Genomic DNA, 57,671 nt, shown 5'->3' with positions numbered 1-57,671 from the left:
ATACGGCCGCGCAGGGCGCGCCGGCGCCCACGCTGAACCTGGGTGCGGGCAATCCCATCCATCTGGTGTCCGGCAACAAGTACCAGCGTGAAGTCGACCTTCCGGGTCCCGGCGGGCGCGTGGGCCTGGAAATCGTGCGGCACTACAACTCGATGGATCCGCGTACCGGCTTGCTGGGCCGCGGCTGGATGCTGTCGTACGACACGCGCCTGTACGCGCACGCCGCGTATGACAAGGTGCAGATCCTTCAGGCCGACGGCAGTCGCATGGATTTTCGTTGCGATGCGGCATGCCGGCCGCTGGGCCACGCGCGCGGCCGGCTCGTCCAGGCCGAGCACGCCGGGGAAGCGCGCGCCGTGCCGCGCGAGGGCGACGTGGCCCGGCAAGTCCGGTGGCGCTGGCACTGGCCGGATGGCCGCACGCTGCATTTCGACGCGGCGGGCCGGCTGGCGCGCATCGACGATGCCGGCGGACGCCATGTGCGCATCGTCCGCGACACCGTTGCCGGCGCGACGACAGGCGCGATCAGCGCCGTGGTGGACGACACGGGCCAGGCCTTGCGCTTCTTCTACGAATCGGGGACCGCCGGCACGCGGCTGGCGCGCATAGACACGCCTTACGGCAGCTATGCGTATCGCCATGACGTGCCGCCCGTGCGCGCGGCACAAGCGGGTGCGGCGCGGCAACGCCGGGCGCTCGCGGCCGCGGGGCAGCAGTCCGCGCGCGATGGGCGCCTGGCGGCGGTGGTGCATCCGGCGGGATGGCGGCGCGAATACGCCTACGAGCCCGCACTGCAAAGCGGCAACCCTTATCTGTTGACCGGCATAGCCTGGCGCATCGCGGACGATGCCGTCCCGCTGCGCACCCATAGCTGGGCCTACGACACGCAAGGCCGCGCCGTGCTCGCGACGCATGGCGATCCCGCATCGCCACGCCATCGCGTGGAACTCAGCTATTCGGCGGCGCCCACCGCCGACGGCGCGGCCGGGCTGACACGCGTGCACGGCAACGGCGGCGTCACGGATTTCCATACCGCCATTCGCGGCGGGAAACCGGTGCTGCTGCGGGTGGACGGCACGGGGTGTGCGGGCTGCGCGGCGCCGGGGCTGCAGGCGGAACACGATGCGCACGGCAGGTTGACGCGATTCAATGACCTGCATCTGCAACGCGACGAGGACGGCGCCCTGCGACGCCTGTGGGACACCGGGTCCGGATGGCCCGGCCTGTCGATGTCGTTCGATCCGGCCGACCCGCCAGGCAGGTTGGCGGCGTGGTCTTCCGACGCGACCGGACAGGAAACGCGCAAGCACGACGGCATCGGGCGCGTGACGGAACGGCGTTATGCCAACGGCGATACGTGGCGCCATGCCTACGACGACGCCGGCCGCCCCGTGGAGATCATCATGCGCTCGGCAACGGGCGCGTTGCGCACCGCGATCGCGTGGCGCGGCCAGGCGCCGGTGCGCATCGAACACCCGCACGAACACGAGACGCGCCACCATGACGCGCACGGACGCCTGGTACTGCGCACGGTGCATCGCCCGGCACGCGGCGGCCAGGCGGCTTACGGTTATCGCGAGCGCTACGCATGGGATGACGGCGGCCGCCTGATTCGCCACGACCTTCCGGAAGGGGGAAGCCTGACCTACGCCTACGACGCGGCAGGCCGCGTGACGCGCATCGCCTGGGAGCATCGCGGCGACAGCCGGGAACTGCTGCGCGCCTTGCCGGAAGGGGGATACCTGCATGGTAACGGCCTGCGCACGCAGGGGATGATGCGCGAGGGCGCGCTGGATACCCTGCTGGTCGACGCTCCCGGGACGCCCGGCCGCGCGCCGCTGCTGTTGCAGCGCTTGCGCTACGACGCGGCGGGCCGCATCGCGCGGGAGACCCTGCGCGTCGCCGGCTGGAAGGGTGTCTACGCCTACGGCTATGACGACGAAGGGCGGCTTGCCGGTGCCGAGGCCGGCCTGGACGTGCCGGAGAAGCCGCGCCGGGATCGCTCCGCCGCCGGTGCCGCGATCTCTCGTGGCGATGAAGATTCCGCGGACGCCAGTCCCGCCACCATCGCCCCGCGTACGACCCGCGCCTGGCGCTACGCCTGGCGCGCAGCCGGCGACGCGATGGCGACCCAGGATGGCACGACGACCCGCGTGCAGCGCGCGCGCCGCGATGCCAGCGGACTGCCCCTCGAACACGGCACCCTGCGCCTGCGCTACGGCCCGGATAGAAGGCTGGCCAGCGTCATGCGGGGACGCGCGGAACTGGCGCGCTATACGCACAACGCCTACGGCGAGCGCATCCGGCGACGCGCGGGCGCACGCACGGAAGACTATCTCTATGCTTCCAACCGGTTGGTGGCGATTGCCCGCCCGCTCCCTGATGGCGGCGTGGGCGTGGCGCAACGCTACGTCTATGCCGGGTGGGTGCCGGTCGCCCTGATGGTCTATCCCCGTCCGCGGCCCTTGGGGCTGGCCGGCGGCTCCGCGCCGGCTCCCGTCTTCCATGCGGTGCACGCGGATGCGATCGGCCTGCCCCATGCCGTCACCGATGCAGGCGGTCGGGTGCGCTGGCGCGCGCTGTGGTCGCCCACTGGGGTCGCCATCGCCACCGACGGCGACGTATCCATGCCACTGCGCCAGCCCGGCCATATCCACGATGACGCGACCGGCCTGCACGACAATTACCTGCGCACCTACGACCCGCGCCTGGGGCATTACCTGGAACCGGATCCGGCCGGCCCCATGCCCGATACCCGGCCCTACGGCTACGCCGGCCAGCAGCCGCGCCGCCATATCGATCCCCATGGCCTGCTGCTGTTCGCCTTCGACGGTACGAGCCACGATCGCGGCGCGCGCACCAATGTCGCGCTGATGAGCGGATGGTACGCGGATGGCACGGCTTTCTATCATCGCGGGCCGGGCTTCGCGCGGCCGCGCATGGTGGATGCCGCGACGGCGGGCTCGTCGCCCGACATCCTGGAAACGCAATGGAATGCGCTATTGCGCGAGATCGCGGCGCGTGGCCGTGCCGACACTCTCGCGATCGACCTGCTGGGCTATTCCCGCGGCGCCGCGCTGGCCATGCACTTCGGCAATATGATCGCCGAGCGCCATCGGGCGGGCCGCTTCTGGACACGCGACCCCGCGCTGGGCACGGTCACCGCCTGCGCGGATCTGCGCTTCATCGGCCTGTTCGACGCGGTGGCGCAGTTCGGCGTGCTGGGATCGCGCAACGCGGATTACAACCTGGCGGTATCCGCCGAATGGCGCTGGGTCGCGCATGCGGTGGCACTGCATGAACGCCGCAGGCTGTTTCCCTTGAGCGCTGCGCCCGAGGGCAGCCCCAACGTGGCGGAGGCGCCCTTCATCGGCGCGCACGGCGACATCGGCGGCGGTTACCTGCCGCATCCGGCCGACCCGGTAAGCGCCCGGCCGGGCGGCGACCTGTCGGACGTCGCCCTGGCGTGGATGCTCAAGCAGGCGGAATACGCCGGGGCCGCCTTCCTGCCGCCGCCCGCGGCGTTTCAACGGGTCGCCAACCCTATCGTGCACGACGAACGGGGACGCCGCGGCCGCCGGACGGGCGAAGACCGCGCCGTACTGCGAGGCGCCGGCGACACGCTGGTGGCAAGCCAGGCGGAACACTCCCGATACGGTGCCGCCGCGCGCGCCGAAGTGGAGGCATTCATCCGCCGCGTGCGCGGCTGGACGGAAAACGACGAATCCGCCGTCGCCACGGTGGACATGGAAGGCTATCGCGGCTGGTTGCGGCGAACGCTGGATCTGGACCTGCCCGCCTGAGCCGGCGACGGACGAGGTACCCGGATAAATCACGGTATCATCCCGTAATTCGCGGCATTGCGTCCCGCCGCCTGTTTTCCCGTCTTTTCCGAGTCCCCATGCTCCCAGAGCAACAGCACCTTCTTGTCTCCCTACTGCAAGACGCCGTCGGCACCCTGCTGCCGGAAGCGCGGCCCACGATTCTGCTGGAACGCCCCAAGGTCGCGGCCCATGGCGACGTCGCGACCAACGTCGCCATGCAGGTCGCCAAGGCCGCCAGGCGCAATCCGCGCGAGCTGGCCCAGGCCATCGTCGACGCCCTGACAGCCGACGCCCGCGCGCGCGATATCGTCGAGGCGGCCGAAGTCGCGGGGCCCGGTTTCATCAACATCCGCGTTACCGCGGCCACGCGGCAGGCCGTGCTGACCGCCATCGCGGCGCAGGGCGACACCTACGGCCGCGCCGCGCGCCATGGCGAAAAAGTCCTGGTCGAATTCGTTTCGGCCAACCCCACCGGTCCGCTGCACGTGGGCCATGCGCGCCAGGCAGCCCTGGGCGACGCCATCTGCCGGCTTTACGATGCCGCCGGCCATGACGTCACGCGCGAGTTCTACTACAACGACGCCGGCAACCAGATCCACAACCTGGCGATCAGCGTGCAGGCGCGCGCCAAGGGCATGGGCCCCGAATCGCCCGGCTGGCCCGAAGACGGCTACAAGGGCGAATACATCGTCGACATCGCCAAGGACTTCATCGCCGGCGCCGCCGTGCGCGCGGCCGACGGCGAGGAAACCGTCGCCACCGGCAACGTCGAGGACCTGGAAGACATCCGGCGCTTCGCCGTGGCCTATCTGCGCCGCGAACAGGACCGCGACCTCCAGGCCTTCGACCTGACCTTCGACAACTTCTTCCTGGAGAGCTCGCTCTACACCAGCGGCCGCGTCGAACAGACCGTCGCCCGGTTGATCGCCAGCGGCCATACCTACGAAGAAGAAGGCGCGCTCTGGCTGCGCACCACCGAGCTGGGCACGGGCGACGACAAGGACCGCGTGATGCGCAAGCGCGAAGGGGGCTACACCTACTTCGTGCCGGACGTCGCCTACCATGTGAACAAATGGGAGCGCGGCTACCATCGCGCCGTCAACATCCAGGGCAGCGACCACCACGGCACCGTGGCGCGCGTGCGCGCCGGCCTGCAGGCCCTGGACATGGGCATCCCCAAGGACTATCCGGCCTACGTGCTGCACAAGATGGTCAAGGTGATGCGCGGCGGCGAAGAGGTCAAGATCTCCAAGCGCGCCGGCAGCTACGTCACCATGCGCGACCTCATCGATTGGGTGGGCCGCGACGCCGTGCGCTACTTCCTGATCCAGCGGCGCGCCGATACCGAATTCGTCTTCGACGTCGACCTCGCGCTGTCGCAAAGCGACGAAAACCCGGTCTATTACATCCAGTACGCCCACGCGCGCATTTGCTCCATGGTGGGGCAATCGGGCGAAAGCGAACAGGACATCGCCGCCGCCGACATCGCGCGCCTGACGGCGCCGACCGAATTCGCGCTGATGCAACGGCTGGCCGAATTCCCCAACGTCATCCAGCTCGCGGCCCAGGAACTGGCGCCCCATCATGTGGCCTTCTGGCTGCGTGACTGCGCGGCGGACTTCCACGCCTGGTACAACGCCGAACGCGTACTGGTCGACGATATCGCCCTGAAGCGCGCCCGCCTGCGCCTGGCGGCGGCGACGCGCCAGGTGGTGGCCAACGGGCTGGCGCTGCTGGGCGTTTCCGCGCCCGAGCGCATGTAGGTTGCCATGGCCAAACGCAAACCCGTCAAGCGATCATCCGAACGCGGCAGCACGCTCTACGGCGTACTGACCGGCCTGCTCATCGGGCTGATCGTGGCTGCCGCCGTCGCGTTCTATGTGACACGCGCTCCGGTACCTTTCGTCGACCGGGCTTCGCGCCATGCCGACCAGTCACCCCTGCCCGACGTCCGCAACGCGCCCGATCCCAACGCCGGCCTGTACGGACGCGACGGCGCCGCCGGCATCGCGCCGACCGGCCCGACGGCCACGCCGGCGCCCCCGGTGCCGGGGGCCCAGCCCTCGACGCCCGGCACCGGGCCGCATGGGCCGGACGATCTGGGCGCGCTGATCGCCACGCTGCCGACGACACCGGAACCGCCCCCTCGCGCCGCGGATAAGCCCGCGGACAAGGCCACCGACAAAGCGGCGGATAAACCGGCGGCCAAACCGTCCGCGCCCGCCGCGGTAGCCAGCGCCAGCCCGTCGGGCCGCGACTCCGCCAAGGAAACCGGCGGCAAGTACTTCCTGCAGGCCGGCGCCTACCGCGCCGTCGACGATGCCGAGGCGCTCCGGGCGCGCATCCTGCTGCTGGGCCTGCCGGTCGCGGTGCAGCGCGCGGAGGTCAATGGCAAGCCGATCAACCGGGTCCGGGTCGGGCCTTTCGCGCGCCTGGACGATATGAATCGCGCCCGCACACGCCTGGGAGAAAACAAAATCGAAGTGGCGGTGGTCCGCCAGTAGCGCCCGTGGCGGAACTCGCCCACGCCGCGCCTGTCTCTATTGTCTTTGCGGCCCGTCGCCTATCGCTTGCGCTTCGCGCCCCTGGCGGCCGAGGTTCGCTCGCCGACAGCACTCTTCTTAGACCTCAACCTGGGATCCAGACCGACATGTCCAAACTGCTTAGCCGCCTGCTGGCGGTTTCCGCCCTCGCCGCCACGGCCTTGTTCGCGCCCGTCAGCAACGCCCAGGGCGTCCAGCCGGGCGCGCAGCCCTACCAGGTGGTCAACCCGCCCATCGCCAGCGACCACGCCGGCAAGATCGAGGTCATGGAGTTCTTCGCCTACACCTGCCCCCACTGCGCGGCGATGGAGCCCATGGTCGAAGCCTGGGCCAAGACCGCGCCCGCCGACGTGGTGCTGGTCCAGGTGCCGGTCGCTTTCAACGCGTCGATGAAGCCGCTGCAGCAGCTGTACTACACGCTGCAAACCTTGAACCGCCCGGACCTGCATAGCAAGGTGTTCACCGCCATCCACCAGGAACACAAGCAGCTCTTCACGAAATCCGCGATGGAAGACTGGGTCGCATCGCAGGGCGTGGACCGCAAGAAGTTCGAAGAGATCTTCGATTCGTTTTCCGTCAATACGCAGGTGGAACGCGCCACGCAGCTGACCAAGCAGGCCAATATCGACGGCACGCCGTCCTACCTGGTCGGCGGCAAGTACCTGACGTCGCCGGTCATGGCGGGCAACAGCTACCAGGGCGCGCTGGACGAAGTGAACAAGCTGCTGCCGATGGCGCGCGACAGCAAGTAATCATGGCCGCCGGCTGACGCCGGTCGCCCGTTCCACCCGTAGCGGCCTTCGTCCATTCGGCGAGGGCCGCTTTGTTTTTGCCCTCGCGGTTTGTCTTCACACGTGGCTTCCGTGTTTTGCTTTCGCGTTCCGCGTCGACGGGCACGCGACCGGGACGCGCGCCGCATCGACGATTACCCCTGGGGCGACCCCACGGCGCGATCCAGTGCCTGCCGCAAATCGTCGATCAGGTCCGATGGCGATTCCAGCCCGATATGCAGGCGCACGACGGCCTGGCCGTCGCCGCCCCAATAGCGGTGACCCGCCAGAATCTGCAGCGACACCAGTTGCACGAGGCTTTCGAAGCCGCCCCACGAATAACCGATGCTGAACAGCCGCAGGCTGTCGACGAATACCCTTGCCTGTGCCGGCGCCAGCCGCAAGGCCACGGCCATCATGCCGTTGGACCCGGTGCAATCGCGCCGCCACAGCACATGCCCGGGATCGGAGGGCAAGGCCGGATGATAGAGGCGCGCCACCTCCGGACGCTGCGCCAGGAAGCCGCACACTTCCAACGCATTGCGCGCATGCTGCGCCATGCGCAACGGCAGCGTGCGCACGCCGCGCAGCGCCAGCCAGGCATCGTCGGCGCTGATCGAGTACCCCATCGCGTATTGCGTTTTGTTGATACGCCGCGCCAGTTCCTCGTCGTTGGTCACCACCGCGCCCAGCATCAGGTCGGAGTGTCCACCGACGTATTTCGTGCCCGCCACCACGGAAACCTGCGCGCCCAAGGCCAGCGGCTGATAGATATAGCCGGAGCCCCAGGTATTGTCGGTGGCCAGCACCAGCCCATGCCGCCGCGCCTTCTCCGCCAATGCGGGGATATCCAGCATTTCGAACAACAGCGACCCCGGCGATTCCACGTACATCAAGCGCGTGTTCGGCCGCACCAGCGCGTCGATATCGTCATGATTCGGCGCGAAATACGTAAGCTCGATGCCCAGGCGCGCCAGCACCGCCTGGTCCAGCGCATGCACCGGACCATAGACGTTGTCGGCCACCAGCGCGTGTTCGCCGGCGGACAGCAGCGACATGAAGGCCAGCGTAATGGCGGACAAGCCCGAGGACGCCAGATAGCAGTGGGTACCTTGCTCCAGGTGCTTGAAGACATCTTCCAGCGCCACGTGGGTATCCAGGCCCATGCGGCCATACGCCACGACGCGTTCGCCGGCGGCCTTGCGGCGTTCCGCATCGTCCAGCGCCTGCAGGTCGCGGAAACGCACGGTACTGGTGCGGACCGGCGGCAAGCCCACCGGCGCCGCGCCGCTGACGGGATCGAATTCGGCGATGCCGGTATGCTGCAACAGGGTATCCAGATGAGAGGATCGAGAGGCCATTGGAATGTGGGAATCAGGTTGCCGATTCGCCTATGATGCCACTTTCGTTCTCGGCCCTCTTCCATGCCGGACCTCCACACCCTGACCACTTTCTTCGGCATCGCGGTGCTGCTGGCGTTGTCGCCCGGCCCGGACAACCTGTTCGTGCTGATGCAATCGGCGCTGTGGGGGCGGTCGGCCGGGCTGATGGTGGTCCTGGGCCTGTGCACCGGCCTGCTGGGCCACACGGCCGCGGTGGCCGTGGGACTGGCGGCGGTTTTCGCCGCCTCGCCGCTGGCCTTCGCGACGCTGAAATGGGCCGGTGCGGCTTACCTGGCCTATCTGGCGTGGCAGGCATTCCGCGCGCCGGCCGGCGCGGCGGGCGGCTCAGCGCCAGCCCGCATGAAGCCGTCGGCGCTGTACGCGCGCGGCATTGTCATGAACCTGACGAATCCCAAGGTGCTGCTGTTCTTCCTGGCCTTCCTGCCGCAGTTCGCCACGCCCGCCGCGGGCCCGGTCGGCCCGCAGATCGTCGTGCTGGGCGGCGCTTTCATGCTGGCGACCTTGCTGGTGTTCGGCGCCATCGCGTTCTTTTCGGGCGCGGCCGGCGCGATGCTGCAGCGGTCGGCGCGCGCTCGCAAGATCCTGAATACCTGCGCGGGCCTGGTCTTCGCGGGACTGGCGCTGCGCCTGGCGACATCGGTGCGCTAGGGACGAACGGCGCGCCCCGGAAAAATCGCCCGGACTCAGGCGGCGACGAAACGCACCACGCCGTCTTCGCCGGTTTGGCGCTTCAAGCGCCCGTCGAAGTACAAGGCGTGCAGATGCGCCAGCGCCTCGCCCATGGCGAAGGTCAGCTGATGCAGGTCCAGCTTGCGCTTGAACAGGACGGGCACGACATCCGAGGCGCTGCAAGGCTGGGCGCAGGCCTCCATGACTTCGGCCAGGCGGTCAGCATGGTGCGCGTGCTGTTGCGCGATGCGCTCGTGCAGGCCCTTGAAGGGCCGCCCATGCGAGGGCAGCACCAGCGCATCGCCCGGCAGGTCGCCGTAGGCGTCCAGGGAGCGCAGGTACAACGGCAGCGGATTCGCATCCGGCTCGTAATTGAAGACGCTGACGTTGGTCGAAATACGCGGCAGCACCATATCGCCGGAGATCAGCACGTTCAGCGCGGGACAGTACAGCGACGCGTGTTCCGGCGCATGGCCATGACCCACGATGACGCGCCAGTCGTGCTTGCCGACGCGTACCCGTTCGCCGTCCATGATGCGTGTAAAGCGCGGCGGCATGGCCGGCACCAGGTTCGGGTAGTAGCCCGCGCGCTCGCGGATCTGCTGCTGCGCCTGCAGGTCCGCCAGGCCATGCCGGGCGAAATGGGCCACGGCATCATCGCCGCCGGCCCCGGCGCCGCCGCTGGAAGTCGAGCTGCCGCGCGAAAACAGGCAGGCGACGGCGTAGTCGGTCATCGTCATCCAAAGGGGCGCGTCCCAGCGGCGGCAGATCCATTCCGCCAGGCCGACGTGGTCCGGATGCATATGGGTCACCAGCACGCGCAGCACCGGCAATCCTTCCAGCTGCTCGTCGAAGATGCGCTCCCATAGCGTCCTGACCTCGTCCCGGCTGATGCCGGTATCGACCACCGTCCAACCCTGGCGGCCTTCGATCTCGTCGCGCAGCAGCCACAGGTTGATATGGTCCAGGGCGAAGGGCAGCGGCATGCGTATCCATCGCACCCCCGGCGCCACCTCGCGGGCGACGCCCGGTTCCGGCTGGCTTTCGCCCCACGGGTATTCCAGCTTGTGCTCATTCGGGTTCATGCGGCATCTCCCCTTGACGGTAGCGTTCATCCCATCATAATTGACGTTTACGTAAGGTGCCAATGCCATGCCGCCCGCCTCCTGGACCATCTCCGAACTCGCCCGCGAATTCGACATCACCCCGCGTACGATCCGGTTCTACGAGGACCAGGGCATCGTCAGTCCGGCACGGGAGGGACGCAACCGCGTCTATGACGCCCGGGACCGTACCCGCCTGAAGCTGGCGCTGCGCGGCAAGCGCCTGGGCCTGCAGCTGTCGGAAATCCGCACCCTGATCGATATGTACGACGGCCCGGGCGATACCGAGGCGCAGCAGTTGCGCGAGTATCTGGCCGTACTGACGCGGCACCGGCAGACGCTGGAACAGCAGCGCCAGGATATCGAGGACACCCTGGCCGAAATCGCCGGACAGGAAACCGAATGCCGCCGGCTGCTGGACAGCCACGGCTAGGGCGGATCGGACGGCGGACGCCGGCCCGACAGGCGCCGGCAGCGCACTAGGCGGACAACCGGATGGCGTATTGATATAACGTTTACGTAAACGTAATATAAGCGGCGCGGCATCGCATCGGCCTGCATTTCTCGGAGACACCCATGGACATTCCCGGCTTGAGTTTCGATCTGGGCGAAGACCTGGACCTGCTGCGCGACAGCGTGCGACGCTTCGCCCAGGCTGAAATCGCGCCGCGCGCGGCGGAAATCGATCGCAGCGATCAATTCCCCATGGAGCTCTGGAAGAAGCTGGGCGACCTGGGCGTGCTGGGCATGACGGCGGACGAAGCCTACGGCGGCGCGCAAATGGGATACCTGGCGCACATGATCGCCATGGAGGAAATCTCGCGCGCCAGCGCGTCGGTCGGCCTGTCCTACGGCGCCCACTCCAATTTGTGCGTCAACCAGATCCACCGCAATGGCACGGAAGACCAGAAGCGCCGCTACCTGCCCAAGCTGATCTCCGGCGAGCACGTCGGCGCCCTGGCCATGAGCGAACCGGGCGCCGGCTCCGACGTCGTCAGCATGACATTGCGCGCGGACAAAAAAGGCGACCGCTACGTGCTGAACGGCAGCAAGATGTGGATCACCAACGGCCCGGACGCCGACACCCTGGTGGTGTATGCCAAGACGGACCCGCAGGCCCGGCAGCGCGGCATCACCGCCTTCCTGGTCGAGAAAGGCTTTGCCGGCTTCTCGGTGGCGCAAAAGCTGGACAAGCTGGGCATGCGCGGCAGCCATACCGGCGAGCTGGTGTTCCAGGACTGCGAGGTGCCCGAGGACAACGTCCTGGGCCAGGTCAACGGCGGCGTGAACGTCCTGATGAGCGGCCTGGATTACGAACGCGCGGTACTTGCCGGCGGGCCGCTGGGCATCATGCAGGCCGTCATGGATGTCGTCGTGCCCTATATCCACGACCGCAAACAGTTCGGCCAGGCCATCGGCGAATTCCAGCTGATCCAGGGCAAGGTCGCCGACATGTACGCCGGGCTGCAGGCCAGCCGCGCCTTCTGCTACGCCGTGGGCCGCAATCTGGACAATCTGGGCGCCGGCCACGTGCGGCGCGTGCGCAAGGACTGCGCCGCGCTCATCCTCTATACCGCCGAAAAAGCCACATGGATGGCCGGCGAAGGCGTGCAGATCCTGGGGGGCAACGGTTATATCAACGAATTCCCCACCGGGCGCCTGTGGCGCGACGCCAAGCTGTACGAAATCGGCGCCGGCACCAGCGAAATCCGCCGTATGCTAATCGGGCGAGAACTCTTCAACGAGACCGCCTGACCCTGCCGCGTCCTGTCGTCCCCGGCCGGCGGCGCGGCGTTGCACGCCACCCGCCGCCCGGCCCGACAGGCCCTTGAATCCCGCGCCGCGCCCGGCAGGCCCGGCGCATCCATCACGGCGGCCCGGCCGCCCACGCCGAACCAGGAGTCCATCATGTCCGATCCCATCGTCATCGTTTCCGTCGCCCGCACGCCCATGGGCGGCATGCTGGGCAGCCTGTCCGGCCTGGCCGCGCACGAACTGGGTTCCACCGTCATCAAGGCCGCCGTCGAACGCGCCGGCCTGAAGCCCGAGCAAGTGGACGAAGTGCTGATGGGCAATGTGCTGCAGGCAGGCCAGGGCCAGGCGCCCGCGCGCCAGGCCGCTTTGGGTGCGGGCCTGCCGAAGAGCGTGGCATGCACCACCGTGCACAAGGTCTGCGGCTCCGGCCTGAAGGCCGCGATGCTGGGCCACGACCTGCTGACCGCCGGGTCGGCGCAGGTCGTGGTGGCCGGCGGGCAGGAAAGCATGAGCAACGCGCCCTACCTGATGCTCAAGGCCCGCCAGGGCTACCGCTACGGGCATTCCACCGTCTACGACCATATGGCGCTGGACGGTCTGGAAGACGCCTACCAGCGCGGGACCGCCATGGGCGTGTTCGCCGAAGACTGCGCGGCGCGCTATGAATTCACGCGGGAACAGCAGGACGCCTTTTCCACCGAATCGTTGCGGCGCGCGCGCGCCGCCACCGAGGACGGCAGCTTCAAGTGGGAAATCGCGCCGGTTACCGTGGCGGGCCGCAAGGGCGACACCGTCGTCGACACGGATGAAGCGCCCACCAAGGCCATGCCGGAGAAAATCCCCACCCTGAAGCCCGCCTTCAAAAAGGACGGCACGGTGACGGCGGCCACGTCGGCATCGATCTCCGACGGCGCGGCGGCCATGGTGCTGATGCGCCAGTCCACCGCGGAAAAACTCGGCGTGCGGCCGCTGGCGCGCATCGTCGGCCACGCCCAGCACTCCCAGGAACCGCAGTGGTTCACCACCGCGCCCACCGGCGCGCTGAAGAACCTGTTCCAGAAGACCGGGTGGCGCGCCGAGGACGTCGACCTGTACGAAGTCAACGAGGCCTTTGCCGTGGTCACGATGGGCGTCATGAAGGAATTCAACATCCCCCACAGCAAGGTCAATGTGCATGGCGGCGCCACCGCGCTGGGTCATCCCATCGGCGCCTCCGGCGCGCGGCTGGTGGCCACGCTGATCGGCGCGCTGCGCAAGAACGACCGCAAGCGCGGCGTGGCGACGCTGTGCATCGGCGGGGGCGAGGCCGTCGCCATGGCCATCGAGATGCTGTAAGGCGCGCGCAGGCCATGGCCATCATCGAATCGCGCATCAACCCGCGCGCGCAGGACTTCCAGGACAACGCGCGCGCCATGCGGGCCCTGTTGGACGATCTGCGCACGCAGATGGCCATGGCCGCGCAGGGCGGCGGGGAGACCGCCCGCGCGCGGCATGTCTCGCGCGGCAAGCTGCTGCCGCGCGAGCGCGTGGAACACCTGCTGGACCCCGGCACGCCTTTCCTGGAGCTCTCGCCGCTGGCGGCGCACGGCATGTACGACGGCGACGCGCCGGCGGCCGGCCTGATCACCGGCATCGGCCGCGTATCGGGCACCGAGTGCGTCATCGTATGCAACGACGCCACCGTGAAGGGCGGCACCTACTATCCGATGACGGTCAAGAAGCATCTGCGCGCGCAGGAAATCGCCGCGCAGAACCGCCTGCCCTGCATCTACCTGGTGGATTCCGGGGGGGCCAACCTGCCGCTGCAGGAAGACGTGTTTCCCGACCGCGACCATTTCGGCCGCATTTTCTATAACCAGGCCTCGATGTCGGCGGACGGCATCGCGCAGATCGCCGTGGTGATGGGCTCCTGCACCGCAGGCGGCGCCTACGTGCCCGCCATGAGCGACGAATCCATCATCGTGCGCAACCAGGGCACCATCTTCCTGGGCGGCCCGCCGCTGGTCAAGGCGGCCACCGGCGAGGAGGTCAGCGCCGAGGACCTGGGCGGCGGCGACGTGCATACGCGCCTGTCCGGCGTGGCCGACCACCTGGCGGCGGACGACCACCATGCGCTGCGCCTGGCGCGCGACGCGGTGGCGCGCCTGAACCGCATCAAGCCGCAACCGCTGGCGCTGCAGCCGGCGCGCGCGCCGCGCTACGACCCGGAGGAGCTGAACGGCATCATTCCGGCGGATACGCGCAAGCCCTACGACGTGCGCGAAGTCATCGCGCGCATCGTCGACGATTCCGCGTTCGACGAGTTCAAGGCGCGCTACGGCCAGACACTGGTCACCGGCTTCGCCCATGTGCACGGCATGCCCGTGGGCATCGTCGCCAACAACGGCATCCTGTTTTCCGAATCCGCGCAGAAGGGCGCCCACTTCATCGAGCTATGCGCGCAGCGCCGCATTCCCCTGGTGTTCCTGCAGAACATCACCGGTTTCATGGTGGGCCGCAAGTACGAGAACGAAGGGATCGCGCGCCACGGCGCCAAGATGGTCACCGCGGTGGCCACGGCGGCCGTGCCGAAGTTCACCGTGCTGATCGGCGGGTCCTTCGGCGCGGGCAACTACGGGATGTGCGGACGCGCGTACTCGCCACGCCTGCTGTTCATGTGGCCCAACGCGCGGATTTCCGTCATGGGCGGCGAACAGGCCGCCAGCGTGCTGGCGACGGTGCGGCGCGACGGCATCCAGGCCAAGGGCGGCGCATGGTCCGCCGAAGAGGAAGAAGCCTTCAAGGCGCCGATCCGCGCGCAGTACGAAAGGGAAGGCCATCCTTATCATGCCACCGCGCGGCTATGGGACGACGGCATCATCGCGCCCGCCGACACGCGCCGCGTGCTGGGGCTGGGCCTGTCCGCCGCCTTGAACGCGCCCATTCCGGAAAGCCGCTTCGGCGTTTTCCGCATGTAGCGCCATGCAGGATGCGCGCGCTCGCGGTTGCCCGCCTGCCCCCGCCCGCATGTGTTCGGTGAAGCTGTTCCCGCAAGTCATCAGGAGTCCGCGTGTTCTCAACTCTGCTTATCGCCAACCGCGGTGAAATCGCCTGCCGGGTGGCGGCGACCGCCCGCCGCCTGGGCATCCGCACCATCGCCGTCTACTCGGACGCGGACGCGCGCGCGCCGCACGTCGCCGCCTGCGACGCCGCCGTACGCCTGGGACCGGCCGAACCCGGGGCCAGCTATCTGCGTGGCGACCTGATCCTGGCCGCGGCGCAGGCCGCGGACGCGCAGGCCATCCATCCCGGCTATGGCTTCCTGTCGGAAAACGCCGGCTTCGCCGAAATCGTCACGGCGGCGGGCATCGCTTTCGTCGGGCCGCCCGCCGGCGCCATTGCCGCCATGGGAAGCAAATCGGCCGCCAAGCAGCTCATGGAGAAAGCCGGCGTACCGCTGGTGCCCGGCTACCACGGCGACAACCAGGACGCCGCCTTCCTGCGCCGGCAGGCCGATGCCATCGGCTACCCCGTCCTGATCAAGGCCAGCGCGGGAGGCGGCGGCAAGGGCATGCGCATCGTGCAGGACGGCGCCGATTTCGCCGATGCGCTGGCGTCCTGCCGGCGCGAAGCGTCGTCCAGCTTCGGCGATGACCGCGTACTGCTCGAACGCTACCTGCAGAAGCCCCGGCATATCGAAATCCAGGTCTTCGCGGACACCCACGGACACTGCATCTATCTGTTCGAGCGCGATTGCTCCGTGCAGCGGCGCCACCAGAAAGTCATCGAGGAGGCGCCCGCGCCCGGCATGACGGAAGACCGGCGCCAGGCCATGGGCGAAGCCGCCGTCGCCGCGGCGCGGGCGGTGGGCTACGTGGGAGCGGGCACGGTGGAGTTCATCGTCGAACCCGACGGCCGCTTCTATTTCATGGAGATGAATACCCGGCTGCAGGTGGAACATCCTGTGACCGAAATGATCACCGGCGTGGATCTGGTCGAATGGCAATTGCGCGTGGCAGCCGGCGAGCCGTTGCCCGCGCGGCAGCAGGACCTGCGGCTGCGCGGCCATGCCATCGAGGCGCGCATCTATGCCGAAAATCCCGACACCGGCTTCCTGCCTTCCATCGGCACCGTGCGATACCTGGATCTGCCGGCGCACACCGCCTTCGCGAACGGCGCGGTGCGCGTGGATGGAGGCGTGCGGGCCGGCGATGCGATCACGCCTTACTACGACCCCATGATCGCCAAGCTGATCGTGCGCGGCGAGGACCGCGATGCCGCGCGTGCCCGCATGGCCCAGGCGCTGGCGCAGGTGCGCGTGGCCGGGGTGCATACCAATACCGCCTTCCTGGGCCGCCTGATGCGCGACGAGGCCTTCGCCGCCGCCGACCTGGACACCGGCTTGATCGAACGGCGGCGCGACACGCTGCTGCCCCCAGCGGGAACCGCGTCGCCGTCCATGCTGGCCCTATCCACCGCCGCGCTGCTGGCGCGCGAGGACGCGACAGGCGGTCGCGCCCTTCACGACGATGCGATGGCGGGCACCCAGGACACCGGCGCCGCGCCCGCATCGCCGACGGCCGCGCACCGCCAGGCCCATGCGTCGCCCGATCCCTGGGACACGCGTGACGGCTGGCGCGTGGATGGACGGTACGAACGGCCCATACACTGGCTGGACCGGGACACCCGGCGCACCGTTGCATTGCGGCGCGAACGCGACGCGTGGAGCCTGGCGCTGGACGACGGCGCGCCGCGCCGGCTGCGATGGGAGGCCGCGCCGCGCGGCGAAGGCGGGCAGGGCTGGGCGATCCGCGTGACCCTGGACGACGACGATATCCATGGCGTGGCGGTTTGGTGCGGCGAAAGCCTGCACGTCTTCCACGACGGCGACGCCCGCCAGCTGGTGCTGCACGATCCGCTGGCCCATGCGGGCGAGGAGCACGGCGAACATGGCGGCGACATGACGGCGCCCATGCCGGGCAAAATCATCTCCATCGGCGTGCGCGCTGGCGATGCGGTCCGCAAGGGCCAGGCGCTGCTCGTCATGGAAGCCATGAAAATGGAACACACCATCACGGCGGCCGCGGACGGCGAAGTAGCCGAAGTGTTCTACGCGGTGGGCGACCAGGTGGCCGAAGGGGCCGCGTTGATCGCGCTGCGATAAATCCCATCCGCGCAAAGCCGTGGACGTACCCGGCAGGCAACCGCCGGCATCGTGGCGCATACCGGCGGAACGGCGAGGTGCGGGGACGCAAAAAAAAGGCCCCGCGCCTTGGACCGCGCGGGGCCTTCTTTCCGGCAGCGAGCCTGCCTAGCCGCGCATCGCGGCGATCACGCCGTCCAGCGTTTCCAGCATCAGGTCGATTTCCTGCTCGGTCACATTCAGGGCCGGCATGAAGCGCAGCAGGTTGCCGCGCGGCGCGTTCAGCAGCATGCCTTGCGGCTCCAGCTTGCGAGCCGCGTCGACGATGGCCGGACCGTCGTCGCGATCCATCACCAGCGCGCGCAGCAGGCCGGCGCCACGTTCGCCATGCATGCCCCACTTGGCCGACAGCTTGAGCAGCCCTTCGGACAATTGGCGGCCGCGCGCCTGGACGGACTCCAGGAAACCCGGGGCATTCAGCACATCGAACACCGCCACGCCAACCGCCGTCATCAGCGGATTGCCGTTGAAGGTGCCGCCCTGCTCGCCATGCGAGAACACGCTGATGTCCTGGCGCGCCAGCAGGGCGGCCAGCGGAACCCCGCCGCCGATGCCTTTGCCCAGCGTCATGATGTCCGGCGTAATGCCGTACTGCTGGTAGGCGTACATGGTGCCGGTGCGGCCCATGCCGGTCTGGACTTCGTCCACGATCAGCAGGATGCCGTGCTGGTCGGCCAGCTTGCGCAGCCCTTGCATGAACTCCGTGCTGGCGGGGATGACACCGCCTTCTCCCTGCACGGGTTCCAGCATGATGGCGACGGTCTGCGGGTCGATCAGCTTGCGCACCGAATCCAGGTCGTTCAGGTCGGCCTTGGGAAAGCCGTCCACCTGCGGCGCGAACATCGTGTCCCAGCCGGGCTTGCCCGAAGCCGACATGGTCGCCAGCGTGCGCCCATGGAAGCCGTGGTCCATGGTGATGATCTTGTAGGCGCCGTTGCGATTGACCTTGCCCCACTTGCGGGCCAGTTTGATGGCGCCCTCGTTGGCTTCCGCGCCGCTGTTGGCGAAGAAGATGCGGTCGAACACCGACGATTGGGTCAGGCGCTGCGCCAGCTGCAAGGAAGGCTCGTTGTAGTAGGCGGGCGAGGGATTGATCAGCTTGGCGGCCTGGTCGTTCAGCGCGCGCAGCATTTCAGGAGCGCTGTGCCCCAGGCAGTTCACGGCCCATCCCTGGATGAAGTCCAGGTATCGCTTGCCCGTGTTGTCCTCCAGCCAGGATCCCTCTCCTCGCACGAACACGAGGTCCGGGCGGGAGGTGATCTCCATGAGGGTGTTGACGTTGTACTGGCTGAATTCCATGGCTGTTCCTGGTCTAAGGAAGGATGAGGTTTGCACCGCCCTGGGTATCGGGCGGGCAAGGGAGTAAATTTATCACCCGTTGGCGGCGGGATTGCCATCCGGGGCCGAGGAATCCACGCGGCGCGGTAAAAATGCATCACCCTATGCATCAGCCGCCTTCGCCACGGCCCATGGAAGGGCCGCCGCGCGGCCGCCGGATGCCGGCGCGGTGCGGTACCCGGCAGGCCCGCCGCCGCGGTCCGCCAGGCGCTGTCGCCTTGTCCGGGACTTCGCGGGCCCAGCGGGAATCCGCGAGCCAGAGTGTATACAAAGTTTGTGTAATGTCGTTAAATCAGCATCCCGGCGGCATGGCGGACCCGCCGACCGGGATCTTCCAATGTGCGGAGCCCGACATGCCATCCATATCCCTGCCCCCACGCGGCGAAAGAATCCTGCGCTGGGCCGATGCCCTGGCGCTGCATTCCGACCACCCGGAGCACCTGACCTGCGCCTATATGACGCCCGCGCACCGCGCGGTGGCCGCGATGCTTGCCACCTGGATGCGCGAAGCGGGCTTCGACGACGTGCGCCATGACGCGGTCGGCAATGTGATCGGACGGTATCGCGCGGTCCCGGGACAGGACGCCGCCCGCCTGGTGGCCACGGGCAGCCACTACGACACCGTGCGCAACGGCGGCCGCTATGACGGACGGCTTGGCATCCTGCTGCCCATCGCCGTCGTGGCCGAACTGCATGCGCAAGGCCGGCGGTTGCCTTTCGATTTCGAGGTCGTGGGTTTCGCCGAGGAAGAAGGGTTGCGCTTCGGCGGCACCTTTCTGGGTTCGTCGGCCTACGTCGGACGCTTCGACAGCGCCGTACTCGACCGCACCGATGCCGCCGGCATCGCCATGTGCGATGCCTTGCGCGAAGCCGGTTTCGATCCCGCCCGCGTGAACACCGATGCCGGCGACATCGCGCGGCTGGCGCATTATTTCGAGGTCCACATCGAACAGGGACCGGTGCTGCTGGACCGCGGCCTGGCCGTCGGCGTGGTCAGCGCGATCGCGGGCGGCGTGCGGCGGTTGCTGACGCTGCAGGGCCAGGCCGGCCATGCCGGGACCACGCCCATGGGCCTGCGGCATGACGCGGCCTGCGCGGCGGCCGAGGTCGTGCTGGCGGTGGAACGGCGTTGCCAGCGCGGCGACGGCCTGGTCGGCACCGTCGGCCGGCTGGAGGTGCCGGACGGCTCGATCAATGTCATCCCCGGCCGCTGCCAGCTATCGCTGGACGTGCGCGCGCCCGATGACGCGTTGCGCGACGCCGCGCTGGCCGACCTGGACGCGGAGATCGCCGCCATCTGCCACCGTCGCGGCATCGGCATGGCGATGGAAGAAATCATGCGCGTGCCGGCGACGCCGTGCGCGCCCGCGCAACGCTCGCTATGGTCGGCGGCGATCGCCGCGCACGGCGTGCCGGTCCACGAACTGCCGTCGGGCGCCGGCCACGACGCGATGATGGTCGCGAAGGTGGCGCCGGTAAGCATGCTGTTCGTCCGCTGCGGCAACGGCGGCGTCAGCCACAATCCCCTGGAAACGGTGACCGGCGAAGACGTGCAGTTGGCGGCCCAGGTAACGGAGACATTCCTGCTTAGCCTGGCGCGCACCCTGGAATAGGGAAGTGCCGCGGTGCCGCGGCGGCGCCATGCCGCGGCGCCTCAGCCCAGCAGCTCGGCCAGCGTCAGGGTCACGACCTGCGTGGCCTTGCGCAGGTCTTCCAGCCGCAGGTTTTCGTCGGCGTTGTGGCCGCCCGCTTCGACCAGGGTGCGCGGACCGGCGCCGTACAGCACGGTGGGGATGCCACGCTGCGTATAGTGGCGCGCGTCCGTATAGAGCGGCACGCCTTGCACCGGAATGTCGGCCTGCATGATGCGCGCGGCGTGGCGCCGCAGGGGCTCGATCAGCCGTTCCGCCCCCGGCAGCTGGGTCAGCGGCTGCGCCAGCATAATGCGCCTGACGGTCGCCGCGCAGCCGGGCCGGCGCGCGATGGCGGCTTCGACAATACCGCGCAGCTCGGCCTCGGCATCGTGTCCGGCCTCTTCGGGGATCATGCGGCGGTCGACGCGGAAGGTGACGCGATCCGGAACCACGTTGGTATTGATGCCGCCGTGGATCAGCCCGACGTTCAGGGTCGGCGCGCCGATACCGGGCGTGCCCGAGCGGCGGCCGGCGAGTTCGGCGCGGAAGGCGTACAGCGCCTGCAACACCTGGGTGGCGGCTTCCAGCGCATCCAGGCCCGTTTCCGGCATGGCGGCATGGGCCTGGCGTCCCTGCACGGACACCTCCACGTGCAGGCAGCCATTGTGCGCCGACGTGACGGCATAGCCGAAACCGGCGGATACGGCATAGTCCGGGCTGCTCAGCCCCTGGTCCAGCAGCCAGCGCGGGCCGATCTCGCCGCCGGCTTCCTCGTCGAAGGTGAAGTGCAGCTCGACCGCGCCGTGCATCGCGGCGCCCTGGCGCTGCGCCTCGCGCAGCGCCAGCAGGGCCCAGGTATAGGTGGCGAAATCGGATTTCGACACCGCCACGCCGCGGCCGTACATCACCGGGCCGTGCTGGGCATCGTGCTCGATATCGCCGCCGTAGGGGTCGCGGCGCCAGCCTTCGCCCGGGGGCACCACGTCGCCATGGGCGTTCAGGGCGATCACCGGTCCGCCCGGGCCGAAGCGGTGCCGCACGATCAGGTTGACCGCCGAGCGCATGCCGTTGGCCTGCACGAGCTCGGTGGGGACCACGTGGGCCTCCACCTCCAGGCCGAGGTCCTGAAGCAGGGACTGCGCGCGGCGCGCGATCGCTTCGCAATCGCCGGGAGGGTTATCGGAGGGGACGCGGACGAGCTCGCGCAGGAATTCCACCTGGCGATCGTGCTGGCCGTCCAGGAAGGAAAGCAGGGTCGGGACGTGGGACATCATGCGGCCACTCTAATGCATGTAAATTTTGTATGCAATCCCTGTCGCCGAGAATTGGGTAGACTTGATGCCTGCGCCGCATCCGGGCCCCCCGGCCGCGGTCCCCAGTCTCCGGTACATCCCCGCCGCACCGCAATGCCCGCACCGAACGCAGCCGACACCAGCACCGAGCACATCGCCCGCGATATCGCGGCGGCCATCGTCGCGCACAGGCTGCCCCCCGGGACGCGCCTGCGCGAAGAAGCGCTCGCGCGCGCCTACGGCGTCAGCCGAACGAAGATCCGCGCCGCCCTGCTGATGCTGACCAAGGACAAGCTGATCCGCACGGTGCCGGACAAGGGTGCTTTCGTCAGCAAGCCCAGCGCGGCCGAGGCGCGCGAGATCTTCTCCGTACGGCGTATCCTGGAAACCGCCATGGCGCGCGAATTCGTCGCACGGGCCAAGGCGGCGGATTACAAGCGGATCGAGCAGCACCTGAAGCAGGAACGCAAGGCCGTGGCGGGCAGCGACGTCCAGTTGCGCAATCGCCTGCTGGGGGACTTCCACATCCTGCTCGCGGAAGTGGCCGGCAATTCCGTGCTGACCGAAATGCTGCGCGAACTGTCCGCCCGTAGCGCCATCATCACGGTGCTGTATCAGTCGAACGTGGACGCCGCCTGCTCCTCCGACGAACACCATGCTTTCCTCGATGCCGCACGCAAGGGCGACGTCGAGCTGGCCTGCCGCCTGATGATCGAGCACCTGGACCACGTCGAGGGCGGACTCGACTTCGAGTCCGACACCGGAGGCGATGGCGACCTGGTAGCCGCGCTGCTGACGTGATCGCCGCTCCTGGCCTGATCGCCGCGCTGCTGGCCTGATCGCTTGGGCCCCGTTCGCCCCCGTTCGGTCCCCTTCGGCCCCGCTCCCATGCGCCTGGCGTGGCCTGTGACGGGCACCGGGTGCACGCTTCATATCGCACCGATTCCGTGCAGGTCCGGCACCATTCGGGCGCCGGGCGCCCTGCCGGTGACGACCGCCGTAGCGCGCCACCTGGGTCAGCGGTGTAAAGTTCTTTTCTGTCACACTTTTATTTCATAGTATTTCCGTGCCGCGGCTTGCCGCCGCGCGGGCACGGACCGCAAACTATGCCGCGCGGCCACCGCCCCGCACCCATACCGCTTTCCCTTCAAAACCCGCGAGGCCCGCCCGTGCCTTGCAACGCTCGCTCCGCGTAAGCGCATCCTGATCGGACCCCCCATGGAAGAAGCGCAGACCATCGCCGACCTGTCCTCGCTGATAGGCAAGATCACCAGCGGAAAGATCCGCGATATCAAGGAAATCACGCTGGAGACGCGCTTGCTCGGCCTGAATGCCGCCATCGAGGCATCGCACGTCGGCGAGGCCGGGCGCGGCTTCGCCATCGTGGCGGGCCGCGTGCGCGAGGTCTCGGAACGCGTCGAAGCGCTCGCCAATTCGCTGCAAACCGAATTGCAAGAGGTCGCGCAGAGCGTCACGCATCAATTGCGCCGCAGCCGCGGTCAACGCCTGGCGGACCTGGCGCTGAACGCCATCGAAACCATCGACCGCAATCTCTACGAGCGGACTTGCGACGTCCGCTGGTGGGCGACGGACAGCGCGGTCACGACCGCGCTGTCCGAGCCCGGCATCGATACGGCGCAACACGCCGGCGAGCGGCTGGGCATCATCCTGGACACGTACACCGTCTATCTGGATATCTGGATCGTCGATGCCACGGGCCGCGTGCTATGCAACGGCCGCCCCCAGGCCTACCCGGAAGCCGCGCAGCGCGATGTATCGTCCACAACCTGGTTCCGCCAGGCCATGGCCTTCGCCGGACCGGAGGAATACGCCAGCTGCGACATCGAATGCGTGCAGGCGCTGGGCAACGCGCAAGCGGCCATTTACGCCGCCGGCGTATATCGGCCGGGCGAGCGAGGGCCGATAGGCGTGATGGCCGTGTTCTTCGACTGGCGCAAGCAGGCGGCGGGCGTGCTGGCCAATGTGCGGCTGGCGCCGGAGCCGGGCAGGTCGGTCCGCTGCATGATCGTCGATGCGCGCCAGCGCATCATCGCCAGCACCGACGGCAAAGGACTGTTGAGCGATCGTTTCGAGCTGCGCGCACGCGACGGCGAAACGAGCGGCTACTACGCCGATGGGGACACCCTGTGCGGCTATGCGCTGACCCCTGGCTATGAAACCTATCCGGGCATGGGGTGGCACGGCGTGGTGGTCGACAAGCCGGCCTAGGCGCAGGGACGCGGGGCGCCCGTCGTCCCCGATGGCAGCGCGGTCTTGAGGGGCGTGACAGTAGAAGGCTTGCCTGCGCGCCGGCAGGCCCGCCAGCGGCCGGGCACATTCCAACCAAGGACCGACATGACGGCCGCGACGCGGCCGTTCCCACTGCCTGACGATGCGCGCCAGGCGGCGGAAAACGGGCGCGCCGCCGTCCGTCGCCGAACACCGCTGATGTAATTTTCCAACACTCCTGGACGCGCCCGCCTTCGCACCTGTTTAGTGCGTTCGCGCACCCGCAAGGTGCAAAGCGCGCGTCCTGCACGAACCGATTGCGGGTGCTTCTCTCGCAGGCCAGGCGGGCGACAAGGTGGCATGCAATTTGCATCACCCATTTTGTATACCGATTTGGTGTGCAAACACACTGGCCCCCATCACGGAGTCCGGAGAACACAAATGAACCGTAGACACCTTTTGATGGCGCTGTGCGCCGCCGCGACCATACTGGGCTCGGGCACGGCCAGCGCCGATGCGCTGCAGAACATCCAGAAGGCCGGGGTCATCCGCGTCGCCGTCCCGCAGGACTTTCCGCCGTTCGGCTCGGTCGGCCCGGATCTGAAGCCGGTCGGCTACGACATCGACACGGCCAGGCTGGTGGCCGCCCGCCTGGGCGTCACGGTGGAACTGGTTCCCGTGACCAGCGCCAACCGCATTGCCTATCTGCAGACCGGCAAGGTCGACCTCGTCATCTCCAGCATGGGCAAGAATGCCGAACGGGAAAAGGTGATCGATTTCTCCGACGCCTACGCCCCCTTCTTCAATGGCGTGTTCGGTCCCTCCAGCATCAAGGCAAGCGCCCCCGCCGACCTGAACGGCAAAACCATCGGCGTCACGCGCGGCGCGGTGGAAGATATCGAACTGAGCAAAATCGCCCCCGCCGGCGCCACGATCAAACGGTACGAGGACAACAACGGCACGATCTCCGCCTTCCTGTCCGGCCAGGTGCAGCTGATCGCCACCGGCAACGTCGTCGCCGCCGCCATCCTGGCGAAGAACCCGCCCAAGAAACCGGAGACCAAGTTCCTGATCAAGAACTCGCCCTGCTACATCGGCCTGAACAAGGATGAACCGGCACTGAAGGCCAAGCTGAACGCCATCCTGGCCGACGCGAAGAAGGACGGGTCGCTCAACGTCATCTCGCACAAGTGGCTGGGTGCCGACGTGCCGGCGGGACTGTAGCGCCCATGGCCTACCGCTTCGACTTCCTGGCGGTCGCCGACTACACGCCCGTCCTGCTGAAAGGGCTGGGCGTGACGGTGGAGCTGATCGCCTTCGGCGCGGTGACCGGTGTCGCCATCGGCATCGCCTGCGCCTGGGCCATTACGCAGGGGCCCCGCTGGACGCGTCCGCCGGTCACCGCCTACGTCGAGCTGGTACGCAACACACCCTTCCTGATCCAGCTGTTCTTTATCTTCTTCGGCCTGCCCACCATCGGACTGCAATTGGGCGAGATGCAGGCGGCCTGCCTGGCGATGGCCATCAACCTGGGTGCCTACAGCACGGAGATCATCCGTGCCGGCATCGACGCCACGCCCCGCGGCCAGTACGAAGCCGGCATGAGCCTGGCGATGAGCCGCATGCAGGTGTTCCGCCACGTCGTCCTGCGACCGGCGCTGGCGCGCATCTGGCCGGCGCTGTCCTCGCAGATCGTTATCGTGATGCTGGGATCGGCCGTCTGTTCGCAGATCGCCGCGGAGGACCTGTCCTTCGCGGCCAATTTCATCCAGTCGCGCAACTTCCGGCCTTTCGAGGTCTACATCGTCACCACCGTCATCTACCTGCTGCTGGCCATCGTCCTGCGGCAGATCCTGCGGCTGGCGGGGCGGAGGATTTTCGGCGGGAGCGCGCGATGATCGAGTTTTCCTTTTGGGACATCGTGCGCAATCTGCTGCTGGCGGCCCGATGGACGGTGCTGCTGGCGGCGGTCGCCTTTGCCGGCGGCGCGATCCTGGGCCTGCTGGTACTGATGATGCGCACGGCCCAGGCAAACTGGCCGCGCCGCATTGCCTGGGCCTATATCGAACTGTTCCAGGGAACGCCGCTCCTGATGCAGCTGTTCCTGGCATTCTTCGGCCTGGCGCTGGCCGGCATGGACGTGCCGGCCTGGCTGGCCGCGGGCACGGCGCTGATCCTCTGGTCCGCCGCGTTCCTGGCCGAGATCTGGCGCGGCTGCGTGGATGCCATCCCGCGCGGGCAGTGGGAGGCATCCTCAAGCCTGGCGATGAGCTACACGCAACAGATGCGCCATGTGATCCTGCCCCAGGCTTTGCGCATCGCGGTGGCGCCGACGGTGGGATTTACGGTGCAGATCGTCAAGAGTACGGCGCTGACCTCCATCATCGGCTTCACCGAGTTGTCCAAGGCCAGCACCATCATTACCAACGCGACGTTCAATCCGTTCACGGTCTATGCCGTGGCGGCGCTGATCTACTTCATACTGTGCTGGCCGCTGTCGCGCGCGAGCCGGAAACTGGAAAGGAAGCTGCATGCCGCTCATCGCGCTTGAAGAGGTCCGTAAAAGCTTCGGATCCAACGAAGTGCTGAAGGGAATCACGCTGCGCGTGGAGCCAGGCGAAGTGGTCGCCATCATCGGCAAGAGCGGGTCGGGCAAGAGTACGCTGCTACGCTGCATCAACGGCCTGGAGACGATAGACCAGGGCTCGATCATGGTGGGCGACGCACAGCTGGTAAACGACGATCTTCATCTGCGCGCGTTGCGGCTGAAAGTGGGCATGATTTTCCAGCAGTTCAATCTGTTCCCTCACCTTACCGCTGGCCGCAACGTGATGCTGTCGCCGATGGTGACGCGCAAAATGCCGGAGCAGGAAGCCCGCACGTTGGCGCGGCTGATGCTCGAACGAGTGGGCCTGGGCCACAAGTTCGACGCCTGGCCCAACCAATTGTCCGGCGGCCAGCAGCAACGCGTGGCAATCGCACGCGCGCTGGCCATGCAGCCGATCGCTTTGCTGTGCGACGAGATTACTTCCGCATTGGATCCCGAACTGGTCAACGAGGTACTGGCGGTGGTGCGCGAACTCGCCGGCGAGGGCATGACACTGATCATGGTCACGCACGAGATGCGGTTCGCGCGGGAGGTGTGCGACCGGGTGGTTTTCATGCACGAAGGGCGCGTACACGAGGTCGGGGATCCCGAGACGGTATTCGGCAATCCTGGTACGCCGGAGTTACGGCATTTCCTCGGGATGGCGAGCTAAGAGATCGGCGGAGGTCACACCGGCCGTCGGTTCGACTGCGCAGTTCAGTGGCGTTCGCTGACCGCGGGTGTGGTGCTCAGGGCATCCGTTGATGGTTGCTGTCGGCGGATATCTCGTCGATGCCTTCGATCGATTCTTGCTGATGCCGTCCGTTGGCGGTTGCTGTCTGCGGGTATTTTGCTGATGCCGTCCGTCGGGGGTGGTGCCTGTCGGGGCCAGCCCGGAGGAGCCGGTCCGGCGCCTTCGCGCCGGACTCCCGCGTTGTCATCCTCGTACGGCGGCCGAAGTGGCGGTGGGGTTCTTGCGGGTTTTTTGCCCGGCCGTCCTCCCTTGTATCTTGGCGCTTGTGGTGGTTAGCTATCGCCACACGAGGGGCGGACGAGCTTCGGTCCTCCCTGACGGCGTTGACCCTGTTCCGTAGATAAAGCCGCCGCTCCTCACCTCTGCAGCCATCTGGACACTGGACGGTAGCCTAGGGCGATATCGACCCTGCATGCACAAGGTAAGTGGGCTCAGTTGGCATCGCCACGGGATGGGAAGCCTATGTTTTATTTGGGAATTGATGTTGCCAAGCTGAAGTTGGACTGCATGCTGTTATTGGATTTGGAGCGTGACAAGCGCTAATCCAAAGTCGTTCCAAACACCGCCGACGGGGTAAAGACGTTGATTCAGTGGTGCGCCAAGCAAGGCGCGCAGGCGCAGCGGATCCATGTGATTCTGGAGGCTACTGGGCCGTATCACGAGCAAGCGGCTACGTGGTTGTTTGATTCGGGCATGATGGTATCAGTGGTCAATCCGGCCAACGTGCATAACTTCGGCAAGGCCTTGGCGGTGCGCTCGAAGACCGATGCGCTCGATAGTTTGGTGCTGGCCCGTTATGGCGCCGCAGTCAAACCCGGTAAATGGCAGGCTGCACCTATGCACGTGCGCGAGCTGCGTGCCTTGTTGGGCCGTCTTGAAGCGCTGACGAAGGATCGCGCGCGCGAACTAAATCGGCAGGAGAAGCTTCAGGCTGGCGCGGCGCCTACGCTGGTGGAAAGCTCAATCGAGAAGAGCCTGGAGTTCTACGCTGCTGAGATCGAACGGCTGGAGAAGGCGATCCAGGATCATATCGACCGTCATCCTGATCTAAAGGAAGACAGTAAGTTGTTGGAGAGCATTCCAGGGGTAGGGATAAAAGTCAGCCGCACGATGCTGGCGGTGATGCATAGCCATCAGTTCAAGAGCGCGGAGTCACTAGCTGCTTACCTGGGGCTGGTGCCGGTACAACGCCAGTCGGGCAGCTCCTTGCATGGCCGTAGTCGCCTATCAAAAGCCGGTAATGCCGGCGTCAGGGCAATGCTGTACATGGCCGGTGTCGTGGCAGCCCAACACAATCCGCATATCAAGGCGCTTTATCAGCGTCTGCTAGCGGCGGGCAAAGCCAAGATGTCGGCCATAGGCGCCTGCATGCGTAAGCTGGTTCATCTTTGCTTTGGCGTAATTAAAACCCGCGAACCTTACCGCTTCGACTTTCCTGTCACTGCTTGACAGTCGAGACGGTATCTTCGGATTCCCTCGCGCGGCTCCAACGGGCTGGCCCCGACAGGCACCACCCCCGACGGACTCCGATGTGCTTTATTCACTGTCCGCTGGGGCGAACTGGGTTCTTGCGCTTCGTCGGTAGTGGATGCCGCCGATGGAAGATCTTGCGGCGCACGTCGATCGCCGGCCGCCCAGCGCGGCCAGCGATCGCCTACACGGCGCGTCATGCCGCGGGTGCTTTCGTGCGACGGTTTTGCATCCGGAGTGGATGCCGTTGCATGCGTACATTCGCATGAGCCATGGGCAAGATGGCCAACGAGCCGAGATGGTCAACGATACGCGACATGGGGACCGAGCCGCGACGCGGCCCAGGAGCGCGGACGGCACTGTCAGGATTGAGGAGTAGCCGTGGCATCCAAGCCTGTCGAGGCGTCAGGACCTTTGTGCCCGCGGCATCCAGAGCTTGCGGGGTGTCAGGACCGTCGTGTCCGCAGAATCCTGTGGCGGTGTCGAGACTGTCAGGATTTCTGTGTCTGCAGTCTCCCGACAGGACTGTCAGGATTCCTGCGTCTGCGACATTCGAGCACGTCGCATTCCACCGCCGCCGCCATCCCCACCGCCATTCGCATGCAGCCCGTCGCATTCAACTACGGCGTAGGCGCAGCGGGGCCGCGCTGGGCGGCCTCGATGCGACGTGCAATGCAAAATCTTCCAGCGGCAGCATCCGCCACCCACGAAGCGCAAGAACCCAGCTCGTCGCAGCGACCGTGAATAAGGCAAACCGGAGTCCGGCGGGGGTGATGCCTGTCGGGGCCAGCCCGTTGGAGCCGCGCGAGGGAATCCGAAGGAAGGACGGCCGGGCAAAAAAAGCACAAGAACCCCACCGCCACTTCGGCCGCCGTACGAGGATGACGACGCGGGAGTCCGGCGCGAAGGCGCCGGACCGGCTCCTCCGGGCTGGCCCCGACAGGCATCACCCCCGCCGGACGGCACAAGCAAAATACCCGCCAACGCCAACCATCAACCAACGGCATAAGCGAACCACCCGCCCACAGAAACGACAGCAGACAGGCATCAGCAGCCCCCACGCCGCCGTCGAACGCCAACGGTCCCCATCAGCAAACCCCTCACCGACTAAGCCCACGCGCCGAGATAGGCCAAATCCCTTCCACCACCCCCGCCCGCACCGCCACCAACGTGTCATGCAAATTGAACGTCGGATCGCAATGCGAAGGCACCAGCAGCAACTTCGTCCCCAACGCAGGCGTCGCCGCCCCCGCCGCCACCCGCACCACCCCATGCTCGTCATTCGCCGCGACATACGTCAGACCAGGCCGCTCATGCACCCGCGGCAACCCACACTCGATCGTCGTCGACTTCAACCCCGCGTCCAGCACCACGCGATCCGCGCAAGGCGTACTCATCACCGTACTCAGCAAGAACAGGCTATTGCGCAACTGCAGCTCGCCCGCCCACTCGTTATCGCCGTAGTCCCCGTCCATAAAGGCATACGTCCCAGCCTGCAGTTCCGTATAGACCCCACCAGGCCCGTCGAACTCCGCCGTCCCCGTCCCGGAGCCCGTAATGATCGGGCAGGCATAGTCATGCTCGGCCAGAATCCGCGCGCACTCCTTGGCCCGGGCCGCTGTCTCGCGACACGCGGCCGCGCGCTCCGCATGGCCGCGCCGATGCTGCAGCGACCCGTGATACGCCTGCAAACCGGCAAAACGCAAACCCGGCAGACTCTCGATACGCCGCGCCAGCTCCAGCGCCGCGGTCGGCGACGACACCCCGCAACGTCCCTGGCCCACATCCAGCTCGACCAGCACATCGATACGCGCGCCATGCCTCGCCGCCGCGCGGGAAAGATCCGCCACATTGTCCACATGGTCCACGCACACGCTGATCCGCGCCTGCCTGGCGAGCGACGCCAGCAGGTCCAGCTTGGTGGCACCGACGACCTCATTGCTGATGTGGATATCGTGTATGCCGGCGGCGACGAAGGGCAATGCTTCGCTGACCTTCTGCACGCACACCCCTCGCGCACCCAGCGCCGCCTGGCGCAACGCCACTTCCGGACATTTGTGAGCCTTGGCATGCGGCCGCAGGGCGACGTCACAGCGGTCGGCCCATTCTTGCATGGTGCGCAGATTGTGCTCGAAAGCATCCAGGTCCAGCACCAGGCAGGGCGTATCAACCTGATCCCATGCATCGCCGACGCGCGCCGGCGGCGGCAGTTGCGGCAGTGGCGCGGCCTCGCCCGTCACGTCCAGTTCGGTGTTGTCCAAGCAGATCTCCTGACATGTTGATGAGCGCCACCCCCGGCAGCGCCTGACTGATTCCTGAATTTATGCTCAACTACGGCGTTCTACGCGCTACGTCGTCGCATCCGCATAACACCCGCCGCAGGGCGGTTGCCCCGGGACTTGAATAAGCGTAAAGTGAATTCATGTTTGCTGGTTTGCCGATAAGCGGGCCGACTGGGCAAACTGGCACAAACGCTGCGCCCTATGTTCGATATCCTCGTCTATCTTTTTGAAAATTACTACACGCCGCAAGCCTGTCCTGCTGCGGATGTACTGGCGAAACGTCTGGCCGCGGCGGGCTTCGAACACGAAGACATCGACGATGCGTTGGGCTGGTTGTACGGCCTGGCAGAGACCACCGAGCGCTGCGTGGATCTGGCTCAGCAGCCCGCGACCGGTACCCGCATCTACACCGACAGCGAATACCGGCAGCTGGGTAGCGAAGCCATCGGCTTCATCACCTTCCTGGAGTCCGCCGGCGTCCTGCCCGCTCCCTTGCGAGAGATCGTCATCGACCGTGCGCTGGCGGCGCCGGAATCGCCCGTTCCCCTGTCCAAGCTGAAGATTACCGCGCTGATGGTGCTCTGGAGCCAGGAAGCGGACATCGATAACCTGGTCCTCGAAGAACTGCTCGACGACGACGGCGACGTCCGCTGCCTGCATTAACGACCTGCCTTCGCCGAACCCGGCCGGCCTTCGGGCCGGCTTTGCTTTGGCGCGCAGGATACCCGCCAGTCCATGACCTACATCGGCCGTTTCGCCCCCAGCCCCAGCGGACCGCTGCACGCGGGATCGCTGGTCGCCGCATTGGCCAGCTACCTGGATGCGCGAGCCCATGGCGGCACATGGCTGCTGCGCATCGAGGACATCGATAAGCCGCGTACCGTGCCGGGCGCCGACCGCCTCATCATGCGGCAGTTGCGCACGCTGGGATTGCAATGGGACGGCGAGGTGATGTGGCAGTCCCAGCGCGATGCGGCTTACCGCCAGGCCATGGACGACCTGACGGCCCGCGGGCTGGTCTACGGCTGCGCCTGCACGCGCCGCGAAATCATCGACAACCATGCGGCACTGGAACGGGCGCGTGGCGTCCGCCAAGCCTTGGTGGACGGCGAGCGGCCCTATGTCGGGACATGCCGCGACGGCTTGCCGCCGGGCAGGCTGCCCCGCGCATGGCGGCTGCGGGTGCCGCCGGGCGAGGAAAGTTTCACCGACCGCTGGCTGGGCGAGCAGCGCCAGAACGTGGCCCAGGCGGTGGGCGATTTCGTGCTGCGGCGAGCGGACGGCATGTGGGCGTATCAATTGGCGGTGGTGGTGGATGACGCGGCGCAAGGCGTCACCGACATTGTGCGCGGCGCCGATCTGCTCAGCTCGACCGCGCGCCAGCGCGTCCTGGCACGCCTGCTCGGCGCCCAGCCGCCGCGCGTCATGCATGTGCCGCTGGTCCTGGACCCCATCACGGGGTTGAAGCTGTCCAAGCAGAACCACGCCCCGGCGCTGGACTTGGCCCGGCCTGTCGAAGCGCTGGAGCACGCCTGGCGCGTCCTGGGTTTCGCGCCTATCGTGGCCGATGGTCCCACGCGTTTCCTGGCCGAGGCCATCGCGCAATGGGGCCGCCGCTATAAGGGCTGAAGATCGGCATTCAACAGGCGCACCAGCAAGCCGGTCCCGTCGTCGCCGACGCGAAGCTCGCCGTAGCGGGCCTGCTCGTATCGCGCGGCCTCGCCCTCTGGAAAGAAGAAAGCGTTGGTCACCAGGCGCACGCCGTCGGCGCGCAACCGATAGCGCAGCACCACCTCGCGGGCGTCGTGGGGCTCCGGTGCCGGCTGCACGCGCACGGGCTGGGCGACGCCTTCCGCATCGGGCAGCAGGACGAGATAGCCATCGGTGGCCGGGCCGCCCCACAATCCGGCCACGGTGGCCGGCTGCCCGTCCTGCAGGCGGGTAATTTCCCGCGCCGCGGCAAAGCGCAGGGCCATGTAGTCCCCCTGCATGAGGGCGCGCGGGTCGACCGGGGCCAGGGCCAGCCGCACGATGTGTCCGCTGGCCAGCAGTTGCTCGCGCTGCCAGATCCCCGTGTTGACGACCGCCAGCACCAGTGCCAGTCCGGCCACGATGACCCCCGTCCACAGCGGCCGCCGCGGGGCCGCCGCAACGACCGGCACGGCGGGCCTGGCGCCTTCCAGCCAGCGCGGCAGGCGCCAGGCGACGAGCCGCATGACCAGCAGCAGGACACCCGCGCCGGCCAGCCAGAGCGACTTTTGCAGCAAGGGAACGCCTAATTGGTAGTAATACTGAATCAGATAGATCAGCAGTACGGCCTGGCCCCAGCGCAGCAGGCGCGGCCGGCCCAGCCCGAAGCCCAGCAGGATCCACGCCAGGGCGAAGGCAATGCCGGGCGCCGGCAGCCAGCACACCGCCAGGATCAGCAGGCCCAGCGGCACACCGACGCGGACGCTGGCCGGCAGGACCGCGCGCCGGCGCCGTATCAAGGCCCAGGCCACCGCGACCGGCAGCAGGGCGGCCAGGAGCAGATACAGGACGCCCGGCGGGTGCACGCCCCACAGGGCGGGCAGCTCCCACACCGGCACGCCGGTCGCCTGCAGGGCAGCCAGCTGCGCGGTCAGCGCGAACGCCCAGGCCAGGGGTTGCAAGGTGTCGCGCCGCGACGCGGGCATGCGTTCGCGTACCAGGAAGGCGGCGGCCGCCAGCCAGGCGCCCGCCACGCACGCCGGCAGCCAAACCGCCAGGCCGCGTACCATGTCGAAACCCATCCAGCTCAGGACGTGCTCGTACAGGTCCTGCGTGCTGGCGGAAAACGACGTCAATATAAAGAGGGCCAGCGCGATCATGACGCCACTGAGGAACCGCAGGATGGCATCCGGGGCAAGGATATAGACCGCGACCGCCAACACCAGGATGAGCAGCGCCGAACCCGTGGGCGAGTTCGACACGGACAGCCCCGCGGCCGCCAGGATCTGGCCGGAGAAGGCCAGCGCCGTGGCGCACTGGCGCCAGAACAGCTGGCGCGCGTTGCGGGCCACCGCGACGCCGGCCACGCACAGCACGAGGCCCAGCACCAAAGCCGAGGAAGCGGTCGGGACGATGCCGGAAGCCACCAGGAACACCAGCAGCAGCAGGGTGGCGATCCACGCGCTCAGGCCCAGCAGACCCTGCACATACCAAGGCGTGGCCGTGCGCCGGGCGACCCGCGGGCCCAGTTGCGCCACGGCGGCGGCTGTGCCGGCTTCGTCGACGGCGCCGCCGGCCGATGCGGCGGTTTCCGGGGCCGCGGGCGGGGCATCGGGAGGCAGCGCGCCGGCCGGTTCGCCGGCTGCCCGCACGTAGGCATCGGCGGGGTCGACGGCCGGGCCGGCGTGCGGGTCCGGGGCGGCGCCGGCCTGTCGCGAGGCAAGGCTACGCAGCCAGCGGGCGGCGACCACCGCCTCGCCCATCAGCAGGCCGGCCAGCGGCAGGGCAACCCAGACGCCAGGGTCGATGCGCAACAGCCACTCGCCCACCACCCGCAGCGACACGCAGACCACGCCCGCCGCCAGCAGCGCCAGGATCACCAGGTCCAGGCGGATGCGCGTATAGAAATAGCCGAGCACCAGCGTCACGCCGACCCAGGCCAGCCCGGTATACGTGCCCAGGCGCTCTACCACGGATTCTCCGAACATCAGGGCCAGGGCCAGCACGCCGACCGCCAGCAGGACCAATACCCTGGGGCCCACCCCGGTACGCGCGTGCCCCCGCCAGGCGCAGAATTCCCAGATGGCCAGCATCAGCAGGTTGGCCGCACTGACGATCAGGCTGGGAAAGCCCGGCCCGTCGAAGACCACCCACCAGGACAGCACGCGTTCGCCCAGCAGCAGGGCCAGGGCGATATTGGCCAACACGATCCAGAACAGCCATACCCCCTGGCTGCGCGCCGCGACGGCCCACGGCAGCATCAGGCCGCTCCACAGGGCGAACAGCTCCCAGGTGTCGGCGCCGGTCTGGTAGGTCTGGCCCACCAGCGCCAGCAAGGCGCCCAGGAGCACGCTCGCCAGGCCGACCATGCAGGCGCGGCCGTGCGCCGCGACGGGGGTGCGCGCCGGGCGCGCGTACAGGAACGCGGCGAGCAAGGCGCTTGCTGCCAGCAGTACCTGCGCCCCTGCCAGGCGCTGCACTTTTGTCATGGCGCCCCAGTTGGCCGCGACCCAGCAAACCACCGCGCTGGCCAGCAGCAAAAGCCCGAGCGCCAGCGTCGCACGCGCCAGAAACGCGCGCCAAGCGTGCAATTCCGATCCTGCCGGCGTGTGGGTGTCGACTTGCATGTGGCGATTCTCCCCTCTTATCATCCGCGCTATTGCGGCGGGCCGCCGCCATTGGAAACACATGAGCAAAACGCTGATTATTGCCGAGAAGCCCTCGGTCGCCCTCGATATATCACGCGCCCTGGGAGGCTTCGCGCGTGAAGGGGAATACTTTGAAAGCGAACGTTACGTCCTGAGTTCCAGCGTCGGCCATCTGCTGAGCCTGGTGGCGCCGAACGATCCCGTCAAAGGCAAATGGAGCTTCGCCCACCTGCCGGTGATACCCCCGCAGTTCGAATTGGATCCGACCGACAAACGGTCCAGCGAGCGCCTGAAACTGCTCGTCCGGCTGGCCAAGCGCAAGGACGTCGACAGCATCATCAACGCCTGTGACGCGGGCCGCGAAGGCGAGCTGATTTTTCGTTACATCATCCAATACGCAGGGGTGAACAAGCCGATCCGCCGTCTGTGGCTGCAATCCATGACGACGGCCGCCATCCGCGAGGCCTTCGCCAATCTGCGCGACGACAGCGTCATGAAGCCGCTGGAAGCCGCGGCGCGCTCGCGTGCCGAGGCCGATTGGCTGGTCGGCATCAACGGCACGCGCGCCATGACCGCCTTCAACAGCAAGGACGGCGGCTTTTTCAAGACACCGGTGGGCCGCGTGCAAACGCCCACCCTGGCCATCGTGCACGAACGCGAAAACCGCATTCGCGCGTTCGTTTCGCGCGACTTCTGGGAAGTGCGCGCCACCTTCGTCGCCGCCGCCGGCCTGTACGAAGGCCGCTGGATCGACCCCGACTTCAAGAAGGACGACCGCGATCCGGAAAAGCGCGAATCGCGGCTGTGGTCGCTGGCGGCCGCGCAAAGCGTGGTCGCGGCCTGCCGCGAGCAGCCGGGCACCGTTACCGAGGAATCCAAGCCCTCCACGCAACTGTCGCCCGCGCTGTACGACCTGACCTCGCTGCAGCGCGAAGCCAACGGCCGTTTCGGCTTTTCGGCCAAGACCACGCTGGCGCTGGCGCAAACGCTCTACGAGCGGCACAAGGCGCTGACCTACCCGCGTACCGATTCGCGCTATCTGCCGGAGGACTACATCAACACCGTGCGCGACACCATGCGCACGCTGGCCGACGCGCAGGGCGGCCCCGCCGCGGCAACGGCGCGCCATGCGGCGAAGATCGTGGCGCAGAACTGGGTCAAGCCCAACCGGCGCATCTTCGACAACAAGAAGGTGTCCGATCACTTTGCCATCATCCCCACCCTGCAGGTGCCGCGCGACCTGAGCGAAGCGGAAGCCAAGCTCTACGACCTGGTCCTCAAGCGCTTCCTGGCGGTGTTTTTCCCCGCGGCGGAATACCGCGTGACGACCCGCATGACCGACGTGCAGGGCCATCGTTTCCGCACCGACGGCAAGGTGCTGGTGGCGCCGGGCTGGCTGGCCGTCTACGGCAAGGAAGCCCAGGACGAGGACGCCAACCTGGTGCCGGTCGCCGATGGCGAAAAAGTCCGCACCGAGGAAATCGAAGCCGTGGGCCTGGCCACCAAGCCGCCGCCACGCTACAACGAAGCCACGCTGCTGTCCGCCATGGAAGGCGCCGGCAAACTGGTGGAAGACGAAGAACTGCGCGAAGCCATGTCCGAGCGCGGCCTGGGTACGCCGGCCACCCGCGCGGCCATCATCGAAGGCTTGCTCAACGAAGGCTACCTGCGCCGCGAAGGACGCGACCTCGTGCCCACGGCCAAGGCACGCCAGCTGATGACTCTGCTGTCCGGCCTGGACGTGACGGAACTCACCTCGCCCGAACTGACCGGCGAGTGGGAACACAAGCTCAAGCAGATCGAACAGGGCGGCCTGCAGCGCGACGCCTTCATGCGCGAAATCGCGCAGATGACGCAGATCATCGTCAAGCGCGCCAAGGAATACGAACGCGATACCGTGCCCGGCGACTATGCCACGCTGCGCACGCCGTGCCCCAAATGCGGCGGCGTGGTGAAGGAAAACTATCGCCGCTATGCCTGCACCAATTGCGACTTCTCCATCGGCAAGCATCCGGGCGGACGCACCTTCGAATTGCCCGAAGTCGAGGAATTGCTGGCCAAACGCGAAATCGGTCCGCTGCAGGGATTCATCAGCAAAATGGGCCGGCCCTTCGCGGCCATCCTGCGCATCACCGACGAATACAAGCTCGAGTTCGATTTCGGCCAGAGCAACGACGAGGACAGCGAGCCCGTCGACTTTTCCGGCCAGACGCCGGTCGGCCCCTGCCCGAAATGCCACTCGCGCGTGTTCGAACATGGCATGAGCTATGTCTGCGAGAAATCCGTCGGTCCGGAGAAGACCTGCACCTTCCGCTCCGGCAAGGTGATCCTGCAGCAGGAAATATCGCGCGCGCAGATGGAAAAGCTGTTGACGGAGGGCCGTACGGATCTGCTCGACGGGTTCGTCTCCAGCCGTACCAACCGCAAGTTCAAGGCGTATCTGGTGCGCCAGCCCGACGGCAAGATCGGCTTCGAATTCGAGCCGCGCCCCGAAAAACCGGGTGCCAAGAGCGCCGGCAGGACGGCCCCGGCCAAGACTGCCGCGAAAACCGCCGGCAAGACCGCCGCGAAGCGCGCGACCAAGACCGCGGCGAAGACGACGGCGGCCGGCGATGGCGATACGCAGGACGCAGGCGCGGCGGCGAAGACGGCGGCGCGCGCGCCGGCCGCCAGGAAAACCGCGGCCAAGAAGACCGCGGCCAGGAAAGCGCCGGCCAAAAAAGCCGCCGCGAAAAAGGCCGCGGCCAAGACAGCAGCCTGACACGGAAAACGAGGAGACAGTCCACCATGCAGCAGCATTTCATCGACAACCGTCCCGTGCCGTCGTCGACCGGCGAATTCATTCCGGTCATCGACCCTTCCACGGGACAGGAATTCGACGCCATCCCGCGCGGCAATGCAGCCGATATCGATCGCGCCGTCACCGCGGCGCGCAAGGCCTACGAAGGCGCGTGGGGCGCCCTGACGGCCGCCGAACGCGGCCGCCTGCTGCTGAAGCTATCGCTGCTGGTGTTGGACCACTTCGATGAGCTGGCCGCCCTCGAATCGCGCGATTGCGGCAAGCCGACCAAGCAGGCGCGCGCCGACGTCACCGCTGTCGCCCGATATTTCGAGTTCTACGGCGGCGCGGCCGATAAGCTGCACGGCGAAACGCTGCCGTACCAAAGCGGTTATACGGTGCTGACCCTGCGCGAGCCGCACGGGGTTACCGGGCACATCGTCCCGTGGAACTACCCTCTGCAGATTTTCGGCCGCAGCGTGGGCGGCGCGCTGGCGGCGGGCAACGCCTGCGTCGTCAAGCCGGCGGAAGACGCCTGCCTGTCGGTCCTGCGCATTGCCGAGCTGGCCGCCGAAGCCGGTTTCCCGCCCGGCGCCATCAATGTGGTCACGGGCTACGGCCACGAAGCGGGCGATGCCCTGGCGCGTCATCCGGGCATCGACCACATTTCCTTCACCGGCTCTCCCGCCATCGGGATCCTCGTCACGCAGACCGCGGCGGCCAACCATACGCCGGTCACCACCGAGCTGGGCGGCAAGTCGCCGCAGATCGTCTTCGCCGACGCCGACTTCGACGCCATGCTGCCGGTGGTCATCAATGCCATCGTGCAGAATGCCGGCCAGACGTGCTCGGCGGGCAGCCGCCTGCTCGTCCAGCGCGAGGCCTATGAAGCGGTGCTGGAGAAAGTGGGCGCGGCCTTCGCCGCCCTGCGCACCGGCCCAGCCGACCAGGACCTGGATTGCGGGCCGCTGATCCGGAAAAGCCAGCAGGCGCGGGTCGCCGATTTCCTGGCCCAGGCGCGCGCCGACGGCATTGCCACCGTGGCGCAGGGCAAGCTCAGCGACAGCGCGCCAGCGACCGGCTACTACCAGGTTCCGACGCTATTGCGCGATGTCCCGCTCACCCATCGGCTGGCGCGTGACGAAGTCTTCGGCCCCGTCCTGGCGGCCATGCCCTTCGACGACGAGGCCGATGCCGTACGCATCGCCAACGCCACCGATTACGGCCTGGTGGCCAGTGTCTGGACGCGCGACGGCGGACGCCAGCTGCGCATGGCGCGCAAGGTGCGCGCCGGCCAGGTTTTCATCAATAACTATGGGGCGGGCGGCGGCATCGAACTGCCTTTCGGCGGCGTCAAGGCCAGCGGCCATGGGCGGGAGAAGGGCTTCGAAGCGCTGTACGGATTTACCGTACTGAAGACGGTCTCGATCAAGCACGATTAAGGCATCGCCAGCCGGCGCGCGCGGACTCGCGCGGCCGGCGGCGAATCACGCTTCGTCCTCGTACCACACACCCCCCGCCAGCATCATGCGGTGATGGCCGTGGCCGGCAGGCATCATGGGGTAGCAGTTTTCCTGTTCCGCCACGCAAACGTCCAGGAAATAAGGCCCGGGGCTATCCAGGCATTGCGCCAGCGCATCGTCCAGGTGCGCGGGGTCGCTTACCCGCGCGGCATTCCATCCGAACGCCTTGGCCACCGCCACGAAGTCCGGCAGCGAGGCGTTATAGCTGTGGCTGTAGCGGCCGCCGTGGATCAGCTCCTGCCACTGGCGCACCATGCCCATATAGCCGTTGTTGCACAACACCACCTTGACCGGCGTATCGTGCTGGACCGCTGTCGATAGCTCCTGGATGTTCATCAACACGGACGCATCGCCGCTGACGCACACCACTGTGCGGTCCGGATGGGCGATCTGCGCGCCGATCGCCGCGGGCAGCCCATACCCCATCGTGCCCGCGCCGCCCGATGTCAGCCAGCGATTCGGCTGTTCGAACCGCAGATACTGCGCGGCCCACATCTGGTGCTGGCCGACGTCCGTCGATACGACCGCATCGTGCCGCGCCAGCGCCGCGTCCAGGCGGCGCATCAGTTGCTGCGGCAGAATGGCGTCGTCGCGCGGCTCGACGCGCAGGCAGTCCTTGGCGCGCCACCGTTCGATGCGGCGCCACCAGGTTTCCAGCTGCGTGCCTGGCGCCACGCGCTCGGCCAGCGCCTGGCGCAGCGCCTGGACCAGCGGCAGGCAATCGCCCACCATCGCGACGTCCACGCGCACCACCTTGTTGATGGATGCCGGATCGATATCGATATGGATCTTGCGCGCATGGGGACAGAAGTCCGCCAGCCGGCCGGTAATGCGGTCGTCGAACCGTGCCCCCACGCAAACGATCAGGTCCGCATGGTGCATGGCAAGGTTGGCTTCCAGCGTCCCGTGCATGCCCAGCATGCCGAGGAATCGCGGGTCGGATGCGGGAAAGGCGCCCAGGCCCATCAGGGTCAAGGTGCAGGGCGCATCCACATGGCGTACGAGATCGGTGAAGGCCGCGCAGGCCTCGGGACCGGCATTGATCAGGCCGCCCCCGCCGTAGAACACCGGGCGCCGGGCCTGCGCGATCAGGTCGGCGGCGCGGCGCACGGCGCTTTGCGGCACTTTGAATGACGTCTTGGCGGCCTGGCGGCGGGCCCGCAAGGCCGTCACCCCATGACGCTCGTCGGCGGGCAGGGTCTCGTCCGGGTCGGCCGGCAGGGCCAGTTGCACGTCCTTGGGGAAATCCACCAGCACCGGCCCGGGCCGCCCTTGCCGCGTCACGGCCAGCGCGCGGGACACCGTATCGGCGACGGCGTCGACACGGAGGATCTGTGCATTCCATTTGGTGACGGGACGCGAAATACCGATGGCGTCGCATTCCTGGAATGCGTCCGTGCCGATGGCCGCGGTCGCCACCTGGCCGCTGATGCACAGCACCGGGATCGAATCGCACATGGCGTCCAGCAGGCCGGACGTCGTATTGGCCATGCCCGGACCGGAGGTCACCAGCACCACGCCGGTGCGGCCGGTCGTGCGCGCATAGCCCTGGGCCGCGTGCATGGCCGCCTGCTCGTGACGTACCAGGACATGACGCAGCCGCGGTTCCGAGTACAGGGCATCGTACAGCGGCAGCAGGGCGCCGCCCGGATAGCCAAAAATGGTGTCGACGCCGTGCGCGATCAGCGTCTCCAGCAGGATGCGGGCACCGTTCGGGGCGGGGGGCGCGCCGTCGGCGTCGGCGCTGTTCAATGCCAGGGAGGAAAGACGATCGTTCATGGACAACATCTTATGGTGGAATAATCGGAATTTTTATCCTGTTTTTCTGCGAATAGGGCCTGGATCCGGTAAATTAGTCTTATAAAACTGGAATTTGAAGAAAATGCATCTGGATAAATTCGATCTGGCCATCCTGCGTGTCCTGCAGGACAACGCGCGGGCCAGCCTGAACGAGATCGGCGCCGCGGTCGGGCTGTCTTCCACGCCCTGCTGGAATCGCATCAAGCGCATGGAAGGCGCGGGCGTGATCCGTGGCTATACGGTGAATATCGATCCGGCCGCGCTGGGCTTCATGGACACCGTCATCGTGCATGTCACCCTGGAAAGCCACAGCGAGGAAACGCTGTACGAATTCGGCCGCGCGCTGGCGCAGATACCGGAAGTGCTGGAAGCCTTCCTGGTTTCCGGCGACTACGACTACTACATCCGCATCGCAGTACGGGATACGCGGGACTATGAACGACTGCTGCGCGAACAGCTCTACCGCATCCCCGGCATCCGCCACAGCAAGTCCAGTTTCGTGTTGCGACGGCTGAAGGAATCCATGCTGCCGCTGTCGCCCCCGGCGCCGATATAATCCTGCGTCACTTCGCCCGATCGCGCGATCGGCTATTCACTTACCGCGACATGCGCGCGGACCCCTGGCTGGACATGACCGAAGCAACTTCCAAACCCTGGTACGTCGTGCGGCGTTCCAAGCTGCACGGCAATGGCGTATTCGCGGCCCGCAAGATCCCGGCCGGCACGCGCATCATCGAGTACGGCGGGGCGCGCATCAGCGCCAAGGAAGCCGACCGCCGCCATCCCACGAATCCGGACGATCCCTTCCACACGTTCTTCTTTTCGCTGTCCTCCGGCAAGGTCATCGACGGCGGCGACAAGGGCAACGATGCACGCTGGATCAACCACAGCTGCGCGCCCAACTGCGAATCGCAGGAAGGCAGCGGCGGCAAGCGCGTGTATATCCATGCCCTGCGCGACATCAAGCGCGGCGAGGAACTCTTCTACGACTACGGGCTGGTACTGGACGGCAGGATCACCAAAGCGATGAAAGAAGGCTACAAATGCCTGTGCGGCGCGCCCGAATGCCGCGGCACGATGCTGGCCCTGCCCAAGAAGAGCAAGAAGAAAAAGAAGGATTAGACCCGGGCAGGGCGGCCGTCCGGCGGTACCGGCCGCCAGCGGCGCCGCCCCCGCGTGACCGGCCGTCCCCGCGCGCGGTGTGCGCTTACCCCTGCTGGCAGCCCGGCCTTGCCAGCCGCCGCGCCGCCAGCTGGCATACAATGCCTTTCATGCCGCCCGCCAGCGGCATTCAGTACGTCTTCAGGGCGGGGTGAAACTCCCCACCGGCGGTAGGCCACGCAACGTGGCAAGCCCGCGAGCGCCCGCGGTCCGGCAACGGTCGGCGGGGTCAGCAGATCTGGTCAGATTCCAGAGCCGACGGTCATAGTCCGGATGAGAGAAGATGTGCCGGCACACTTCCGTACCCCGCGCGCCCCTGGGCGCGCATGCGGTCTTGCGTTTGGCTGTCCATAGCCCTGAAACGTTTTTCGCCCAACTTTTCGCGAGAGCGTTTCAATGTCCCAAGCATCCACCCCCACCATTGCCACGGATCCGCGCACGCCGTCGATCTTCGCGCAACCTTTCCCCATGCGCCTGGCGCGGGCCCTGCATCACATGCGCCTGGGCCGTCCCGTCGTCGTCCTGGACGACGACGACCGGGAAAACGAAGCCGACCTGATCGTCGCCGCCGACAAGATCACAGTTCCCGTCATGGCCCAGCTGATCCGCGACTGCAGCGGCATCGTCTGCCTGTGCCTGACCGACGAGACGCTGGATCGCCTGGCCCTGCCGCCCATGACGGCGCGCAACGAAAGCCGTCACGGCACCGCCTTCACCGTATCGATCGAGGCACGCGAAGGCGTCACCACCGGCGTCTCGGCCAAGGATCGGGTCACCACCATCCGCGCCGCCATCGCGCCGCACGCCCAGGCCGGCGACATCGTCAGCCCGGGACACGTCTTTCCGCTGCGCGCCCAGCCCGGCGGCGTGCTGGCGCGGCGCGGCCATACGGAAGGATCGGTCGACCTGGCCATCCTGGCCGGACTGCGCCCGGCGGCCGTGCTGTGCGAACTTATGAACGACGACGGCACGATGACCCGCGGCGATGCCATCGACCGCTACGCCGCCAAGCACGGCCTGGTCGCCCTGACCATCGCGGAACTGGCCGACTATCGCCGCGCCCTGGCCACGCAGGACCGCGCGGCGCTGGACCTGGAGTCGAAGGCCGCCTAGCGGTGTAGCCTCAAAAGGGCGTCTCCAGGTCCTGGACGACCCGCGACAGGCACGCCTGCACGTCGCCGATCACGACGGTGGCGCTGCAGGCCAGCATCAGATTCAGATTCATCCCGAAGTCCTCCACGGTGTAGCCTTGCGCGTCGATATGGACGCCGCCGTCGGCCGACTTGCCGACGGCTACCTGCTCGACGATGGAAGACGCCACGGAGGAATACGCCCAGACGGGCTTGCCCAGCGCCACGGCATAACCGACCTCGAAGGCGGTTCCCGAATCCGGTTCCGCGCCGCGGAAGGGGTTCAGATTGGCGATGACGCCATCTGCCTGGCGGATCAATGCCACATTGGCGCGATAGATCCATGCCGCCAATTCCGGGCCGGCCAGCCCGGGGGGACCCGCCTTGTCCAGGGGATACAGGCCGCGCAGTCCATGCCGGGCACACAGGCGTTTCAGGTGTTCGCCATGCGCGACGGCGTCGGGCCGGAATACATCGTAGCCCGCCAGGTAGAGAGAGAACGGTTTTGCGGAAGAAGCAGGAGCCATGTGATTTCCAGCCATGGCATCGGTGCGCCGGTCCCTCGGCGCGCCCATGCCCGGATAGGTGGATCCGCCCGTGGCGGGGCGGCATACGTTCGCCAGGCGCCGAGGCCGCGCACGGGCCCTGGCGCGGGAACAGCAGCTAGAACATCGTGTTCCGGTTCGCGGGGTTCTCGGGAATATCCTGGCTGACATCCCAATGCTCGACGATCTTGCCGTCCCGCAGGCGGAAGATATCGACGACTGCCTGCCCGGCATCCTCGGGCGATTCCTTCCACAGGTAATGGACCACCACCAGATCGTCTTCCGCGATCATGCGCTTGATGCTCGCGCTCGCCGTGGGATGCTGCTCCAGGTAGGGGGCGTAGAAGTCCGCCATCGCCGATGCGCCATCCGGCAGATAGGGATCGTGCTGGATCAGGTCCTTGTCGACATACGTCTGCAACGCCTTGTCGACGTTCTTGTCCTGGAACAGCATGCGGAAGAATGCCGTGACCACCGCCTTGTTGTCGGCCGGCGCCGCGTGCGCGGCACCGCCCAGGCATGCGGCCGCGCACAACAGGAAGGCGGCGGCGAAGGGTTTGAGCTTCATGCGGATTCCGGACTTATCGAGGCGGGACGGGCAAATGCAGGCGCGCTGGAGGTCCGCCAGTGTAAACAAAAAGTTCAGGCGGCCTTCCGCTCCCGCTGGTTCTGGTAGACCTGCAGATGCGAATAAGCCACGCGCAGATAGGGGGTGGCAATGCCGGTGGCGGCGCCACGGGCGATCATATCGCCGACGATATGATCCGCTTCCACCCGCATGCCTTGCCGCAGGTCGCGGAACATCGACGCCGTTGCCGGGGAATCCGTATCGGCGAAGAGCTTGCGCGCCGCCGCATCGGCCTGCGGCCGCGCACGGTAGCCGGCCGCGGCGGAGACCGCCTGGGCCTCCGCCAGCAGGGCCTGCATGACCGCCTGCCCATCCGCGGTGGACGCGATTTCCCCCACGGTGCCGCGCAGCAAGCAGGTTCCCGCCGCCAGCGTGCAGAGGAAGACGAATTTCTCCCAGCAGTCCTGGTGGATGGTCTCGCTCAGCCGCGAAGAAAAATCGGCCGGGGCAAGGGCGCGCTCCAGCGCCACGCAGCGCTCGCTGCGGGGATCGCCCGCGCGTTCGCCGAACACGAAACCGGCGTGCGCGCCCATGTGGACGATCTCGCCCTCCGGGCCGATCGTGGCGTTGATCTGGCACAGGCCGCCCAGCACCCGATGCGCGCCGAAGCTGTAGTCCAGTACGTCGTAATGCGCCATCCCGTTCATGATGGGCAGCACCACCGATCCCGGCCCCACCGCCGGGCTGATCGCGGTTACCGCGCTGGCCAGGTCGTACGCCTTGCAGCCCAGCACGATGACATCGTAGTGGCCGCCCAGGTCGCTGGCGGTCACGATGCGCGGCCGCACCGTGGCATCGCCACGCGGGCTGCGCAGCCGCAGACCCTGTTCGCGCAGCATCGCCGCACGCGCCTCGCGCACCAGGAAGGTGACGTCCACGCCAGCCTGTGCCGCGCGTCCACCGAAATAACCACCCGTGCCGCCGGCACCGAGGAACAACATCCGCATCTTTTTTCTCCATCGAGGGCGCGCGGCATGAGCCGGACACCGCCTGGTCGCATTATGCCCAACATGGCGCGCGCCAGCCCGGCCGGCTACGATGCACCGGCGCCCTTGACGTCCCGCTGAAAAGCCGTGACGGTACCGCCATCCGAAGGCTTAGTCGAAGATCTCGTGCCAGAAGGATTTCTTGCGATAGCCGCGGTCGTGCCCGCGGTCATGGCGGTCGTAGTGGCGGTCGCGATCGTCGTCCCGATAGGGACGGGCCTGGGCAGGCGGCGCGGATGCGACGGTTTGCGCGGCGGCGGTTTCCTGCAGGCTGCGCTCGATCAGCTTGTCCAGTTCGCCGCGGTCCAGCCAGACGCCGCGGCATTGAGGGCAATAGTCGATCTCGATATTTTGCCGGGCGGACATGACCAGCTCGGGTTCTCGGCAGGCAGGGCACTTCATGTCGGTCTCCTTACGTTTTCCTGAACGAAGGTAGACCGGCGGCCGCCGGGATGGTTCCCGTACCGCCCGGTATCCGGATGTCAGCGTGGCCGGTGCCACACCTTGCTGACGGCACGGATGGCCGCCCAGGCCATCCATCTGCCGTTGGTCAGCCGCGCGCGAGGCAGCCGCCTCATGACCTCGATGGCGATCCCGCCGCGGCGGTGCCATTCGCGCTTGCGAACCTGGCTATCCGTTTTGCGGCCTTCCAGCCACTCGAACTTGCGCAGGCCCGGCTTGTAGACCGGCGGCACATTGAATATCAGGATATAGGCCAGGCGCGGGCTATCCGAGGTATTCGGACCCGTGTAATGGAGGGTGCGCATGTCGTGCACGGTGCAGCCGCCGGCCGGCAGGGGCACCGGCACCGCGCTGGAGCGGGGGAACTCGTCGCAGCATTCCAGCGGATGCAGGGTCTTGTCGTACCCGGGCGAACGGTGCTCAAGCACCTCGTAGCGGTTCGATCCCGGTATGAATTGCATGCACCCGTTGATCTCTCCCACCGGTTGCAGCGGCAGCCAGATGCTGAGCTCGCGATACTCGAAATCCGGCGAACGGAAGGCTTCGTCCTGGTGCCATGGCGTTTCGGGCCCGACGCGCGCCGGCTTGAGCAGCGCGTGCTCGCCATACAGGGCGGCGTCCGGCCCCAGCAATTGCCGCGCGATGGCCAGCGCGCGCCGGTGATACGTGGTCTTCAGCAGTTCGGGCGCGTAGTGCGAGGGATCGTGCAGACTGGGGAAGACCTGCGGCTTGTTGGGGTCGTCGCGGCTGGCGAAATCGTATTGCGCGCCCTCCTCGTACCCCACTTTGTTCTCGAACATGCGCATCAACGTCTTGCGTATCTGCGCTACTTCATCCGGCGGGCAGATCTCTTCCAGGGCTATGTATCCCCGTGCTTTGTATTCGGCCGTCGTTTCTTCCGGAAGGAGATATTCCTGGTTCACATCGCGCTCCACACTGGTCGGACACCGCGCCGCGCCCAAGATTTTGGTTAGCGGCTATGTGAGGCGTAAGGTATCTTTTCAAAGGCGGAGCAACTATCGCTCGTGATGCCTAGGACGGATTCGGCGCGCCCTGATGCATAGTGAGGAGGCGAAGGCCCCCGCCTCGCCGCACCGGTGCACCTTCGGCCGACACGCTAAAGCGGAGCCGAACGAGGCCCCCCGCCCGGATGGGTGACGAAGAAGCTGAACAGCCTTGCCCGCACGGCTTCGATGTCCGCGGCGGCGGCCGGCCCCTCGGCTTGCGGCCCGGTCCAGGCTGGCGCGCGGTCCCGGACTTCCCGGATGACGGGCACGCCCGCCGCACGCAGCCGGCTGGCATAGGCACGGCCCTCGTCGCGCAGCGGGTCGTCCGGGCCGCTGAGCAGCAGCAAGGGCGGCAGGCCGGCCAGGCGCGTCCCCGCCAGGGGCGTGGCATACGGATGGCTGGCATCGCAGGGACAGGACAGATAACCGCGCCAGCCCCCGGCCCATCGGGCACCGGCCGGCGTGGCCTGCGCGCAGCGCATGGAGGCCGTGCCCATGCTGGCGTCGAGCATGGGGGAAAACAGGACCTGGCCGTCCAATGGGGGGCCCAGGCGATCGCGCGCCATCAGGGCGACCGCCGCGGCGATGCAGCCGCCGGCTTCCTCGCCGGCCACGAACAGCGCCGCGCCCTTGCCACCCAGCTGCTGGCGATGCCGATGCGCCCACTCCAGCGTGGCGTAGGCCACCTCGACCGCCGACGGAAAAGGATGGCTGGGCGCGAGAGGGTAATCCACCGAGAGCACCACGGCGCCGGCATCCGCCAGCAGTTGGGCGACCCCCGACGGCGCGTCCACCGATCCCGACACGAAGGCCCCGCCGTGGAAGTGCACGACCAAAGGCGTAGCCGCGCCCTGGGCGCGCCTTCCGTAGAATCGCACGCGATGCGGCGGGACGATATCCGCGGACGGGGATGAGCTGGATAATGCGCCGTCGCGGCGCGTTACCCGCCGCGCGGCGATGTCGGGATGGCAGGACATGGTATTTAACCGGTGCCCCGGGGAAATCTTTCGGGGCGTATGGAAGATGATGCAAGCATATGAAATGCCCGCCGCCGGATAAACCGCCCCGCCATGACTTAATAAGTTACCCGTTCCGACTAATGCGCGCGCATGGACGCGCGCGCTTATATGGAAAAATACCGCGTTTCACGTCCATCCCGCTCCGCATCATGGCTGATCCCCACATCGAAACCGTCTTCGTCCAGGTCCGCGGCAAAGTCCAGGGCGTGGGCTTTCGCATGGCCACCGTGCGGCGGGCGCACATGGTCGGCGCGACCGGCTGGGTGCAGAACGTCGGCGACGGCTCGGTAGAGGCCCTGGTCCAAGGCACGCCGGAGCAGGTCGACCAGATGCTGGAATGGCTGGGCCGCGGCCCGCCGGGCGCGACGGTCAGGGAGGTGACCTCCCGCCGCGAATACATCGACAAGCGCTACCGCAACTTTCAGCAACTGTAAGGACGCGCTGGCGCGGCCATCCCCCGTTCGCGCACGGTGCGGCGCAAGGCCGAAACGAATAACTGGGCCGAGCGCGACAGCGGCGTATTGTTCGGCAGCAGCATCTGCGCCTTCACTTCCGTGCTGGGCTGGTAGCGCAGGGTGACCACGCCATGATCGCGCGGCGCCCACAGATGGAAAGGATCGATGATGGCGGCCCCGGCCCCGGATCGCGCCAGCGAACACGCCACCGAGGTCAACGTCACCTCCATCGCGATGCGGCGCACCACGCCGGCGCGCCGGAAGCTGTCCTCGATCAGCGCGCCCAGCGGCTGGGTCTTGCCGAAGGAAATCAAAGGATAGGGCGCCAGGTCCGCCGGTGTGACCGACTCGCGCGCAGCCAGCGGGCTGTCAGGATGCACCACGCAGACCAGTTCGGCGGCGCAGACGTCGCTCAGGCGGCCCTTCACCATGCGGCCGTCCCGATGGTGCAGGGGCGATAGCCCCAGGCCGAAATCCACGCGTTCCTGCACGACGTTCTCGAACACGCCCAGGTTGTCCACGGTAAATACCGAAATCTGGATGTGCGGCCAGGATTTCTGGAATTCCGCGATCGTGGTGGCCAGCAGGTTGTCCGCCAGCGTGGGCACCGAGGCGACCTGCACCGTGCCCACCGTCATCTCGCGCATGTCGTCCATCAGGCGGTTGACCCGCTCGATGCTGTCGAAGATGCGATTCAGCTCGGTCAGGATGACCTGGGTTTCCCGGGTGGCCTGCAGGCGTCCGTGCTTGCGCACGAAAAACGGGAAACCCGCCTGCGAGGCGCAGTCGCGCAGCATCAGGCTGATGGCGGGCTGCGAAATGCCGAGGGCGGCGGCGGCCTCGGTCACGGATCCGTGCACGCTGACGGCGCGGATCACCTCCAACTGGCGGACGGTAAGCGACATTCTGTCTCCTCCTGCATAAGGCGGGCTTATGTGGAAATTAGTTCGCCTCAATTGATTTTATCTAGCGGGCTCCCTATTCTGGTCCGCAAAACCAGGCACCGGTGAAAAAAGCGCGAGCTGCGCCGGAAAGCCAAAAAAGGAGACAACATGGCGAACCCCGTGGGGCGCGGCACATGAATATCGTGTCCGTCGCGTCCGAAGTCGTGTCGCTGCCCTTCGACATGGGCGGCCCTTACCAACGCTTTGCCGGCGCACTCTGGGACCGGCTGGATATCCTGCTGGTACGCGTGGAAACGGAGGACGGGCTGGTCGGCTGGGGCGAAGCCTTCGGCCATGCCGCCATTCCCTCGACGCGCGCCGCGCTGGATACCATCGTCGCGCCGCTGGTCATCGGCAGGGATGCCGGCGATATCGCGGGATTGACGCGCAGCGTGCTGCACGCGACCCACCTGCTGGGCCGCAACGGCGCCTACGTCTTCGCCTGGTCGGGTATCGAAATCGCCCTGTGGGATCTGCTGGGCAAGCGCAGCGGCCTGCCCGTGCACCGGCTGCTGGGGGCGGCGCCCTGCGCCGACCTGCCGGCCTACTCCAGCCTGCTGAACTACAGCGACGACGCGCTGGTCGCCCGCAACACGGCCGCGGCGGCCGAACAAGGCTATCGTCACGTCAAGCTGCACGAGGTCACGCGCAGTTCGGTGCGCGCGGCGCAGGCTGCCGGCGGCGCGGACACGGCCATCATGCTCGATACCAACTGCGCCTGGGACGTCCCCACCGCGCTGGCCATGGCGGACAGCCTGCGCGACGACGGCATGTACTGGCTGGAAGAGCCGGTATGGCCGCCGGAAGACACGCATGGACTGGCGCGCGTGCGGCAGCGCGGCATCCCCATCGCGGCGGGCGAAAATGTCGCCGGTCCGCAAGGCTTCATGCGGCTGCTCGAAGCGGGCGCGTTGGATATCGCCCAACCCAGCGTGATCAAGATCGGCGGCATCGGCGAATGCATGCGCGTGGCGACGATGTGCCAGATGCACGGCGTGCAGACCGTACCGCATTCGCCTTACTTCGGCCCGGGCTTCATCGCCACGCTGCATATCGCCGCGGCGCTGCCGAACAAGCCGCTGATCGAAGTGCTATGGCTGGACATGGAGGCCAATCCCTTCGATCCCTGGGTGCGGGCGCGCGATGGCCGCGTCGCCGTGCCGCAGGGCCCGGGCCTGGGCTGCGACCCGGATCCCGAAGTGCTGGCGCGCTACCGCGTCGGCGAACGCCACGTCATCCGGGAGAAGCACGCATGAAGATAGAACGCCTGGAAACCCGCGCGTTTGCGCTGCCGCTGGACAAGCCCATCGAAAGCGCCCTGGGATCGATACGCAGCTGCGGCGTGGTGCTCGTGTATGCCTACACCGACAACGGCCTCGTCGGCGAGAACCTGGTTTTCACGCTGAACGACCGGCGCACCGGCGTGCTGCGCGCCATGGTGGATGAGCTGGCGGACCTGGTGATCGGACGCGATGCCGGCCATATCGCCGGCTTCTGGGCGCGCGCCTGGAAGGACATCAATTTCTTCGGCCACAAGGGCTTGCCGGTGATGGGGATTTCCGCCATCGACGGCGCGCTGTGGGATATCGCCGGCAAGGCCGCGAACATGCCGCTGTACCGCCTGCTGGGCGGCGCGCGCGACCGCATGCCGGCCTACCACAGCGGCGGCCTGTGGCTGGACCGCGATATCGATGCGCTGGCGCGCGAGGCGCAGGACATGGTGGCCCAGGGCTTCAAGGCCGTGAAAATGCGCCTGGGCATGCCGGACCCGCGGCAGGACGCCGAACGCGTGCGTGCCGTGCGGCAGGCCATCGGCCCGGGCATCCGCCTGATGGCCGACGCCAACCAGGGCCTGAACGAGGCGCAGGCGATCCGGCTGGGCCGCATGCTGGAGGAATACGACCTGACGTGGTTCGAGGAACCGCTGCCCGCCTGGGACCTGGAAGGCGTGGCGCGCGTGGCCGCGGCGCTGGACACCCCCATCGCCAGCGGCGAAACCGAATACACGCGCTACGGCTTTCGCGGCATGCTCACGCTGCGCAGCGCCGACGTCCTGATGCCGGACCTGCAGCGATCGGGCGGCGTCAGCGAATTCATGCGCATCGGCCACATGGCGGAAAGCTACGACGTGCCGGTATCGAGCCATCTGTTTCCCGAAACCAGCATCCAGGTGCTGGGGGCGCTGGCCAATGCCATCTACCTCGAATACATGCCCTGGTTCTCGTCGCTCTACCGCGAACGCCTGGAATTCGTCGACGGCGATGCCGTGGTGCCGGAGCGCCCCGGCTGGGGCTTCACCCTGGATCCCCAGCGCATCGCCGAGCTGGAAAACGCACGGCGCTGACAAAGCGCCCGCCCCGCGCATTTTCTCTGGCCTCTTCAAGGAAAGACCATGCCTTTATCGCGTCGCAATTTCGTCCTGGGAACCACCGGGATACTGGGTGCGTCGGCCATCGGCGCACCGCGCTTCGCCAGGGCGGCCAGCGAGCCGCTGCGCATCGGCTGGCTGGCCGCGCTGACCGGCCCCAGTTCGGCGCCCGGCGTCGGCTTCGACCGCGGCGTGCGTTTCGCCGCGGACACCTTGAACGCGGCGGGCGGCGTCAAGGGCCGCAAGATCGAGATCGTCACCCGCGACACGCAGGGCGATCCCACCAAGGCGGTGAACGCCACGCAGGAAATGATCAACTCCATCAAGGTGGATGCCATCTGGGGGCCGACCAATTCCGGCGAGTCGCTGGCCGTCACGCCCATCATGGCGCGGGCCCGCACGCCCAATATCCATCCCTGCGTGATCGACAGCCTGATCGACCCCAAGAAGTTTCCCAATGCCTTTCGCATCGCGCCGTCCAACGAGCAATGGGACGATGCCACGCGCAACTATTGCCTGAAAGTGCTGAAGGTGAAGAAGGTAGCGGTGATCGGCGACACCACCGGCTATGGGGTCAGCGCGTTGAAGGCCAGCGTGGCGAACTTCAAGCGCGACGGCGCCGACGTCGTCTACAGCAACAACATCGACGCCACCCAGCCCGATATGACGCCCGACATGACGCGCGCGCGCAATGCCGGCGCCGAAGTCATCGTCATCTGGAGCGTGTCCACGGGCATGGAGGCGCGGCTGTTCAACGCGCGCGGCGAAATGGGCTGGGACGTGGCTTTCGCCGGCCATCCGTCGATGGCATCCGGCGAAATCCGCGGCCTGCTGACCAAGCCGCAGAACTGGGACAAGGTCTACGCGGTGGGCTACCGCAGCTGCAGCTACGACGCCAGCGGCAAGCTGCCGCCCCGCTCGCAGGAATTCGTCGACAAAGTGCAGGGCAAGGTCAACCTCGACGACACCCTGTTCTGGTGGGTGACGGCAGGCTACGACGCGGTGCATATGGTGGCCAAGGCCGTGCAGGAAAGCGGGGCATCGTCCAAGGAAATCATCGCCTACTGGAACAGCCTGAACCCGTATCCGGGCTACTTCGGCAACTACAGCTACACGCCCGAGCAGCACAACGGCTATCCGACCGCCGACGTGGTCATGTCGGCCGCCAATTCCGCCAAGCATGGCACTTTCGCACTGGCGCCCGGCTACGCCTGACGCGGAGGACGCACGATGTTCGCTTCCATCATCGCATCCGGCCTGGCGATGGGCGCGGTCTACGCGCTCATCGGCATCACCTACAACACCATGTTCGCCACCTCGCGGGTCATGAGCTTCACGGCGGGGCAGCTGGGCATGCTGGGCGGCGTGCTGGGTTCGCTGTTCATCCTGAAGCTGGGCCTGCCGCCCTGGCTGGGATTCATCGCGACGCTCGCGGGCTGCGCGGTGATGGGCGTGATCACCGAGCTGGTCGCGGTGCGGCCGGTCCTCAAGAGCCTGGATCAGCACCTGTACGTGTTGTCCACGCTGGCGCTGGCGTTGATGGTGCAGCAGGTCACCGCCATCGGCTGGGGCACGGAACCTCAGCCGTTTCCGCGCCTGTTCGGCCTGGGGTCGGGGGTCACGGACGAGAAGTTCTGGCTGCCGGTCGTCGCCTGCGCCCTGGTGGTGCTGGGCCTGGAATACCTGTACCGCCGAACGCTGGTGGGCATGGCCTTCCTGGCGGTGGCGGAAGACAATTTCGCGGCGCGCGCCCTGGGCCTGCCGGAACGGCGCCTGCGCGTATGGAGCTACGTGCTGGCGGCTGTCATCGGCGGCATTGCCGGCTTCGCCAGCGGCCAATTGATGCTGGCCTTCTTCGCCAACGGCACGCTGCTGAATTTCTACGGCTTCGTCCCGGTGGCGCTGGGCGGCCTGGGCAATAACCGCGGCGCCCTGGTCGGCGGGCTGGCGCTGGGCCTGTTCCAGCAAGCCGCCAATTTCACGGTGGGCGGCGTGTTCGCGTCGATCGCGGTCTTCGTGCTGTTCATCGTCGTGCTGCTGGCGGTGCCGCAAGGCCTGTTCGGCAGCTCGACCGCGCGGAGGGTCTAATGGCAGCGGACAGCGAATTGCAAAGACAGGTCCACGGCGGCATGGCCGCCCGCGCGGCGCGCGGAGATGGCAGCCCCAGGCCCGGCAAGCACGCCGCGCGCGCCGGCGTGCGCGGCGCGCCATCGGCCTGGCACACCGCCTGGCCTTTCGTGGCGATCTTCATACTGGCCGCGTTGCTGCCCTTCAGCGGCAACACCTACTGGACGGTTATCGCCACGCGCGCGGCCATCTACTGGATCCTGGTGTCCGGCCTGAACCTGGTGGTGGGCTACGCCGGACAGCTGGCCATCGGCTATGTGGCCCTGCTGACCCTGGGCGCGTATATCACCAGCGTGCTGGCGGCCGGCAATGTGCTGCCGGCCCTGCCGCCGTTCGCGGCGCTGGCGTGCGCGGGCGTGGGCGGCGGCATCTTCGGCCTGGTCGTCGGCCTGCCGGCGCTGCGGCTGCGCACCTTCTATTTCGCCATGGCGACGCTGGGCTTCGCCACCATCGTCACGCAGATCGCGCTGGCCTGGCAGGACGTCACGGGCGGCGGCATCGGCCTGGCCGGGCCGGCGCTGCCGGCGCCCTTCGATAGCGAATCGGGCCTGTACTACCTGTGCCTGGGCATCGCGGGCGCCTGCACGCTGCTGACCGCCAACGTGGCGCACAGCCGATTCGGTCGCGGCCTGATCGCGGTGCGCGACGCCGAAGTCGCGGCCGAGGCCAGCGGCATATCCAAGGTCAGGCTGCTGTCGCTGATCTTCGTGCTCGCCGGGGTGCTGGCGGCGGTGGCCGGCGGCCTGTTCGCCTCGCTGCAGACCTACATCACGCCCGACGCCTTCACCTTCGAGCTCTCCGTACTGTTTTTCATCTCCATCCTGATCGGCGGGCGCGGTTCCATACTCGGTCCGCTGCTGGGCACGGTAATCCTGACGGTACTGCCGGAGATCGCCGCGCCGCTGGCGGCATGGTCCAACTTCCTCTATGCGCTGATGCTGCTGATCATCGTGCTGGCCGCGCCGGGCGGCATCGCCGCGCTGCTGGACTTCCGCAATCGCCGGCCCTTGCCTGCCGATCGCACCATCGTGCCCAATCCCGGATTGCTGGGCCAGTTGCTGACGGCGACGCCGGCGCATGGCGGCATCGCGCTGGAAAACATCGTGCTCAGCTTCGGCGGCGTGCGCGCTATCGACGGACTGACCCTGACCATCGCGCCGGGCCGCATACACGGGCTGATCGGACCCAACGGCAGCGGCAAGACCACGACACTGAACGTCATCTCGGGATATTGCACGCCGGAGGCCGGCACGCTGAGCCTGGGCGGGGCGCCGCTGGCCATGGGCCGGCCGCTGCTGCGCGCGCCGCGCGGCATTGCCCGCACCTACCAGACGCCGCGCATCATCGGCGAAGCATCCGTCCTGCAGAACGTGATGATCGGCGGCACGCTGCAAGGCCGCGCGTCTTTCATCGAGACGATGCTGCACTTGCCGCGCCACGGCCGCGACGAAGCGGCGCTGCGCGACGCGGCGCGTACCGCGCTGCAGATCGTCGGCCTGGGCGCCGTGGCGGACGTGCGGGCCGACCGCCTCCAGCACAGCGAGCTGCGCTTCCTGGAAATCGCCCGCGCGCTGATGCTGCGGCCCGCCTTCCTGCTGCTGGACGAACCGGCGGCCGGCCTGGCCGCCGAGGAGATCCGCCGCCTGGGCGACCTGATCCGCCACATCAGCCGGCAGGGCACGGGCGTCCTGCTGGTCGAGCACCATGCCGACCTGATCTTCGACATCTGCGATCACGTCACCGTACTGAACCTGGGCCGCGTCCTGGCCGACGGGACGCCGGCGCAGGTACGCGAACACAAGGAGGTGGTCAGTGCATACCTTGGCGGATAGCGCAGCCGCGCCGCTATTGTCGGTGCGCGGTTTGGACGCCGGCTACGGCAAAATCGGCATTCTGCATGGCATCGACCTGGATGTGGCGGCCGGCGAAATCGTGGCCATCCTGGGGCCCAACGGCGCCGGCAAGAGTACGCTGATGCGGGCCATATCCGGCCTGCTGACGCCGGCCGCGGGCAGCATCGCTTTCGGCGGCGTGGACCTGAGCCGCGCCACGCCCCGCGAAGCCGCCCGCGCCGGACTGGTCCACGTCATCGAAGGCCATCGCGTCTTCACCCAGCAAAGCGTGATCGACAACCTGATGCTGGCGGGCTACGATGCGCCGCGAGCGGAGCGCAAGGCGCGCGTGGAGGAAGCCCTGGCTTTCTTTCCCGAGATCGCGGCCAAGCGCCACGATCGCGCCGGCGCGCTGAGCGGCGGCCAGCAGCAGATGCTGGTGGTCGCGCAGGGCCTGGTCAAGCGGCCCCGCTTGCTTATCCTCGACGAACCGTCCGCCGGCTTGTCGCCTGTCCTGGTCGACCGTGTCCTGACCGTGGCCGGACAGCTGCGCGAGCGAGGCACGGCCATCGTGCTGGTGGAACAGCTGGTCGAAAAAGCCCTGGCCCTGGCCGATCGCGTCTATGCCCTGGCGCAAGGCCGCATCGCCATGCAGGCCGGCACCCGCGAGCCCGACCTGGCCGCGCGCCTGGAGCGGGCCTATTTTGGAGACCATGGCCGTGTGGCAGCCTAGTGAACGCTATCCCGATCCACGCATCGAAGTCATCGATCCGCGCTTTTCCCGCTATGTAATCTTCTCCGCCGCCGTCGAGAAGCTGGGCGACGGCATGCGATGGGCGGAAGGGCCGGTGTGGTTCGGCGACGGGCGCTATCTGCTGGTCAGCGATATCCCGAACAACCGCATCATGCGCTGGGACGAAGCCACCGGCTCGTTCAGCCCTTTCCGCCAGCCGTCGCGCAACGCCAACGGCAATACGCGCGACCTGGAGGGACGGCTGATTACCTGCGAACACGAAGGGCGCCGGGTCACGCGCACGGAGCATGACGGCACCATTACGGTACTTGCCGACAACTACCAGGGGAAGCGGCTGAATTCGCCGAACGATGTGGTGGTCAAATCCGACGGTTCGGTATGGTTCACCGATCCGCCTTTCGGTATCGGGGGCTGGTACGAGGGGCTGCCGGGCAAGCAGGAGGTGCCGGCGCAGGTTTATCGCTACGATCCGGACAGCGGGACGCTGACGGTGGCGATCGAAGGGTCGCACGGTCCCAATGGGCTGTGCTTTTCGCCGGACGAGAAGACCCTGTACCTTGTACAGTCGCGCGCCACGCCGCATCGGCTGATTACCGCGCACGAGGTCAGCGCGGACGGACGCAGCGTGGAAAACGATGGCCGCGTTGTTATCGATTGCGGGCCGGGGACATCCGACGGCATACGATGCGATGTGGATGGGAATCTGTGGTGCGGATGGGGCATGGGATCGGAAGAGCTCGACGGGGTAGCGATATTCGCACCGGACGGGACGCGGCTGGGGCATATTCATCTGCCGGAACGCTGCGCGAATCTATGCTTTGGGGGGGTGCATCGCAATCGGCTTTTCATGGCGGCGGGGAAGTCGCTGTACGCGGTGTATGTGAATACGCAGGGGGCCACGTCGCTGCGTTGACGGTTGCTGTCGGGGCGTGTCTTGCTTGTGCCGTCCGTCGGGGGTGGTGCCTGTCGGGGCCAGCCC

46 protein-coding genes, 1 pseudogene and 1 riboswitch (1 of these 48 running past the window's edge) are annotated in these 57,671 nt (G+C 67.4%); of the genes and pseudogenes, 33 read left to right on the top strand and 14 right to left on the bottom strand.

Annotated elements, in window-relative coordinates; translation table 11 throughout:
- The 4 genes from CAL28_RS00490 to CAL28_RS00475 all read left to right on the top strand — a co-directional run.
- Positions 1–3,803, top strand: partial view of a DUF6531 domain-containing protein gene (locus CAL28_RS00490; RefSeq protein WP_094839479.1) — the 3' portion only. Its footprint begins 133 nt before the window's first position; the window shows 3,803 of its 3,936 coding nt (coding positions 134–3,936); its start codon lies beyond the left edge, outside the window; its stop codon occupies positions 3,801–3,803.
- 98 nt (positions 3,804–3,901) lie between these two features.
- On the top strand, positions 3,902–5,587 hold the full coding sequence (gene argS, locus CAL28_RS00485; RefSeq protein ID WP_094839478.1) for an arginine--tRNA ligase: 1,686 nt from the start codon (positions 3,902–3,904) through the stop codon (positions 5,585–5,587).
- Positions 5,588–5,593: 6 nt separating this feature from the next.
- Positions 5,594–6,328 carry an SPOR domain-containing protein gene (locus CAL28_RS00480; RefSeq protein ID WP_094839477.1) on the top strand — a complete coding sequence of 245 codons (735 nt, stop codon included), beginning with the start codon at positions 5,594–5,596 and terminating at the stop codon, positions 6,326–6,328.
- Positions 6,329–6,474: 146 nt separating this feature from the next.
- Entirely contained in the window at positions 6,475–7,119 is a 645-nt protein-coding gene (locus CAL28_RS00475) for a thiol:disulfide interchange protein DsbA/DsbL (RefSeq protein ID WP_094839476.1), read from the top strand.
- A 173-nt stretch (positions 7,120–7,292) separates the two neighbouring features.
- On the opposite strand, the gene CAL28_RS00470 is transcribed toward CAL28_RS00475, so the two are convergent.
- Positions 7,293–8,498: a trans-sulfuration enzyme family protein gene (locus CAL28_RS00470; protein ID WP_094839475.1), complete on the bottom strand. Its 1,206-nt coding sequence runs from the start codon at positions 8,496–8,498 to the stop codon at positions 7,293–7,295.
- 63 nt (positions 8,499–8,561) lie between these two features.
- Between CAL28_RS00470 and CAL28_RS00465 the strand changes: the two genes are divergently transcribed.
- The gene (locus CAL28_RS00465) at positions 8,562–9,188 is read left to right on the top strand and encodes a LysE family translocator (RefSeq protein ID WP_094839474.1); all 627 of its coding nucleotides are present in this window, start codon (positions 8,562–8,564) and stop codon (positions 9,186–9,188) included.
- 35 nt (positions 9,189–9,223) lie between these two features.
- Here CAL28_RS00465 and CAL28_RS00460 read toward each other — a convergent pair whose 3' ends face one another.
- On the bottom strand, positions 9,224–10,294 hold the full coding sequence (locus CAL28_RS00460; RefSeq protein WP_094839473.1) for an MBL fold metallo-hydrolase: 1,071 nt from the start codon (positions 10,292–10,294) through the stop codon (positions 9,224–9,226).
- A gap of 67 nt (positions 10,295–10,361) precedes the next feature.
- On the opposite strand from CAL28_RS00460, the gene CAL28_RS00455 reads away from it, so the two are divergent.
- The 5 genes from CAL28_RS00455 (at position 10,362) to CAL28_RS00435 (ending at position 17,210) form a co-directional block, all read left to right on the top strand.
- Positions 10,362–10,745 carry a MerR family transcriptional regulator gene (locus CAL28_RS00455; protein ID WP_094839472.1) on the top strand — a complete coding sequence of 128 codons (384 nt, stop codon included), beginning with the start codon at positions 10,362–10,364 and terminating at the stop codon, positions 10,743–10,745.
- A gap of 143 nt (positions 10,746–10,888) precedes the next feature.
- Positions 10,889–12,067 carry an isovaleryl-CoA dehydrogenase gene (locus CAL28_RS00450; RefSeq protein WP_094839471.1) on the top strand — a complete coding sequence of 393 codons (1,179 nt, stop codon included), beginning with the start codon at positions 10,889–10,891 and terminating at the stop codon, positions 12,065–12,067.
- Between the two features lie 153 nt (positions 12,068–12,220).
- Positions 12,221–13,402 (top strand): acetyl-CoA C-acyltransferase, encoded by a 1,182-nt coding sequence (locus tag CAL28_RS00445; RefSeq protein ID WP_094839470.1) that lies wholly within the window; start codon positions 12,221–12,223, stop codon positions 13,400–13,402.
- Positions 13,403–13,416: 14 nt separating this feature from the next.
- The gene (locus tag CAL28_RS00440; RefSeq protein ID WP_094839469.1) at positions 13,417–15,024 is read left to right on the top strand and encodes a carboxyl transferase domain-containing protein; all 1,608 of its coding nucleotides are present in this window, start codon (positions 13,417–13,419) and stop codon (positions 15,022–15,024) included.
- Between the two features lie 92 nt (positions 15,025–15,116).
- The gene (locus CAL28_RS00435) at positions 15,117–17,210 is read left to right on the top strand and encodes an acetyl-CoA carboxylase biotin carboxylase subunit (RefSeq protein ID WP_094839468.1); all 2,094 of its coding nucleotides are present in this window, start codon (positions 15,117–15,119) and stop codon (positions 17,208–17,210) included.
- A 147-nt stretch (positions 17,211–17,357) separates the two neighbouring features.
- Here CAL28_RS00435 and CAL28_RS00430 read toward each other — a convergent pair whose 3' ends face one another.
- On the bottom strand, positions 17,358–18,548 hold the full coding sequence (locus CAL28_RS00430) for an acetylornithine transaminase (protein WP_094839467.1): 1,191 nt from the start codon (positions 18,546–18,548) through the stop codon (positions 17,358–17,360).
- A gap of 392 nt (positions 18,549–18,940) precedes the next feature.
- Here CAL28_RS00430 and CAL28_RS00425 point away from each other — a divergent pair, with 392 nt between their 5' ends.
- The gene (locus CAL28_RS00425; protein WP_094839466.1) at positions 18,941–20,200 is read left to right on the top strand and encodes an allantoate amidohydrolase; all 1,260 of its coding nucleotides are present in this window, start codon (positions 18,941–18,943) and stop codon (positions 20,198–20,200) included.
- A gap of 41 nt (positions 20,201–20,241) precedes the next feature.
- On the opposite strand, the gene CAL28_RS00420 is transcribed toward CAL28_RS00425, so the two are convergent.
- The gene (locus CAL28_RS00420) at positions 20,242–21,495 is read right to left on the bottom strand and encodes a M20/M25/M40 family metallo-hydrolase (RefSeq protein WP_440588342.1); all 1,254 of its coding nucleotides are present in this window, start codon (positions 21,493–21,495) and stop codon (positions 20,242–20,244) included.
- A 132-nt stretch (positions 21,496–21,627) separates the two neighbouring features.
- On the opposite strand from CAL28_RS00420, the gene CAL28_RS00415 reads away from it, so the two are divergent.
- From CAL28_RS00415 to CAL28_RS00385, 7 genes and pseudogenes are all read left to right on the top strand, one after another.
- A complete protein-coding gene (locus CAL28_RS00415; protein WP_094839465.1) occupies positions 21,628–22,314 on the top strand; it encodes a GntR family transcriptional regulator in 687 nt (228 codons plus the stop codon).
- Positions 22,315–22,731: 417 nt separating this feature from the next.
- A complete protein-coding gene (locus CAL28_RS00410) occupies positions 22,732–23,742 on the top strand; it encodes a methyl-accepting chemotaxis protein (protein ID WP_094839464.1) in 1,011 nt (336 codons plus the stop codon).
- A gap of 441 nt (positions 23,743–24,183) precedes the next feature.
- Positions 24,184–24,966: a transporter substrate-binding domain-containing protein gene (locus CAL28_RS00405; protein WP_094839463.1), complete on the top strand. Its 783-nt coding sequence runs from the start codon at positions 24,184–24,186 to the stop codon at positions 24,964–24,966.
- 5 nt (positions 24,967–24,971) lie between these two features.
- Complete coding sequence (locus CAL28_RS00400) at positions 24,972–25,640, top strand: amino acid ABC transporter permease (protein WP_094839462.1); 669 nt, start codon at positions 24,972–24,974, stop codon at positions 25,638–25,640.
- A complete protein-coding gene (locus CAL28_RS00395) occupies positions 25,637–26,293 on the top strand; it encodes an amino acid ABC transporter permease (protein WP_094839461.1) in 657 nt (218 codons plus the stop codon). The genes CAL28_RS00400 and CAL28_RS00395 overlap by 4 nt, the downstream gene beginning before the upstream one ends.
- On the top strand, positions 26,274–27,002 hold the full coding sequence (locus tag CAL28_RS00390; protein ID WP_094839460.1) for an amino acid ABC transporter ATP-binding protein: 729 nt from the start codon (positions 26,274–26,276) through the stop codon (positions 27,000–27,002). Before CAL28_RS00395 ends, CAL28_RS00390 begins: the two co-directional genes overlap by 20 nt.
- A 543-nt stretch (positions 27,003–27,545) precedes the next feature.
- Positions 27,546–28,532, top strand: a pseudogene (locus tag CAL28_RS00385) (IS110 family transposase).
- A gap of 1,121 nt (positions 28,533–29,653) precedes the next feature.
- On the opposite strand, the gene CAL28_RS00380 reads toward CAL28_RS00385, so the two are convergent.
- A complete protein-coding gene (locus CAL28_RS00380; RefSeq protein WP_440588341.1) occupies positions 29,654–30,814 on the bottom strand; it encodes a DSD1 family PLP-dependent enzyme in 1,161 nt (386 codons plus the stop codon).
- A gap of 222 nt (positions 30,815–31,036) precedes the next feature.
- Between CAL28_RS00380 and CAL28_RS00375 the strand changes: the two genes are divergently transcribed.
- Both CAL28_RS00375 and gluQRS read left to right on the top strand, forming a co-directional pair.
- The gene (locus tag CAL28_RS00375) at positions 31,037–31,498 is read left to right on the top strand and encodes a DUF494 family protein (RefSeq protein ID WP_066342731.1); all 462 of its coding nucleotides are present in this window, start codon (positions 31,037–31,039) and stop codon (positions 31,496–31,498) included.
- Positions 31,499–31,570: 72 nt separating this feature from the next.
- Positions 31,571–32,464: a tRNA glutamyl-Q(34) synthetase GluQRS gene (gene gluQRS, locus CAL28_RS00370; RefSeq protein WP_094839459.1), complete on the top strand. Its 894-nt coding sequence runs from the start codon at positions 31,571–31,573 to the stop codon at positions 32,462–32,464.
- Here gluQRS and CAL28_RS00365 read toward each other — a convergent pair.
- A complete protein-coding gene (locus CAL28_RS00365; protein ID WP_094839458.1) occupies positions 32,452–35,151 on the bottom strand; it encodes a GDYXXLXY domain-containing protein in 2,700 nt (899 codons plus the stop codon). The genes gluQRS and CAL28_RS00365 overlap by 13 nt on opposite strands.
- A gap of 61 nt (positions 35,152–35,212) precedes the next feature.
- On the opposite strand from CAL28_RS00365, the gene CAL28_RS00360 reads away from it, so the two are divergent.
- Positions 35,213–37,933: a DNA topoisomerase III gene (locus tag CAL28_RS00360; protein WP_094839457.1), complete on the top strand. Its 2,721-nt coding sequence runs from the start codon at positions 35,213–35,215 to the stop codon at positions 37,931–37,933.
- A 26-nt stretch (positions 37,934–37,959) separates the two neighbouring features.
- The gene (locus CAL28_RS00355; RefSeq protein WP_094839456.1) at positions 37,960–39,393 is read left to right on the top strand and encodes an aldehyde dehydrogenase family protein; all 1,434 of its coding nucleotides are present in this window, start codon (positions 37,960–37,962) and stop codon (positions 39,391–39,393) included.
- Positions 39,394–39,438: 45 nt separating this feature from the next.
- Here the strand turns inward: CAL28_RS00355 and ilvB are convergent, their stop codons facing one another.
- Positions 39,439–41,262: a biosynthetic-type acetolactate synthase large subunit gene (gene ilvB / locus CAL28_RS00350; protein ID WP_094839455.1), complete on the bottom strand. Its 1,824-nt coding sequence runs from the start codon at positions 41,260–41,262 to the stop codon at positions 39,439–39,441.
- Positions 41,263–41,356: 94 nt separating this feature from the next.
- Here ilvB and CAL28_RS00345 point away from each other — a divergent pair, with 94 nt between their 5' ends.
- From CAL28_RS00345 to ribB, 3 genes are all read left to right on the top strand, one after another.
- Entirely contained in the window at positions 41,357–41,830 is a 474-nt protein-coding gene (locus CAL28_RS00345; RefSeq protein ID WP_094839454.1) for an Lrp/AsnC family transcriptional regulator, read from the top strand.
- Between the two features lie 74 nt (positions 41,831–41,904).
- A complete protein-coding gene (locus tag CAL28_RS00340) occupies positions 41,905–42,396 on the top strand; it encodes an SET domain-containing protein (RefSeq protein ID WP_094840534.1) in 492 nt (163 codons plus the stop codon).
- A 172-nt stretch (positions 42,397–42,568) separates the two neighbouring features.
- Positions 42,569–42,724: riboswitch (FMN riboswitch) on the top strand.
- A gap of 107 nt (positions 42,725–42,831) precedes the next feature.
- Positions 42,832–43,548 (top strand): 3,4-dihydroxy-2-butanone-4-phosphate synthase, encoded by a 717-nt coding sequence (ribB, locus tag CAL28_RS00335; protein WP_094839453.1) that lies wholly within the window; start codon positions 42,832–42,834, stop codon positions 43,546–43,548.
- Positions 43,549–43,558: 10 nt separating this feature from the next.
- On the opposite strand, the gene CAL28_RS00330 is transcribed toward ribB, so the two are convergent.
- The 6 genes from CAL28_RS00330 to CAL28_RS00305 form a co-directional block, all read right to left on the bottom strand.
- Positions 43,559–44,092, bottom strand: a complete 534-nt coding sequence (locus CAL28_RS00330; protein WP_094839452.1) for a nucleoside 2-deoxyribosyltransferase — start codon at positions 44,090–44,092, stop codon at positions 43,559–43,561.
- 136 nt (positions 44,093–44,228) lie between these two features.
- Positions 44,229–44,678 (bottom strand): nuclear transport factor 2 family protein, encoded by a 450-nt coding sequence (locus CAL28_RS00325; RefSeq protein WP_094839451.1) that lies wholly within the window; start codon positions 44,676–44,678, stop codon positions 44,229–44,231.
- Between the two features lie 74 nt (positions 44,679–44,752).
- Positions 44,753–45,685 (bottom strand): 2-dehydropantoate 2-reductase, encoded by a 933-nt coding sequence (gene panE / locus CAL28_RS00320; RefSeq protein ID WP_094839450.1) that lies wholly within the window; start codon positions 45,683–45,685, stop codon positions 44,753–44,755.
- Between the two features lie 150 nt (positions 45,686–45,835).
- Positions 45,836–46,126 (bottom strand): zf-TFIIB domain-containing protein, encoded by a 291-nt coding sequence (locus tag CAL28_RS00315; RefSeq protein ID WP_094839449.1) that lies wholly within the window; start codon positions 46,124–46,126, stop codon positions 45,836–45,838.
- Between the two features lie 80 nt (positions 46,127–46,206).
- A complete protein-coding gene (locus CAL28_RS00310; RefSeq protein ID WP_094839448.1) occupies positions 46,207–47,109 on the bottom strand; it encodes a phytanoyl-CoA dioxygenase family protein in 903 nt (300 codons plus the stop codon).
- A gap of 194 nt (positions 47,110–47,303) precedes the next feature.
- Positions 47,304–48,170 carry an alpha/beta hydrolase gene (locus tag CAL28_RS00305; RefSeq protein ID WP_094839447.1) on the bottom strand — a complete coding sequence of 289 codons (867 nt, stop codon included), beginning with the start codon at positions 48,168–48,170 and terminating at the stop codon, positions 47,304–47,306.
- A 191-nt stretch (positions 48,171–48,361) separates the two neighbouring features.
- On the opposite strand from CAL28_RS00305, the gene CAL28_RS00300 reads away from it, so the two are divergent.
- Positions 48,362–48,646 (top strand): acylphosphatase, encoded by a 285-nt coding sequence (locus CAL28_RS00300; RefSeq protein WP_094839446.1) that lies wholly within the window; start codon positions 48,362–48,364, stop codon positions 48,644–48,646.
- On the opposite strand, the gene CAL28_RS00295 is transcribed toward CAL28_RS00300, so the two are convergent.
- Positions 48,634–49,572 (bottom strand): LysR family transcriptional regulator, encoded by a 939-nt coding sequence (locus CAL28_RS00295; protein WP_094839445.1) that lies wholly within the window; start codon positions 49,570–49,572, stop codon positions 48,634–48,636. The two genes, CAL28_RS00300 and CAL28_RS00295, sit on opposite strands and share 13 nt — an antisense overlap.
- 173 nt (positions 49,573–49,745) lie before the next feature.
- On the opposite strand from CAL28_RS00295, the gene CAL28_RS00290 reads away from it, so the two are divergent.
- The 7 genes from CAL28_RS00290 to CAL28_RS00260 are packed head-to-tail and all read left to right on the top strand — an operon-like array spanning position 49,746 to position 57,605.
- Positions 49,746–50,867, top strand: coding sequence for a mandelate racemase/muconate lactonizing enzyme family protein (locus CAL28_RS00290; protein ID WP_094839444.1), 1,122 nt, complete (start codon positions 49,746–49,748; stop codon positions 50,865–50,867).
- Positions 50,864–51,955: a mandelate racemase/muconate lactonizing enzyme family protein gene (locus CAL28_RS00285; RefSeq protein WP_094839443.1), complete on the top strand. Its 1,092-nt coding sequence runs from the start codon at positions 50,864–50,866 to the stop codon at positions 51,953–51,955. Before CAL28_RS00290 ends, CAL28_RS00285 begins: the two co-directional genes overlap by 4 nt.
- A 48-nt stretch (positions 51,956–52,003) precedes the next feature.
- Entirely contained in the window at positions 52,004–53,194 is a 1,191-nt protein-coding gene (locus CAL28_RS00280) for an ABC transporter substrate-binding protein (protein ID WP_217906517.1), read from the top strand.
- Positions 53,195–53,209: 15 nt separating this feature from the next.
- On the top strand, positions 53,210–54,067 hold the full coding sequence (locus CAL28_RS00275) for a branched-chain amino acid ABC transporter permease (RefSeq protein ID WP_094839442.1): 858 nt from the start codon (positions 53,210–53,212) through the stop codon (positions 54,065–54,067).
- Positions 54,067–55,938 (top strand): branched-chain amino acid ABC transporter ATP-binding protein/permease, encoded by a 1,872-nt coding sequence (locus tag CAL28_RS00270; RefSeq protein ID WP_217906516.1) that lies wholly within the window; start codon positions 54,067–54,069, stop codon positions 55,936–55,938. Before CAL28_RS00275 ends, CAL28_RS00270 begins: the two co-directional genes overlap by 1 nt.
- Positions 55,919–56,671, top strand: a complete 753-nt coding sequence (locus CAL28_RS00265) for an ABC transporter ATP-binding protein (RefSeq protein WP_254925946.1) — start codon at positions 55,919–55,921, stop codon at positions 56,669–56,671. The genes CAL28_RS00270 and CAL28_RS00265 overlap by 20 nt, the downstream gene beginning before the upstream one ends.
- A complete protein-coding gene (locus CAL28_RS00260) occupies positions 56,652–57,605 on the top strand; it encodes an SMP-30/gluconolactonase/LRE family protein (RefSeq protein WP_094839441.1) in 954 nt (317 codons plus the stop codon). Before CAL28_RS00265 ends, CAL28_RS00260 begins: the two co-directional genes overlap by 20 nt.
- The last annotated feature ends 66 nt before the right edge of the window (positions 57,606–57,671 follow it).

The organism is Bordetella genomosp. 11, from assembly GCF_002261215.1.
GTDB lineage: Bacteria > Pseudomonadota > Gammaproteobacteria > Burkholderiales > Burkholderiaceae_B > Bordetella_C.
Note: the sequence above shows the minus strand (reverse complement) of the source record. Positions and strands in the feature narration are given on the sequence as shown.

What these genes read in the sequence shown, in the direction of transcription:
- argS (WP_094839478.1), top strand. Translation starts at nt 3,902, where the DNA reads ATGCTCCCAGAGCAACAGCACCTTCTTGTCTCCCTACTGCAAGACGCC.
- CAL28_RS00480 (WP_094839477.1), top strand. Translation starts at nt 5,594, where the DNA reads ATGGCCAAACGCAAACCCGTCAAGCGATCATCCGAACGCGGCAGCACG.
- CAL28_RS00475 (WP_094839476.1), top strand. Translation starts at nt 6,475, where the DNA reads ATGTCCAAACTGCTTAGCCGCCTGCTGGCGGTTTCCGCCCTCGCCGCC.
- CAL28_RS00470 (WP_094839475.1), bottom strand. Translation starts at nt 8,498, where the DNA reads ATGGCCTCTCGATCCTCTCATCTGGATACCCTGTTGCAGCATACCGGC.
- CAL28_RS00465 (WP_094839474.1), top strand. Translation starts at nt 8,562, where the DNA reads ATGCCGGACCTCCACACCCTGACCACTTTCTTCGGCATCGCGGTGCTG.
- CAL28_RS00460 (WP_094839473.1), bottom strand. Translation starts at nt 10,294, where the DNA reads ATGAACCCGAATGAGCACAAGCTGGAATACCCGTGGGGCGAAAGCCAG.
- CAL28_RS00455 (WP_094839472.1), top strand. Translation starts at nt 10,362, where the DNA reads ATGCCGCCCGCCTCCTGGACCATCTCCGAACTCGCCCGCGAATTCGAC.
- CAL28_RS00450 (WP_094839471.1), top strand. Translation starts at nt 10,889, where the DNA reads ATGGACATTCCCGGCTTGAGTTTCGATCTGGGCGAAGACCTGGACCTG.
- CAL28_RS00445 (WP_094839470.1), top strand. Translation starts at nt 12,221, where the DNA reads ATGTCCGATCCCATCGTCATCGTTTCCGTCGCCCGCACGCCCATGGGC.
- CAL28_RS00440 (WP_094839469.1), top strand. Translation starts at nt 13,417, where the DNA reads ATGGCCATCATCGAATCGCGCATCAACCCGCGCGCGCAGGACTTCCAG.
- CAL28_RS00430 (WP_094839467.1), bottom strand. Translation starts at nt 18,548, where the DNA reads ATGGAATTCAGCCAGTACAACGTCAACACCCTCATGGAGATCACCTCC.
- CAL28_RS00425 (WP_094839466.1), top strand. Translation starts at nt 18,941, where the DNA reads ATGCCATCCATATCCCTGCCCCCACGCGGCGAAAGAATCCTGCGCTGG.
- CAL28_RS00420 (WP_440588342.1), bottom strand. Translation starts at nt 21,495, where the DNA reads ATGATGTCCCACGTCCCGACCCTGCTTTCCTTCCTGGACGGCCAGCAC.
- CAL28_RS00415 (WP_094839465.1), top strand. Translation starts at nt 21,628, where the DNA reads ATGCCCGCACCGAACGCAGCCGACACCAGCACCGAGCACATCGCCCGC.
- CAL28_RS00410 (WP_094839464.1), top strand. Translation starts at nt 22,732, where the DNA reads ATGGAAGAAGCGCAGACCATCGCCGACCTGTCCTCGCTGATAGGCAAG.
- CAL28_RS00405 (WP_094839463.1), top strand. Translation starts at nt 24,184, where the DNA reads ATGAACCGTAGACACCTTTTGATGGCGCTGTGCGCCGCCGCGACCATA.
- CAL28_RS00400 (WP_094839462.1), top strand. Translation starts at nt 24,972, where the DNA reads ATGGCCTACCGCTTCGACTTCCTGGCGGTCGCCGACTACACGCCCGTC.
- CAL28_RS00395 (WP_094839461.1), top strand. Translation starts at nt 25,637, where the DNA reads ATGATCGAGTTTTCCTTTTGGGACATCGTGCGCAATCTGCTGCTGGCG.
- CAL28_RS00390 (WP_094839460.1), top strand. Translation starts at nt 26,274, where the DNA reads ATGCCGCTCATCGCGCTTGAAGAGGTCCGTAAAAGCTTCGGATCCAAC.
- CAL28_RS00375 (WP_066342731.1), top strand. Translation starts at nt 31,037, where the DNA reads ATGTTCGATATCCTCGTCTATCTTTTTGAAAATTACTACACGCCGCAA.
- gluQRS (WP_094839459.1), top strand. Translation starts at nt 31,571, where the DNA reads ATGACCTACATCGGCCGTTTCGCCCCCAGCCCCAGCGGACCGCTGCAC.
- CAL28_RS00365 (WP_094839458.1), bottom strand. Translation starts at nt 35,151, where the DNA reads ATGCAAGTCGACACCCACACGCCGGCAGGATCGGAATTGCACGCTTGG.
- CAL28_RS00360 (WP_094839457.1), top strand. Translation starts at nt 35,213, where the DNA reads ATGAGCAAAACGCTGATTATTGCCGAGAAGCCCTCGGTCGCCCTCGAT.
- CAL28_RS00355 (WP_094839456.1), top strand. Translation starts at nt 37,960, where the DNA reads ATGCAGCAGCATTTCATCGACAACCGTCCCGTGCCGTCGTCGACCGGC.
- ilvB (WP_094839455.1), bottom strand. Translation starts at nt 41,262, where the DNA reads ATGTTGTCCATGAACGATCGTCTTTCCTCCCTGGCATTGAACAGCGCC.
- CAL28_RS00345 (WP_094839454.1), top strand. Translation starts at nt 41,357, where the DNA reads ATGCATCTGGATAAATTCGATCTGGCCATCCTGCGTGTCCTGCAGGAC.
- CAL28_RS00340 (WP_094840534.1), top strand. Translation starts at nt 41,905, where the DNA reads ATGACCGAAGCAACTTCCAAACCCTGGTACGTCGTGCGGCGTTCCAAG.
- ribB (WP_094839453.1), top strand. Translation starts at nt 42,832, where the DNA reads ATGTCCCAAGCATCCACCCCCACCATTGCCACGGATCCGCGCACGCCG.
- CAL28_RS00330 (WP_094839452.1), bottom strand. Translation starts at nt 44,092, where the DNA reads ATGGCTCCTGCTTCTTCCGCAAAACCGTTCTCTCTCTACCTGGCGGGC.
- CAL28_RS00325 (WP_094839451.1), bottom strand. Translation starts at nt 44,678, where the DNA reads ATGAAGCTCAAACCCTTCGCCGCCGCCTTCCTGTTGTGCGCGGCCGCA.
- panE (WP_094839450.1), bottom strand. Translation starts at nt 45,685, where the DNA reads ATGCGGATGTTGTTCCTCGGTGCCGGCGGCACGGGTGGTTATTTCGGT.
- CAL28_RS00315 (WP_094839449.1), bottom strand. Translation starts at nt 46,126, where the DNA reads ATGAAGTGCCCTGCCTGCCGAGAACCCGAGCTGGTCATGTCCGCCCGG.
- CAL28_RS00305 (WP_094839447.1), bottom strand. Translation starts at nt 48,170, where the DNA reads ATGTCCTGCCATCCCGACATCGCCGCGCGGCGGGTAACGCGCCGCGAC.
- CAL28_RS00300 (WP_094839446.1), top strand. Translation starts at nt 48,362, where the DNA reads ATGGCTGATCCCCACATCGAAACCGTCTTCGTCCAGGTCCGCGGCAAA.
- CAL28_RS00295 (WP_094839445.1), bottom strand. Translation starts at nt 49,572, where the DNA reads ATGTCGCTTACCGTCCGCCAGTTGGAGGTGATCCGCGCCGTCAGCGTG.
- CAL28_RS00290 (WP_094839444.1), top strand. Translation starts at nt 49,746, where the DNA reads ATGAATATCGTGTCCGTCGCGTCCGAAGTCGTGTCGCTGCCCTTCGAC.
- CAL28_RS00285 (WP_094839443.1), top strand. Translation starts at nt 50,864, where the DNA reads ATGAAGATAGAACGCCTGGAAACCCGCGCGTTTGCGCTGCCGCTGGAC.
- CAL28_RS00280 (WP_217906517.1), top strand. Translation starts at nt 52,004, where the DNA reads ATGCCTTTATCGCGTCGCAATTTCGTCCTGGGAACCACCGGGATACTG.
- CAL28_RS00275 (WP_094839442.1), top strand. Translation starts at nt 53,210, where the DNA reads ATGTTCGCTTCCATCATCGCATCCGGCCTGGCGATGGGCGCGGTCTAC.
- CAL28_RS00270 (WP_217906516.1), top strand. Translation starts at nt 54,067, where the DNA reads ATGGCAGCGGACAGCGAATTGCAAAGACAGGTCCACGGCGGCATGGCC.
- CAL28_RS00260 (WP_094839441.1), top strand. Translation starts at nt 56,652, where the DNA reads ATGGCCGTGTGGCAGCCTAGTGAACGCTATCCCGATCCACGCATCGAA.